The organism is Streptomyces sp. NPDC003016 (genome assembly GCF_053591455.1).
On sequence record NZ_JBSFTV010000046.1, the window covers coordinates 1 to 48,687 of the forward strand.

The window sequence follows — 48,687 nt, forward strand, 5'->3', positions numbered from 1 at the left end:
GGTGCGTTCTCCGGCAAGGACCCGTCCAAGGTCGACCGCTCGGCCGCGTACGCGATGCGCTGGGTCGCCAAGAACGTGGTGGCCGCGGGTCTCGCCGCGCGCTGCGAGGTCCAGGTCGCGTACGCGATCGGCAAGGCGGAGCCGGTCGGTCTCTTCGTCGAGACCTTCGGCACCGCCACGGTCGACACCGAGAAGATCGAGAACGCCATCGGCGAGGTCTTCGACCTCCGCCCGGCCGCGGTCATCCGCGACCTCGACCTGCTGCGTCCGGTCTACGCCCAGACCGCGGCGTACGGCCACTTCGGCCGCGAGCTTCCCGACTTCACCTGGGAGCGCACCGACCGCGTCGACGCCCTGCGCAAGGCCGCCGGCCTGTAGGCAACCGGCACTGCTCGGCCGCGACGGCCCCGGACCGCATCGGTCCGGGGCCGTCGCGCGTCCCGCGCTGCCGTGCCGCACTGTCAGTGGGGTCTGGTAGGAATTTGGCTGTGAGCAGGAACGATGCGGGGTCCGAAGAGCCCGGGGGCGGGGCGCCGGAGCAGCTTGCGCTCATTCGGGAGAGCGTGCGGAAGGCGAAGGTCCCGAAGGCCAAGCCGCGGACGTGGCGGGGGGCGCCGCTGGCGAAGGAGCTGCCCGTCGCCCGGGTCCTGGTCAACAAGGGGGTGCTGCACCTCGACCAGTTCTTCGACTACGCCGTGACCGAGGAGCTGGACGCCGTCGCGCAGCCGGGGGTGCGGGTCCGGGTGCGCTTCGGGGCCGGGGCGCACAACGTCAGGGGCGGCCGCCGTGAGGGCGGGGGGATGATCGACGGGTACCTCGTCGAACGGCGGGCCGAGTCGGACTACGCCGGGCCGCTGGCGGCGCTCGCCTATGTGGTGTCCCCGGAGCCGGTGCTCAGTCCCGAGCTGCTCGCGCTGTCGCGGGCGATCGCCGACCGTTACGCGGGGAGCCTCGCCGACGTACTGCAGCTGGCCGTCCCGCCCCGGAACGGGCCGGCCGAGGCCAAGCCGTCGCCCGAGCCGTTGCCGCCGCCGGGTGCGCCCGCGGCGGAGACTTGGGAGCGGTATGCCCACGGGCCCGCGTTTTTGCGGGAGTTGGCGGGCGGCGGGGCGCCGCGGGCCGTGTGGAACGCGCTGCCGGGACCGCACTGGCCGGACGAGCTGGCCCGTGCGGTGGTCGCGACGCTCGCCTCCGGGCGGGGCGCGCTGGTCGTGCTGCCGGACGGGCGGAGCGTGGCCCGGCTGGACGCGGCGCTCACCGCGCTGGTGGGGAAGGGGCACCACACGCTGCTGACCGCCGATGCCGGGCCCCGGAAGCGGTACCGGCAGTGGCTGGCCGCGCGGCGGGGGTCGGTGCGGGCCGTGATCGGGACGCGGGCCGCGATGTTCGCCCCCGTGACGGACCTGGGACTCGTCGCCGTGTGGGACGACGGGGATTCGAGTCACAGCGACGACCACGCGCCGTTTCCGCACGTGCGGGAAGTGCTGGAGCTGCGGGCACAGCACAGCAAGTGCGCGTTTCTGCTGGGAGCCGTCGGCTGCACGGTGGAGGCGGCCCAGCTGGTGGAGAGCAAGTGGGCGGCGCCGCTGCGTGCCGGGCGCGAGCAGGTGCGGGCCGCGGCGCCGCTGGTCCGTACCGTCGGCGACGGGGAACTGGCGCGGGACGGGGCGGCGCGGGCCGCGCGGCTGCCCAGTCTGGCGTGGCAGACCGTGCGGGACGGGCTCAGGACGGGCCCGGTGCTGGTGCAGGTGCCCCGACGCGGATACGTACCGAGCCTGGCCTGCGAGCGGTGCCGTACGCCCGCCAGGTGCGGGCACTGTGCCGGGCCGCTCGAAGCGGCCGACCAGCAGGAGCTGCACTGCGGATGGTGCGGCCGGGACGCGGCCGGACGGCGGTGCGGCGAGTGCGGGAGCATGCGGCTGCGGGCCCAGGTCGTCGGGGCGCGGCGTACGGCGGAGGAGCTGGGGAGGGCGTTTCCGGCGGTGCCGGTGCGTACGTCCGGGCGCGACCACGTGCTGGAGACCGTGCCGGGGGCGCCCGCCCTCGTCGTCAGTACGCCGGGGGCCGAGCCGGTCGCCGAGGGCGGTTACGCCGCGGCGCTGCTGCTCGACGGCTGGGCGATGCTCGGGCGGCCGGACCTGCGCGCCGGGGAGGAGGCCCTGCGGCGCTGGACCAGTGCCGCGGCGCTGGTCAGGGGGCAGGGCGAGGGCGGCACGGTGGTCGTCGTCGCCGAGCCGACACTGCGGCCCGTGCAGGCGCTGGTGCGGTGGGATCCGGTGGGGCACGCGCAGCGCGAGCTCGCGGAGCGGGCCGAGCTGGGCTTCCCGCCGGTGTCGCGGATGGCCGCGGTGAGTGGCCGTCCCGAGGCGATCGCCGCGTTTCTGGCGGCTGCCGAACTGCCGCGCGATGCCGAGGTGCTGGGGCCTGTGCCGCTGCCCGTCCAGGAGCCCGGGCGGCCCCGCAGGCCCGGTGACCCGCCGGTGGGCGAGGTGTGGGAGCGGGCGCTGCTCAGGGTGCCGCCGGGCAGTGGGGCGGCGCTTGCCGCGGCGCTGAAGGCGGCGCAGGCGGCGCGACTGGCCCGGGGGAGTGGCGATCCGGTGCGGATCAGGATCGATCCGCTGGATATCGGGTGACAGGGCAGGCGTGGCTGTTCCCCGGCGCGGAATCCGCCCCGGTCCCCGGTCCTCAATCGCCGGACGGGCCGAAGTTTCCGGCTCGGACCGGAAAGTCAAGCCCGTCCGGCGATTGAGGACACGCCTGTGGGGCGTCCGGGGGCGTGGGCGCTTGCGCCCCGCCGGGAAGGGGAGGGGTCAGCCGTTGCGGGGGCCGGGGAGGGCGCTCGGACGGATCTCCTCGCGCAGCGAATGGCCGGCTGCCGTCGGCTGGGGCGGCATGGAGCGGGCGGCCGGTACGGACGGCAGGGGCGGTGGCGCGGCGAGGGTGCGCGTAGCGGTCGCGGTCGCCGTCTCGACGGCGAGCTCGCCCTCGGTGGGCGCAGCGGTCTGCGTCGCGGCCCGCCGCGCGCCGTAACGACGGTGCACCGCCTGCTTGGTCACTCCGAGCGCCGAGCCGACCGCGTCCCAGGAGAAGCCGAGCGAACGGTCGAAGTCCACGGCGGCGGTCACCAGCGTCTCGACGCTGTCCCGCAGTTCCTGCGCGAGGCGGACGGTCGGTGCCGGGGCCCTGCCGTAGACGACGAAGCCCGTGGAAGGGCCGGAGCGGCGCGGGCGGTAGACGTTGCCGAGCTGGGCGGTGAGGGTGCGCAGCGCGTCCACCTGCCGCCGCACCCGCTCGATGTCCCGTACCAACAGATGCAGGCTGGCCCGTGCTTGGGCGTCGTGGGTTGCGTGGTCGGCCATGAACAAGCCTCTCGAACCGGCGTGAAGGAAGGGGTGGAAGAAGGGGTGGAAGAAGGAGAAGGCAGAAGAGTCGGAAGGGTGGGCAGGGACCGCAGGTGCGAGCCCTTCGGGTCAATCTCTCTTGACCAACGCGTCACCCGGCGCCGGGGTCACGCTCCTGGGGCGTATGCGCATGTGACCGGGGCGCGCGGATGTGCGTACGCCCCCTGGCGCCAGGGCCCATAGACTGGTGCGCCTCTTGACGCCGCACCCTGTTCCGCCTTCCTGCCCGAGAGGCCCGCGCCACCGATGAAGCTCGTCTTCGCAGGCACCCCCGAGGTCGCCGTACCCGCCCTGGACGCCCTGATCGCCTCCGGCCGGCACGAGGTTGCCGCCGTCGTCACCCGGCCCGACGCCCCTGCCGGACGCGGCCGCAAGCTCGTCGCCAGTCCCGTCGCCGCGCGCGCGGAGGAGGCCGGGATCGAGGTGCTCAAGCCGGTCAAACCGCGCGACGAGGACTTCCTCGCGCGGCTGCGCGAGATCGCGCCGGACTGCTGCCCCGTTGTCGCGTACGGCGCGCTGCTGCCCAGGGCCGCCCTCGACATCCCCGCCCGCGGCTGGGTCAACCTGCACTTCTCGCTGCTGCCGGCCTGGCGCGGCGCCGCCCCCGTGCAGCACGCGATCCTCGCGGGCGACGAGGTCACGGGCGCCTCGACGTTCCTGATCGAGGAGGGTCTCGACTCCGGGCCGGTGTACGGCGTGCTCACCGAGCAGGTACGGCCCACCGACACCAGCGGCGATTTGCTCACCCGGCTCGCCTTCGCCGGTTCGGGACTGCTGGTCGCCACCATGGACGGCATCGAGGACGGCACGCTCCACGCCGTGCCGCAGCCCGCCGAGGGCGTCACGCTCGCACCCAAGATCACCGTCGAGGACGCACAGGTCGACTGGGCGGCGCCCGCACTGCGCGTCGACCGCGTCGTGCGCGGCTGCACGCCCGCACCCGGTGCCTGGACGCTGCTGCGCGGCGAGCGGCTCAAACTGGTCTCCGTGAAGCCGCTGCCGGACCGCACGGACCTGGGCCTGGCCCCCGGCGAGCTGTCCGTGACGAAGAAGAACGTGTACGCCGGGACCGGATCGCACCCCGTCGAACTCCTCTGGGTGCAGCCGCAGGGCAAGAAGCCGATGCTCGCCGCCGACTGGGCGCGCGGCGTGCGGATCGCCCCGGGCGAACACCTGGGCGCGTCGGACGTACGCTGAGGGGGATCGTCCCCCTCTCCAGCGGAGCACCTTTTTCGTGAGTGACCAGCCAAGCAGCAGTCCCGCCAAGCGACCCGCCAAGCGTCCGGCCAAACCGCACCGGCGCCCCCAGAAGGACCCGGTCCGCTTCCTCGCCTTCGAGGCGCTGCGCGCCGTCGACGAGCGCGACGCGTACGCGAACCTCGTCCTGCCGCCGCTGCTCAAGAAGGCCCGCGCCAAGGGCAGCTTCGACGAGCGCGACGCGGCGCTCGCGACCGAGCTGGTGTACGGGACGCTGCGCCGCCAGGGCACGTACGACGCCGTCATCGCGGCGTGCATCGACCGGCCGCTGCGCGAGGTGGACCCGCCGGTCCTCGACGTGCTGGCGCTCGGCGCGCACCAGTTGCTCGGCACCCGCATCCCGACGCACGCCGCGGTCTCCGCGAGCGTGGAGCTGGCGCGCGTGGTGCTCGGCGAGGGGCGCGCGAAGTTCGTCAACGCGGTCCTGCGGAAGATCTCCCAGCAGGATCTCGACGCCTGGGTGGAGCAGGTCGCCCCGCCGTACGACGACGACGCCGAGGCGCACCTGTCCGTCGTCCACTCCCATCCGCGCTGGATCGTCTCCGCGCTCTGGGACGCCCTGGGCGGCGGCCGGGCCGGCATCGAGGACCTCCTCGAAGCCGACAACGAGCGGCCCGAGGTGACGCTCGTCGCCCGCCCGGGACGCTCCACCGCCGGCGAGCTGCTGGACGTACTGGGCGAGGAGTCCGGGCTGCCGGGCCGCTGGTCGCCGTACGCCGTGCGGCTGGCCGAGGGCGGCGAGCCGGGCGCCATCACGGCCGTCCACGAGGGCCGCGCCGGAGTCCAGGACGAGGGCAGCCAGCTGGTCGCCCTCGCGCTCGCCGACGCGCCCGTCGAGGGGCGCGACCAGCGCTGGCTCGACGGCTGCGCCGGGCCCGGCGGCAAGGCCGCCATGCTGGCCGGACTCGCCGCCCGGCGCGGGGCCGCGCTGCTGGCCGCCGAGAAGCAGCCGCACCGCGCCCGCCTCGTCGCGCGGGCCCTGGAGGGCAATCCCGGCCCGTACCAGGTCGTCGCCGCCGACGGTCTGAACCCGCCGTGGCTCCCGGGCTCCTTCGACCGCGTCCTGGTGGACGTCCCGTGCTCCGGGCTCGGCGCGCTGCGGCGCCGCCCGGAAGCGCGCTGGCGGCGCCGCGCCGAGGACCTGGAGGGCTTCGCCCCGCTCCAGCGCGGGCTGCTGCGCGGGGCGCTGAACGCGGTGCGCGTGGGCGGCGTCGTGGGGTACGCGACCTGCTCGCCGCACCTCGCCGAGACCCGGGTCGTCGTCGACGACGTGATCAAGGGGCGCGGCGGACACCGGCCGGTCGAGGTCGAGTGGATCGACGCCAGGCCGCTGATGCCGGGCGTACCGGCGCTGGGCGACGGGCCCGACGTACAGCTGTGGCCGCACCTGCACGGTACGGACGCGATGTACCTGGCACTGCTGCGCCGGACCGCGTAGCCGTCCGCCGGCGGCAGGGCCGGCCGGTGGACTCCACCGCGCTGTCCGGGACTTGGGCGGTTCTGTCCGTCCCGGACGGCCGGCAGGCCGCGCCCCGGGGCGTGCCACCGCCACCGGGAGCCGAGATCCCGGAAGCTTTGGTCCGTACCGGGGAGGGGAACGGCCCCGGGACATGGCAGGCTTGGGGCATGGCCGCGCAGATCAACCCCAGCATCCTGTCCGCAGACTTCTCCCGGCTCGCCGAGGAGGCCAGGGCCGTCGAGGGCGCGGACTGGCTCCATGTCGACGTGATGGACAACCACTTCGTGCCCAACCTGACGCTGGGCGTCCCGGTCGTGGAAGCCCTCAGCCGGGCGACGGACATCCCGCTCGACTGCCATCTGATGATCGAGGACGCCGACCGCTGGGCTCCGCAGTACGTCGAGGCGGGCGCCGGATCGGTCACCTTCCACGCCGAGGCCGCCGCCGCGCCCGTACGGACGGCGCGCGAGATCCGCGCCAAGGGCGCCCGCGCCTCGATGGCGCTGAAGCCGGCCACGCCCATCGAGCCGTACGAGGACCTGCTCCCCGAACTCGACATGCTGCTGATCATGACCGTGGAGCCGGGCTTCGGCGGCCAGGCGTTCCTCGACATCATGCTGCCGAAGATCCGCCGTACCCGTGAGCTGATCTCCAAGCACGGCCTGGAGATGTGGCTCCAGGTCGACGGCGGCGTATCGGCGTCGACGATCGAGCGGTGCGCCGAGGCGGGCGCGGACGTCTTCGTCGCCGGTTCCGCCGTGTACGGGACGGACGACCCGGCCGCCGCGGTGCGCATGCTGCGCAGCCAGGCGACCGAAGCCACGGCCACCGCGGCCTGGGCATGCAACCACTGAGCCACAGCTCGGTGAACGCCGCCCTTCGGGGCTGATCAAGGTCTCGGTCATCTGACAGGATGAACAGCGAGCCCCGTGTGTGAACAGCAGTGAGGAGAACGCGGTGTCTGCAATGTCGGCGGGCCGGTCAGCCCTGCGGATGGGACCCGCAGAGCTGGTCCAGGCGGCGGCCATGGCCCGCCGCTTCTACCTGGAGGGCAAGTCCAAGATCCAGATCGCCGAGGAGTTCGGCGTCAGCCGCTTCAAGGTGGCCAGGGTCCTGGAGACCGCCCTCGAACGCGACCTCGTACGCATCGAGATCAGGGTGCCCGCCGAGCTGGACGCGGAGCGCTCCGACGCGCTGCGGGCCCGCTACGGCCTGCGGCACGCGGTCGTCGTCGAGTCCCCGGCGGACGCCACCGAGGACGCCCTCCCGGGATCTCCTGGTTTCGCGGGGAGCGCGCCCACCGACCCGGAGAACCTGGGAGAGGTCGCGGCCGACCTGCTCGGCGAACTGGTGAACGAGGGCGATGTGCTCGGCCTGGCCTGGGGCCGGTCCACCATCCACATGGCGGCGGCCCTGCACCAGCTGCCGCCGTGCACGGTCGTCCAGCTGACCGGTGTGTACGACGCCGGCACGGCGGAGCGCGGCTCCGTCGAAGCCGTGCGCCGCGCCGCCCAGGTGTCCGGCGGAGAGGCGCACCCCATCTACGCGCCGATGCTGCTGCCCGACCCGGCGACCGCGGCGGCGCTGCGCGGCCAGACCGGCATCGCCCGCGCCTTCGAGTACTTCGACAAGGTGACCGTCGCGGCCGTCTCCATCGGCTCCTGGGAGCCGGGCATCTCCACCGTCCACGACATGCTCTCCGACGAGGAGCGCGCGCACTACGCCTCGCTGGGCGTCGCGGCCGAGATGTCCGCGCACCTCTTCGACGCCGAGGGCCGCAGGGTCGGGCGCGACCTGGGCGAGCGGTGCATCACCGTCGAGGCCGACCGGCTGCGGCGGGTCCCCGAGGTGGTGGCCATCGCGGGCGGGCTGCGCAAGGCGGCCGCCATCGACGCCGTACTGCGCTCGGGCCTGGTCACCAGCCTCGTCACGGACACCGCCGCGGCGGACTACCTGCTGAACGAGACGGGCACGGCGCCGCGGCCCGCGCTGGACCGGGCAGACCCTGACAGCTGAGCCGACTGAGCCGGGGACGGCTCCGTTCGGAGGATCCGACGAGTGCGCCCTCCGCGGCCTGGAGGTTCAGCCCGGAGGGTGTGCAGGCGTGCTCATGGGACACTGAAGTACGTGCGTTTTTCCCCGGCTGAAATGCCCGGGGGCCAACTCCGAACGACTGGGATGTTCAGCACGTGCGTTTCCTCAACGATCTGAAGCCGCCGTACGACCTCACGTACGACGACGTATTCATGGTGCCGAGCCGTTCGGCCGTCGGCTCCCGCCAGGGCGTGGACCTCACGTCGCCCGACGGCACCGGCACCACCATCCCGCTGGTCGTGGCCAACATGACCGCGATCGCCGGCCGCCGGATGGCCGAGACCGTGGCCCGCCGCGGCGGACTCGTCGTCATCCCGCAGGACATTCCGATCGAGGTCGTCACCGAGGTCGTCTCCTGGGTGAAGACGCGCCACCTGGTGCTCGACACCCCGATCGTCCTGGCCCCCTCGCAGACCGTCGCCGACGCGCTGTCGCTGCTCCCCAAGCGGGCGCACGGCGCGGGCGTCGTGGTGGACGCGGAGCGCCGCCCCGTCGGCGTCGTCACCGACCACGACCTGACCGGCGTCGACCGCTTCACGCAGCTGTCCGAGGTCATGTCCCGCGACCTGGTCCTGCTGGACGCCGGAATCGACCCGCGCGAGGCCTTCAACCGGCTCGACCACGCCAACCGCAAGTACGCGCCCGCCGTGGACGAGGACGGCCGTCTCGTCGGTGTCCTGACCCGCAAGGGCGCTCTGCGCGCGACCCTCTACACGCCCGCCACGGACGCGGCCGGCAAGCTGCGCATCGCGGCCGCCGTCGGCATCAACGGCGACGTCGCGGGCAAGGCCAAGCAGCTCCTCGACGCGGGCGTGGACACGCTCGTCGTGGACACCGCGCACGGCCACCAGGAGTCGATGATCGCCGCGGTCAAGGCCGTGCGCGGGCTCGACCCGCAGGTCCCGATCGTCGCGGGCAACATCGTCGCCGCCGAGGGCGTGCGCGACCTCATCGAGGCCGGCGCGGACATCATCAAGGTCGGTGTGGGCCCCGGCGCCATGTGCACCACCCGCATGATGACCGGCGTGGGCCGGCCGCAGTTCTCCGCCGTCATGGAGTGCGCCGCCGAGGCGAAGAAGTTCGGCAAGCACGTCTGGGCCGACGGCGGCATCCGCCACCCGCGCGACGTCGCGATGGCGCTCGCCGCGGGCGCGTCCAACGTCATGGTCGGTTCCTGGTTCGCCGGTACGTACGAGTCGCCCGGCGACCTCCAGCACTCGGCCGACGGCCGGGCGTACAAGGAGTCGTTCGGCATGGCCTCCGCCCGCGCCGTGCGCAACCGTACGAGCGAGGAGTCGGCGTACGACCGCGCGCGCAAGGCGCTGTTCGAGGAGGGCATCTCCACCTCGCGCATGTTCCTCGATCCGACCCGTCCGGGCGTCGAGGACCTGATCGACTCGATCATCGCGGGTGTCCGCTCCTCGTGCACGTACGCCGGTGCCGCCTCGCTGGAGGAGTTCGCCGAGAAGGCGATCGTCGGTGTGCAGAGCGCCGCCGGTTACGCCGAGGGCAAGCCGCTGCACGCCAGCTGGAGCTGACGCTCCGCGCTCGCACCCGCTCCCGGCCGGTTCCCGCTTCCGCGGGGACCGGCCGCGGTGCCGGAGGGGCTGAACCGGGCCATGGAGCACATCGGACCGCTTCGGCGGCACCGAGGCTCTGTGCAGGAACGGACACCGACATCTCCCGGCCGGGTCCGCATCCGGATCAGGGCGGCCGGCGTCGTGTCCACCGCGCACTCGCCCCACTCGGCCTCGCCCCCCCCGCGCATCCTCCAGGCGGGCGACGACCGTCCGGCTCACCGGCCAGGGCCGCGCCAGGAAGGAACCCGTCGCGGCCATGGGCAGACCTGGAGGAGGTCTGCGCGCAGAGCCTGTCGGCGGACGAGACCGGCACGCTCACCGGCATCGCCCGCAGGACCGGGAGGGCGGTCGGCAACCGCGACCGCCCGGCGAGCGAGGGGAAGCGGGTCCCCGGCCGCCACCCCGGACACCGGAAAGGCCGGCCAGGCGCCGTTGGCGCCTGGCCGGCCTTTCCGGTGGGGCGCCCCCCTCGGGACGCCGGGCCTTCCGTTCGACGGGGACTGGTCAGTCCGTACCGAACTCCATCGCGGCGCGGTCCAGCATCTCCTCGTCACCGGAGACCTCGCCGCGGGAGGCGATGGCCTCGGCGCCGCCCTCCGGCATGGTGCCGATCAGCCCGGTCGCGGCCGCCTGGGCGGCGCCGATGGCGGGATTGGCGGTGCCGATCAGGCCGAGTCCGGCGTACTGCTCCAGCTTGGCCCGCGAGTCGGCGATGTCGAGGTTGCGCATGGTGAGCTGGCCGATCCGGTCCACCGGGCCGAACGCCGAGTCCTCGGTGCGCTCCATGGACAGCTTGTCCGGGTGGTAGCTGAACGCCGGGCCCGTGGTGTCGAGGATCGAGTAGTCCTCACCGCGCCGCAGCCGCAGCGTCACCTCGCCGGTGACGGCCGTGCCGACCCAGCGCTGCAGCGACTCGCGCACCATCAGCGCCTGCGGGTCCAGCCAGCGGCCCTCGTACATCAGCCGGCCGAGACGCCGTCCCTCGTTGTAGTACTGGGCGAGGGTGTCCTCGTTGTGGATCGCGTTGACCAGGCGCTCGTACGCCGCGTGCAGCAGGGCCATGCCGGGCGCCTCGTAGATGCCGCGGCTCTTGGCCTCGATGATCCGGTTCTCGATCTGGTCGGACATGCCCATGCCGTGACGGCCGCCGATGGCGTTCGCCTCCATCACCAGGTCGACCGGCGAGGTGAACTCCTTGCCGTTGATCGACACCGGGCGGCCCTGGTCGAAGCCGATGGTCACGTCCTCGGCGGCGATCTCGACCGACGGGTCCCAGAACCGCACGCCCATGATGGGCTCCACGGTCTCCACGCCGGTGTCCAGGTGCTCCAGGGTCTTGGCCTCGTGGGTGGCGCCCCAGATGTTGGCGTCGGTGGAGTACGCCTTCTCCGTGCTGTCCCGGTAGGGCAGGTCGTGGGCGAGCAGCCACTCCGACATTTCCTTGCGGCCGCCGAGCTCGGTCACGAAGTCCGCGTCCAGCCAGGGCTTGTAGATCCGCAGGTGCGGGTTGGCGAGCAGGCCGTACCGGTAGAACCGCTCGATGTCGTTGCCCTTGAAGGTCGAGCCGTCGCCCCAGATCTGTACGTCGTCCTCGAGCATCGCCCGGACCAGGAGGGTGCCCGTGACGGCGCGGCCGAGCGGCGTGGTGTTGAAGTAGGCGCGCCCGCCCGAGCGGATGTGGAACGCCCCGCAGGTGAGCGCGGCCAGGCCCTCCTCGACCAGCGCCGCGCGGCAGTCGACCAGGCGGGCGATCTCGGCACCGTAGGTCTTCGCGCGGCCGGGCACCGAGGCGATGTCGGGCTCGTCGTACTGGCCGATGTCGGCGGTGTAGGTGCACGGGACGGCGCCCTTGTCGCGCATCCACGCGACCGCGACCGAGGTATCGAGGCCGCCCGAGAAGGCGATGCCGACGCGCTCGCCGGCGGGAAGGGAGGTGAGGACCTTAGACATAGGAAGAGTATGCATAAATCCGCATGGTCATGCAACGGCGGCTCGGGTTCTGTGTCGTCGGGACGCAGAAACCCACCGTGGCGCCGGACCGTGCGGGGTGGTTCGTCGGCCGCGCGCCGCCACCGTGCACGGCACCCTCCAGTCGCTGAAGAACCGGCCCGCCAGTCGGCGACGAACGTGCCGACCGGGTGCTCGTCCGCGGTTCCCGACGCCTGACGCGAGCCGAGCCGGTCGAGGGAAACCACGAACTCGTCGAGGCCCCGCGGGGCCTCGACGAGTTCGTGGAGAGGGGTGCTGATCCCACCGGAGGGCAGGTCCGGCCGCCGGTTCGACCCCCACGCCCGGGCCGCGGTGGCCGGAGCCCGCGGCCCGCGGCCGGAACCTACGGCCGCGGCGGATCGAGCGGCCGGGCGTCCCGGCGGAACAGGGCCGTCCAGAGGAAGGGTTCGCCGAAGGACGGGGACTGGGGCGGCTCGTCGCGCATGCGGCGCAGTTCGATCTCCGTCAGGCCGGAGAAGACCCAGCGCAGGGACTCCGGCGTGTAGGCGAGGCCGCCTTGGAGGCCGGACCGGCGGTAGAAGTCGGAGTCGGGGAGCTCGGACCCCATCGCGCCGGCCGCGAAGCCGGTGAGGGCGAAATGCCCGCCGGGCGCGAGGGCCCGGTCGAGAAGAGCGAGGTAGCTGACGCGGCGGTGCGGTGGCAGGTGGTGGAAGCAGCCGGAATCGTAGATCAGGTCGTACGGGCCGCCCAGTTCGGTGCCGGTGCCGGTGTCGGTGTCGGTGAGAGCGAAGGCGTCGCCGCAGTGGAACCGTACGTCGGCCCCCGCCTCGCGGGCGCGGTCCTCGGCCCAGGCGACGGCTGTCGGGGAGAGGTCGACCGCGTCCACCTCGAAGCCCAGCGAGGCGAGGTGGAGCGCGTTGCGGCCCGGGCCGCAGCCCAGGTCGAGGGCGCGGCCCGCGGTGATCAGGCCGCGGTCGACGTACGAGACCAGGTTCTCGTCCGGCTTCGCGACGAAGAACGGCACCGGCTTCGAGCGGTCCGCGTAGAAACGGTCCCACCACGAAGCCCCGTCGGCCGTCCAGCGGTCCGCCTCCGGCGTGAACAGGCCGTCCAGAAGCCTCAGGACGTCGTCCACCGTGCGGATGTTCCGGTCCATCCGGTCCCCTTTCCTCATCGGGAAACTTTAGGCCCGGATGAAGGAAAATCACAGGTCAGGCAGTGTGTGGGGAGTGCGTGACCGGCTGTGTGAGGGGCCCGGGAGACGGCGGGGGCAGCCGGGTCCGCAGGTGACGCCCCATCACGCCCCCGACCTCGCCGAAGGCCGTCACGGCGGCAATCCCGGCCGGGCCGGTCCGGGTTTTCCGGGCAGTCCGCCGGGCGTGCCGCCCTCTCGGGGCATGCGCCGCCCTCCTGGGGCCGTACGCCTAGTACACCCGCGCCGGCCGTACGCCTAGTACGCCCGCGCCGGGCGTGGCCAGACCGCCCGTACCCGCTTGCCTTCGGGGAGCGGCCTGACCTCCACCCGCCCCGCGAGCTTGTGCACCATGTGCCAGCCGAACCCGCCGCCGCCGGAGAAGTCCGGTTCGCGGGCCACGGGAGGCTGGTCGCTGGAGTCGTCCATCTCGACCACCAGCTCCTCCGGGCCCGCGAGGAGGGTGAGGCGCCACCAGCCGGAGGTGTGCCGGACGGCGTTGGTCACCAGTTCGCTGACCACGAGCAGCACGGCGTCGAGGTCGGCCCAGGGGCAGTGCTGGGTCAGGTAATCGGCGGCGGCCTCCCGGGCTGTCGCGCTGTTCTCCTGCGGCGAATCCAGGACAACCATGGGCGGCTCCTCAGTCATCACGGGCTCACTTACCCGGTCTTCGCGATCCCATGACCCTCTGGCCTCCCTCATTCTCGCGCCGTGGGCAAACAGGGTGCGGACCCTCAGGGGGCCGACGGCTCGACGAAACGCGCCTCGCGCAGGGCGGAGGCGACCGCGTCGGCCATGAGGGCGTGGCCGGCGTCGTTCGGATGCAGGCCGTCCGCGAGGTGTCCGGGGCCGAGGACGCCGAGGCCGGGGAGCAGGGCCAGCCGGTCGTCGCCCGCGGCGATGCCGGCCAGGACGGCCTCCTCCAGGGCGGTGCGCAGGTCGGCGAGGGTGGCACCCAGGGCGTTGGGGGCCCGTTCCGCCTCGGGGCGCAGGACGGGGGAGAGGACCAGGAGCGGGGTGTCCGGGTGCCCCTGGCGTACGAGGCCGACGAAGGCCCGCACCGTCTCGTGCAGCAGGGGCGCCGAGAAGGGGGTGCGGGACCAGCAGTTGGTGCCGAAGGCGAGGGTCAGGAGATCGGCGGGCAGACCCGCGAGCTGCTGGGCGACGGCGAGTTCGCCGCGGCCCGCGCCGGCGTGGCCGAGGTTCACGGCGTCCAGGCCGAGCGTACGGCCGGCCGCGGCGGGCCAGGCGTGGGCGGGGCGTGTGGACCACCAGCCCTCGGTGATGGAGTCGCCGTGCACCAGCCAGCGGGGCTGGGGCGGGGCAGGGGCGATGGAGCCGCCGGCCGGACGCAGGCCGAGGATCTCCGGGCACTGGCTCTCCGGCGGGTGGACCGTGAACCGGCCCGCGCGGTCCGGCAGCCCGATCCGTACGACGGTCTCCCGCGCCGGAGCCTCGGTGACCTCCGCCACGAGGGCGCCGTCGTGCCACAGCGCGAAGGTGTGCGCGAGGTCGCGCAGGGCGCTGCCGGGACCGGGCAGGGCCGCGCGGTAGCGGATGTCGACGGCGGTGGCGCCGTGCGCCGTGAACTCCAGCCGTACGCCGACGGGGACGGCGGAGCGCTCCACGGTGTCCCACGGCAGCCGGCCCAGGTCCGCGGGGTCGGCGCGTACGGCGCGCAGACCGTCGCGCCAGGCGACGCCGCGCAGGAAGGGGGTGGGGTCCAGCCACCCCGCCGCGTCTGCCCGGGCCACAGGGTTGGTCCGGTCCGCCTGGTCTGTCCGGTCCGTTGTCGTCATCGTTCGCCTCCGGTCGTCGTGTGCGGGGGTGCGGGGGTCCGGGGGTGCGGTGTGCGGAAGAGGGTGTGCAGGAGGTGGGTGCGGGGTGCGCGCCGTACCGGACAAAACGGAAATCGAAAGGTGATGCGCAACAAAGAGCCATCTGTCGCGGTTGTGCGCAATAATCGTCCGCCGATACGCAAGGTTGCTGCATTACGGACGGGAACACACTCCTCGTAGGCTTCGCGCTGTACGTGGAGTGGCGGGGACCGCCTGCTCGGCGGTCCCCGAGCTCCGGGCTGTTCTTACGCCCCGAGCGGACCGCCGCGGTCGCCGCCTTCCCGATCGGCAGCGATAAGGAGCCACCCCAGTGTTGGACGCAGCGCCACCCGTCACTCCCCAACCGGAATCCAAGCGTCCGCAGCTTGGCAGCCGGCTGATGCGGCGCAAGCCCGTCGAGCAGCTCGTCGCCGAGGGCGGCCAGGGCGAAGGCGGCTCACTCCGCCGCTCGCTCACCATGTGGCAGCTGACGATGATCAGCATCGGTGCCACGCTCGGCACCGGAATCTTCGTCGTCCTCGGCGAGGCCACCCCCCTGGCCGGACCCGCCGTCGCGATCTCGTTCGTCATCGCCGGACTCACCGCCCTCTTCTCGGCGCTCTCCTACGCGGAGCTGGCCGGCTCCATACCGGTGTCCGGTTCCTCGTACTCCTATTCGTACGCGACCATGGGCGAAGTCGTCGCGTGGATCTGCGGCTGGTGCCTGGTGCTCGAGTACGGCGTCTCCGTCGCGGCCGTCGCCGTCGGCTGGGGCGAGTACCTCAACGAGCTGCTCGACGGCACGATCGGCGTCACCATCCCCGAGAGCGTGTCCGCCCCGCTCGGCGAGGGCGGCTTCATCAACCTGCCGGCGCTCGTCGTCATCCTGCTCGCCATGGTCTTCCTGATGGGCGGCGCCAAGGAGAGCGCCCGCGTCAACACGATCATGGTTCTCATCAAGATCGCCACGCTGGTGCTCTTCTGCGTGATCGGCTTCATGGGCATCAAGGCGGGCAACTACGCCCCCCTGGCCCCGCTCGGCGTGACCGGGATCAGCGCCGCCGCGGCCACCCTGTTCTTCTCGTACATCGGCTTCGACGCCGCCTCCACCGCCGGTGAGGAAGCCAAGAACCCCAAGAAGGACCTGCCGCGCGCGATCATGCTGTCGCTGCTGATCGTCACCGTCCTCTACTGCCTGGTCGCCCTGGTCGCCGTCGGCGCCATGCCGTGGCAGGACTTCGAGGGCACCGAGGCGGCGCTCGCGCAGATCATGAAGGACGTCACGGGTCACAGCTTCTGGGGCGTCGTCCTCGCCGCCGGCGCGGTCGTGGCCATCGCGAGCGTCGTCTTCGCCGTGCTGTACGGCCAGACCCGCATCCTCTTCGCGATGTCGCGCGACGGCCTGGTCCCCAAGGTGTTCGCCAAGATCGACGCGCGCACCGGCACGCCGAAGGCCAACGTGGTCATCGTGTCGCTCTTCTGCGGCGTCCTCGCGGCGTTCATCCCGCTCGGCGAACTGGCCAACGCCACCAGCATCGGCACCCTCTTCGCCTTCGCACTGGTGAATGTCGCCGTGGTCATCCTGCGGTACAAGCGGCCGGAGATGCCGCGCACCTTCCGGGTGGCGCTGTTCCCGGTGACGCCGATCCTGGGCTTCGCCTTCTGCGCGTACATGATGTACAGCCTGCCTGGCAAGACCTGGGCCTACTTCGGTGGCTGGATGGTCGCCGGGCTCGTGTTCTACTTCTTCTACGGCCTTCGCCGCTCCAGTCTGGCCACCGCAGAGAAGTGATCCACCCGTAGTGCGACTGAACGATCTCGACGAACGCATCGTCCACGCCCTCGCCGAGGACGCCCGCCGCAGTTACGCGGACATCGGCTCCGAGGTCGGTCTCTCCGCTCCCGCCGTCAAACGGCGGGTGGACCGGCTGCGCGCCGAGGGAGCGATCACCGGGTTCACCGTACGGGTGGACCCGGCCGCCCTCGGCTGGGAAACCGAAGGCTTCATCGAGATGTACTGCCGCCACAACACCTCCCCCGAGGACATCCGTCGTGGCCTGTCGCGCTACCCGGAGGTGGTGTCCGCGTCGACCGTCACCGGCGACGCGGACGCCGTCGTCCAGATCTTCGCCTCCGACATGCGCCACTTCGAGCGCGTGCTGGAGCGGATCGCGGGGGAGCCGTTCGTGGAGCGCACCAAGTCGGTGCTCGTGCTGTCCCCGCTGCTCAGGCGCTTCTCTTCGGGCTCTCCCGCCTAGCCCTTCGCGGGGGCCTGCTCGTACTGCGGCTGCCAGGGCAGCACCTTGAAGTCGCCCGAGCCCGCCCTGGTCCTCTCGAACGGGGCGGAGCTCACGCACTTGGGCAGTTCCTGCTTCTCCACGTCACGGCCGATCCAGCTGTAACCCAGACGGTCGGTCTTCCCCTGGTCGTGGACCGAGATCCCGACCCGCTTGCCCTTGTCCGGCCGGTCGGTGTCGGTGATGACGCCGGTGACCACGGCGACCTTGCCGCCCGTCACGAGGCAGTCGACCTTTCCCCTGGCCCAGCCCGAGGTGCCGTCCGGGAAGACGTGCTCGAAGCGGAAGGTGCCGTACGCCTTCTCCGGGTCCATGGTGTCCTCCGCCGCCAGATGCGCGTCGAAGGTGAACGTGATGTCGTCCCCGGCCGGCCGGTAGAGCTTCGCCGTGCCGGTCAGTGCCGCCGCCTCGCGCCCCTTGCCGCGCGGGACCCCGTCCCCGGACGCGAGGGCGGTGCCGGCGGCCCCGGCGGTGATCAGCAGTGCGGCGCCGAGCGCGGCGATCTTCGTACGGCGGCGGATCGGACGGTTCATGACAGCTCCTCGGTCGGGTGGTCCGGCTGTTGTCCGGACGTCCCTCACTCTTCCGTCGGCCCGTCCCGCGCACATCGTGCCGGAGCACGCACCGCCGTCCGCCGGGCGGCGGGAGCCCGGCCCGGACGGTCCGCCCCGAGGCGTACGGACCGTACGACCCCAGTCCCACCGGCAGGCACGCAACGAATCGCCGCCGCGCGCCGTGATTGCGCAACGGATCGACGGTCGGTCCGCAACGGTCGCGCCTTGTCCGGGGACGATCCCGGCCCGTACCGTCTTAACGTCTCCCGCACGCCCCCCATCTGCCCGAGGTCTGCCATGCCGCCGCTGCGCACCGCCCTGCTCCAGAGCTCCGGCCGTCCCGGCTCCGTCGAAGCGAACCTCAAGGTCCTCGACGAGGCCGCGGGCCGTGCGGCAGCGGCCGGCGCCGGACTGCTGGTCTGCCCGGAGATGTTCCTGACCGGCTACGCCATCGGCGCGGACGTGCACCGGCTGGCCGAGCCCGCCGACGGGGAGTCGGCCGACGCCGTCGCCGACATCGCCGTGCGCCACGGGCTCGCCGTCCACTACGGCTACCCGGAGCGCGACGGCGAGCACGTCTACAACTCCGCCCAGCTGATCGGCCCCGACGGCGCCCGTCTCGCGAACTACCGCAAGACCCACCTCTTCGGCTGCTTCGAGCAGGAGTGGTTCACCCCCGGCGACGACACGGTCGTCCAGGCGGAGCTCGGCGGCCTGCGCATCGGCCTCATGATCTGTTACGACGTGGAATTCCCGGAGAACGTCCGGGCGCACGCGCTCGCGGGCACCGACCTGCTGCTGGTGCCGACCGCCCAGATGCACCCGTTCCAGTTCGTCGCGGAGTCCGTCGTCCCCGTGCGGGCCTTCGAGAACCAGATGTACGTCGCCTACGTGAACCGGACCGGCCCCGAGGGCGAGTTCGAGTTCGTCGGGCTCAGCTGCCTGGCCGGCCCCGACGGCGCCTCCCGCGCCCGCGCCGGCCGCGGCGAGGAGCTGGTGTTCGGCGACGCCGACCCCGAGTTCCTGCGGGCCTCGCGCGAGAACAACCCGTACCTGCGCGACCGCCGGCCCGGTCTGTACGCGTCCCTGGCCTGACGCTCCCGCCCCGCCTCGCCACCTTCTTTCCCGCTTTTCGCAAGGAGTCCGTACCCCATGACGTCCACGGTGCCCAACGCCGTCCAGCACACCGACGCGCAGCCGCCGATCACCATGTTCGGTCCGGACTTCCCCTACGCGTACGACGACTTCCTCGCGCACCCGGCGGGCCTCGGCCAGATACCGGCGGCCGAGCACGGCACCGAGGTCGCGGTCATCGGCGGCGGCCTGTCCGGCATCATCGCCGCGTACGAGCTGATGAAGATGGGCCTCAAGCCCGTCGTCTACGAGGCCGACCAGATCGGCGGCCGGCTGCGCACCGTCGGCTTCGAGGGCTGCGACGAGTCGCTGACCGCCGAGATGGGCGCGATGCGCTTCCCGCCGTCCTCCACGGCGCTCCAGCACTACATCGACCTGGTGGGACTGGAGACCAGGGCGTTCCCGAACCCGCTGGCGCCCGAGACCCCGTCGACCGTCGTCGACCTCAAGGGCGAGTCGCACTACGCCGTGACCGTCGACGACCTGCCGCAGGTCTACCGCGACGTCATGAACGCCTGGAACGCCTGCCTCGAAGAGGGCGCCGACTTCTCCGACATGAACCAGGCCATGCGGGAGCGCGACGTACCGCGCATCCGTGAGATCTGGGCCAAGCTCGTCGAGAAGCTCGACAACCAGACCTTCTACGGCTTCCTCTGCGACTCCGAGGCGTTCAAGTCCTTCCGGCACCGCGAGATCTTCGGCCAGGTCGGCTTCGGCACCGGCGGCTGGGACACCGACTTCCCCAACTCCATCCTGGAGATCCTGCGCGTCGTCTACACCGAGGCGGACGACCACCACCGCGGCATCGTCGGCGGCAGCCAGCAGCTCCCCGTCCGGCTGTGGGAGCGCGAGCCGGCCAAGCTCGTGCACTGGCCGCTCGGTACGTCGCTGAAGTCGCTCCACGAGGGCGAGCCGAAGCCCGCCGTGACGCGCCTGCACCGCACGGCCGGCAACCGGATCACCGTCACCGACGCCTCCGGCGACATCCGCACGTACCAGGCGGCGATCTTCACCGCGCAGTCCTGGATGCTGCTCTCCAAGATCACCTGTGACGACTCGCTGTTCCCCATCGACCACTGGACGGCGATGGAGCGCACCCACTACATGGAGTCGTCCAAGCTGTTCGTGCCCGTCGACCGGCCGTTCTGGCTGGACAAGGACGAGGAGACCGGCCGTGACGTCATGTCGATGACGCTCACCGACCGGATGACGCGCGGTACGTACCTGCTGGACGACGGCCCGGACAAGCCGGCCACCATCTGCCTCTCGTACACCTGGTGCGACGACAGCCTCAAGTGGCTGCCGCTGTCCGCCCACGAGCGGATGGAGGTCATGCTGAAGTCCCTCGGCGAGATCTACCCGAAGGTCGACATCCGCCGTCACATCATCGGCAACCCGGTGACGGTGTCGTGGGAGAACGAGCCGTACTTCATGGGCGCCTTCAAGGCGAACCTGCCGGGCCACTACCGCTACCAGCGCCGCCTGTTCACCCACTTCATGCAGGACCGCCTCCCCGAGGACAAGCGCGGCATCTTCCTCGCGGGCGACGACATCTCCTGGACGGCCGGGTGGGCCGAGGGCGCCGTGCAGACCGCGCTGAACGCGGTGTGGGGCGTCATGCACCACTTCGGCGGTACGACCGACCCGACGAACCCGGGTCCCGGCGACGTCTACGACGAGATCGCCCCGGTCGAGCTGCCGGAGGACTGAGCCGGAGGACCGGGCCGGGCCGCCGGGCCCGGCGGCCGAGAACGTGCCCCCGGGGCCGGCCGTGATCCGGTCGGCCCCGGGCGGCCACCAGCCGGGCGGCCACCAGCCGGGCGGCCCCCGGTGACGCATCCCATGGGGAAGTGGGGGCTGGGGGCAGGACGGGGAGTCAGTCGCAGCCGGGCAGCGGCGTCAGCAGCATCCGCCCGACCAGACCCACCCCCGCGTCCAGCCGTTCCCTGAAGTCCTCCGCCAGGTCCGGCAGTCCCCGCAGGCCCCACAGCAGCCGGGCGGCCGACCAGGCGGCGTCGCGGGCCCGTTCCAGGCTCCACGAGCCGAGCAGGTGCGTCAGCGGATCGGCGATTTCCAGCAGGTCGGGGCCCGGCATCAGCTCCTCGCGGATACGCTCCTCCAGCGCCACGAGTGTGTCGCCCACCCGGTCGAAGTCCCCCTCCAGGTCGATCGGCCGGCAGCCGAGCGCATGGCAGGTGTCGACCACGGCCAGCGCCAGATCGTGTCCGATGTGCGCGTTGATCCCCGCGAGTGCGAACTGCAGCGGCCGTACGCCCGGGTGGCGCCGGTACTGCAGCAGCGGCCGCCAGCAGGCGGGCGCCCGCCGTCCCGCCGCCGAGGCGTCGACGGCGGTCAGGTAGCGCTCGGCGAAGACCACGTCGAGGGTGGCGGCGGTGCGGGCGTCGGGGAACAGGCCGGTGTCGATACGCCGGTCGATCTCCTCGGTGACCGCCAGATAGACCTGGTTGAAGACCGCGAGACCGTCCGACGGCGGCCAGTCGCAGCGGAAGGAACGCATCCGCGCCACGACAGTGTCGACCGAGGTCCGGGTGCGGTCCGTCTGAGCGGGGAAGTGCTCGATCTGCGCCATACGGGCAGCGTCCCAGCCCTGGGCTTTTCCCCGGGCGCCGTCGGCCGGGTCTTCCCCAGAACGGGGGAACGGACCGCCCGCAGGTGCCCGGGGGATCGGCCGTGCGGAGGCAGTACAGGGGGGGCGGGGACGTGCGTTCGCACCGGACTGCGCCTGTCAGCCGGCACGGGGCGGCCGACAGCACCACTGGCCCGGTGCGCGGTCGCTGTGTGCCGTGACTTCCCTGAGCGCGGTTTCCGAGGACCTTCTGGGGCCCGCCGCCCGGCTTCCCCGCCCGGCGGCTGTCGGCGAATCGGCGCATGGCCGTGGAATGGCCCCCGGCCCCCGGCCCCCGGCCCCTGGCCTCAGTGGCCGGACGGGTCGGTTCTCCCGGTCTCCGTGTCGTACGTCGACGTACCCGCGTCCAGCAGCGGCTCCTGCTCCTTCAGATGGGCGGGGGCCAGGGCGCGCAGGACGTGGTAGCCGGTGATGACGACGATCGTGCCGAGCGCGATGCCGCTCAGTTCGAAGTTGTCGGTGATCTTCAGGCTGACACCGCCGACGCCGATGATGATGCCCGCCGCGGCCGGCACCAGGTTCAGCGGATTGCGCAGGTCCACCCGGGCATTGGTCCAGATCTGCGCTCCGAGCAGGCCGATCATGCCGTACAGGATGACGGTGATGCCGCCGAGGACACCGCCGGGGATGGCCGCCACGACCGCGCCGAACTTGGGGCAGAGGCCGAAGAGCAGCGCGAAACCGGCGGCGGCCCAGTACGCGGCGGTCGAGTAGACGCGGGTGGCCGCCATGACACCGATGTTCTCGGAGTACGTCGTGTTGGGCGGCCCGCCGACGGCGGTGGACAGCATGGACGCGGCGCCGTCGGCCGCGATGGCGGTGCCGAGCTTGTCGTCGAGGGAGTCCCCGGTCATCTCGCCGACGGCCTTGACGTGCCCGGCGTTCTCCGCGATCAGCGCGATGACGACGGGCAGCGCGACGAGGATCGCCGACCACTCGAAGCTCGGCGCGTGGAAGGAGGGGAGGCCGATCCAGTCGGCCTGGCCGACCGCGGAGAGGTCCAGCCGCCAGTGGTCCACCGCCTCGGCGCCGCCCGCGGGCGAGTGGATCCTGCCGAAGAGCCGGTCGAAGAGCCAGGAGATCCCGTACCCGAAGAGCAGGCCGAGGAAGATCGCGATGCGGGAGAAGAAGCCGCGCAGGCAGACCACGGCCAGTCCGGTGAAGAGCATCACCAGCAGGGCCGTCCACTGGTCCTGCGGCCAGTACGTCGACGCCGTGACCGGGGCCAGGTTGAAGCCGATCAGCATGACGACGGCGCCGGTGACGACCGGAGGCATCGCCGCGTGGATGATGCGGGCGCCGAACTTCTGCACGGCGAGCCCGGCGAGGAAGAGTGCCAGCCCGACGACGAGGACCGCGCCGGTGACGGTGGCGCTGTCGCCGCCGGAGGCGCGGATGGCGGCGGCCACGCCGACGAAGGAGAGCGAGCAGCCGAGGTAGCTGGGCACCCTCCCGCGGGTGGCCAGCAGGAAGACGACCGTCGCGACACCGGACATCATGATGGCCAGATTGGGGTCCAGGCCCATGAGGACCGGAGCGACGAACGACGCCCCGAACATGGCCACCACGTGCTGGGCGCCGAGCCCGGCCGTACGGGGCCACGACAGGCGCTCGTCGGGGCGTACGACGGCTCCGGGAGCGGGGGTCCGCCCGTCGCCGTGCAGGGTCCAGCGCACCCCGAGCTTCATCGTGGCTCCTGTACAGACAGATTCGGTCAGAAATGGACCAAGCCATGCTAAGGCCGGAAACAACCTGCACTCGCCCTGCGGAGCGGCACCCATCCAGCCCGTCCGGCGTGTGAGGTCCGGGGCCCGGGGAGGAGCCCCGGTGACCAGTGGGGGAGGGGCCCCGGTGAGGGGGCCCAGGGAGGGAAGGGGCCCCGTACGACACGTACCGCCTAGTCCTTCGTGACGGTGGTGGCCGGGGCGGCGGGATCGCTTCGGGTGCCCGCCGGGACGCGGCCCGCGCCGCGCAGTACCCCCGCCCCCACCACCAGGCCGAACGCCAGTACCGTGACCAGCCCGAAGGACACCACCAGCGACGTCGCGTCGGCGACCGCGCCGATCGCCGACGGGGCGATCAGCCCCGACGTGTACGTGATGGTCGCGACGCCCGCGATCGCCTGGCTCGGATTCGGCCCGCTGCGCCCCGCCGCGGCGAAGGCCAGCGGTACGACCACCGCGACGCCCAGACCCAACAGCCCGAACCCGGCCATCGCGAGCGCCGGGTGGGGCGCCACGACGACCAGTGCGCCACCGGCCGTCGCCGCGACGCCGCCCACCCGGACCGTACGTACCGGACCGAAGCGGTCGACCACCCGGTCCCCGGCCAGCCGCGCCACCGCCATCGTCAGCGCGAACGCGGTCGTCGACGCGGCCGCCAGGCCCGGTGAGGTGTCCAGCACGTCCCGCAGGTAGACCGCCGACCAGTCCAGGCTCGCGCCCTCGGCGAAGACCGCGCAGAACCCGACCGCGCCGATCACCAGCGCCGACCTCGGCGGCAGCGCGAAGCGTGGCGGAGCCTCCTCGTCCGGTGCGCTGCGCAGGTCGAGCACCCCCTGGCAGGCGACGAGGCCGAGGGCGGTCAGCGCGGCGGCGGCGAGCGCGTGGTGCAGCCTCGCGTCACTGCCGAGGTGCGCGGCGAGTGTTCCCGCGGCCGAGCCGATCAGCGCGCCCGTGCTCCACATGCCGTGCAGCCCCGACATGATCGACTTGTCGAGCCGGTTCTCGATCTCGACCCCGAGGGCGTTCATCGCCACGTCCGACATGCCCGCCGTCGCGCCGTACGCGAAGAGCGCGGCGCACAGCGCGAGCAGGTTCGGCGCCAGCGCGGGCAGCGTCAGCGAGAGCGTCCACAGCACGAGCAGGCCGCGCAGCGCGCCGCGCGCTCCGAACCGGTGGCTGATCGCGCCGGCCAGCGGCATCGCCACCGAGGCGCCGATCGCCGGGAAGGCCAGCGCGAGACCGAGCTGGCCCGCGCTGACACCGGTGTGGTCCACGATCCAGGGGATGCGGGTGGCGAAACTTCCGGTGACCGCGCCGTGCACACAGAAGACGGCGGCCACGGCGTACCGCGCCCGCCTCAACCGCTCCTGACTGAAGACCATGTCGTCCGGCATCCGTCGTGCCCTCCCCGGTGCGTCCCTCGCGTCCAGCGTGCCGAAGTAAACTATCAGGGAGCCTGCCTGATCAATAGATCTGAGAGGATCCCCGGCATGCCCGCATCACCGAGTACCGCCCGGGCCATCAACGACCGCTTCGCCCTCAAGCTGCTCCAGGACGAGGGCCCGTTGACGGCGGCACAGCTCAAAACGCTGACCGGGCTCTCCCGCCCCTCCGTCGCCGACCTGGTCGAACGGCTCCAGGGCGCGGGCCTGATCACCGTGGTGGGGGAGGCGGGTGCCCAGCGCCGGGGCCCCAATGCCAGGCTGTACGGGATCATCGCGGACCGCGCGCACCTGGCCGCGCTCGACGTGCGCACCGAGGGCCTCTCCGTCGTCGTCGCCGACCTGCTCGGCGCCACCCTCGCCGAGGCGACCCTGCCGATCGACGCCGACCTCACCGGCACGGAACCCGCCGTCGAACAGGCGGTGGCGCTGCTGGAACGCACCGCCCGAGAGGCGGGGGTGCGGCGTCTGCACAGCGTCGGGATCGGCGCGCCGGGCCTGATCGACCCGGCCACCGGCGAACTCCGCGCGACCACGGGCCTTCCCGCCTGGCACCGCCGGCTGGTGACCGCCCTCCAGGAGCGCCTGCCGGCCACGGTGCTGGTGGAGAACGAGACCAACCTCGCCGCCGTCGCGGAACACCGGCTCGGCGCGGCCCGCGACCGCGACACCTTCGTGCTGCTCTGGCTGGGCCGCGGCGTGGGCGCGGCGCTCATGCTCGACGGCAGGATTCGCCGCGGGGTCTCCGGCGGCGCGGGCGAGATCGGTTTCCTGCCGGTGCCCGGCACCGTGGGCCTGCCGTCGGCGACGGACTGCGGCGGCGGGTTCCACTCCCTGGCCGGCGGCGCCGCGATCGGCGCACTCGCCGCGCGGCACGGCCTCGGGACGGCCGGGGCCGCTTCCGCCGCGGCCGGCGTACGGGCGGCCCTGGCCGCGGGCCCTCGCGGCGAGGCGTTCCTCGACGCCCTCGCCGGGCACCTGGCCGTCGGGGCGGCCGCCGTCTCCGCGGTCCTCGACCCGGGCTGCGTCCTCCTGGGCGGCGAGACCGGCCACGCCGGCGGCGCGGCCCTCGCCGAGCGCGTGGCCGGCCGGCTGGCCGCGATGTCGCCGCTGCGCACGGAAGTACGGGCCGGGGAACTGGGCGACGGCGCGGTGCTCCGGGGCGCGCTGCTCGCGGCGAGGGACGCGGTCCAGGACGACGTGTTCGCGCCCCGGGGCTGACCGGGGCGCGAACACGGAGGCGGGGAGGGGGACCCGGCGGCGGGAAGGGCCGGTCTCCGCCGCCGGGCGTTCAGCCGGAGCTCAAACCGGAGCTCAGCAGGCTCAGCAGGCGCCGAGGTCCTGCCAGACTCCCCACTCACCGCTGGTACCCGGCTCTTCGCCCTTGGTCCACCACTTGGACTTCCACTGGTGCGACTTGTGGGACACGGTCGTACCGCTGCCGTACTCCGACGAAGCGCTCCACGCGGGCGCGGCGCACGGCCCGCCCGGGCTGGGCGTCGGGCTGGGGTCGGGCCCCGGCCCCGGCCCGGGATCCGTCCCCGGGTCCACCACCGTCGTACCGCGTGCCAAGTCCCCTGCCAGGGCGTAGGACCGGCCGCCGAAGGTCACCGTCCAGTTCGACGGGGTCGACGTCGGCAGGTAGTAGACGAAGTCCAGCTCGACCGAGGCGCCCGGCGCCAGCGTCTGCCAGGCCGGCAGCTTCAGCGAGACGCGGTTGTAGTCGCCCTTGAGGCCGCCGATGTTGTTGGCGGCGGTGTGGTCGCTGCGCACGATCCTCGTGTTGAAGCCGGACTGGTCCTTGGCGTTGGCCGGGGCGGAGGTCGCGTAGTCGAACTGGAACTCCGTACCGCCCGGCAGCGCCGTCTTCGAGTTGTTCGTGATCTTCAGCTTGGGGCTGATGGGATAGTTCGAGTCCCCGAGCGGGAACTGCCCGAAGTCCACGCCGATGTCGAGCGCCTTCGCCGGCAGGTCGATCGTGGACCGCTTCGCGCCGTACGGTGAGGCCGACTTGAACTTCTCGTACATCGCCGTCGTCAGCGAGTCACCGATCTCGTACTGGCCCTTGGCCGCGTTCCAGTCGTAGTCGCCCGCGAGCTCCCAGACCATCGTGCCGCCGATGCCCTTGTCGACCACGTAGTCGGCCTTCGCCCGGACCGACTGCTCGTCCTCCGTCGACAGGAAGACCTTCTTCTGCGCGTTCCACAGCCAGGGCGCGACGAGTGTCGAGTCGTACTTGCGGACGTACGTGCCCGTCAGCTCGGTGCCGGCGGGGAAGCCGTACTGGGTGACGTAGTCCCCGACGACGCCCTTCTCCAGGTTCTTCGCGTGCCACATCGGGTTGGAACCGGCCGGGGACTCCTTGCCCGCCGTGTCCTTGTCGTGCCACAGGTTGTCGATGCCGACCGCGCCGTCGCCGCACTTGGTCAGCCCCGCGCCGGCCGGACAGCTCGTCGCGGGCGCCCTGCCCCACAGCCCGTCCGTACCGCCCTGCACGTTCTTGTGCCCGCGGGTGTAGTAGGGCAGACCGATGTTGATGCGGCCGGCCGGCATCGAGCCGCGGAAGTAGTGGTACGCCCAGTCGGTGTTCAGATAACCGACGCCGCCGTACTGCGCGGTGGAATACACGCCCGCGGAGGCCAGTTCGGCGTCCTTGCCGTCGTCGAAGAGCGAGGCGTTGGGACCGACGTACTCGTTCCAGGCGCCGTGCAGGTCGTACGACATGATGTTGACGTAATCCAGGTACTTCTGGACCTGGAACGTCTCCATCCCGCGCAGCAGATAGCCCGACGAAGGCGCGGCCACGGTCAGCAGGTAGTGCTTGCCGTCGGCGGCGCCGGCCCGGTCGAGCTTCTCGCGCAGCGACTTCATCAGCGCGGCGTAGCCCTTGACCAGCCCGGCGCGGCGCGCGTTCGAGAACGAGAAGTCCAGCGGATTGCCCGCGTCCTTCATCGTCGTCGGGTACTCGTAGTCGATGTCGACGCCGTTGAAGCCGTACTTCTTGATGAACGCGACCGTCGAGTCGGCGAACGTGTCGATGCCCGCCTGGTTGACCGACCCGTCCGCGTTGGTCGCCGTCGAGTAGAAGCCGCCGGAGTTCACCCGGTCGCCGTTGTCGGCGAAGTATCCACCGGTCTCGGCCCAACCGCCCACCGAGACAAGCGTCTTGACGTCGGGGTGCTTCTTCTTGAATTTGCTCAGCAGGTTGAAGTGACCCTTGTAGCCGTACGCCGGGTCCATTTCCGCACCGGCCACGCCCGGCCAGGTCATCCCGGTCGCGGCGTTCTTCTCGCCGTCGGAGCCGACCGAGATCCTGTGGTCGCTCCCGATGTGCGCGAAGGCGTAGTTGAGGTGGGTGACCTTGTCCCAGGGGATGTCGGAGGCGAGATAGGCGGGTTCGCCGTTCTTGCCCGTACGCCAGCCGGTGAAGTAGCCGATGACGCGGCGCTGGTGGTCGGCGCCCATCTTCTCGCGGCCCTCGGTGTCGTAGACCGAGCAGTACGGGACGTCGACGCCCGGGGTCTTGTACAGCCCGTCCGGACGGCAGGACTCGTTGTCGGCGGCGTGCGAGACGCCTGCGGTGAGCGAACTGAGCAGGAGCCCGGCGACGGCGGCGCCGGCGGCGAGCAGGGAGGTTCTCGCTCGGGTGGGGGACAGCACGATCTGTTCCTCCTGGGGAGGGTCGGCCTGGCGCAACGAACGATGGGTGATCGTCTTGTGGCGCAGACGTTAAAAGGACTAGACCAGACCGTCAATAGGTACGGACCAATCTCCTGTGAGCCGGGCCACAAGAGATCGTGTGCATGGCATCAGGCCGGGCGTGGCACACTGACCGTGTACCAGCAGCAGCGCACTCCGGGGTCGGTGTAATTCCGAACCGGCGGTTACAGTCCGCGACCCGGTCACCTCCAGTGACCGGTTGAACAGGTGAAATTCCTGTACCGACGGTGAAAGTCCGGATGGGAGGCAGTGCGCGGCGGGCCGTCACAGGTCATCGGTACGCCGCTGTCGGCGGTGCTCGGCTCGCCCTTCCCGGGGCGATCCCTCTTTTCCGGCTACGGCGTCCCGTGCGCACCCGTCGGCGTTTCCCGCTCCCTGTCGTCATCGACAGCCCCGGAGTCCGTGCCCCAAGAGGCAGGAGACCCGGTGGCCACCGCAGCCGAAGCAGCCACGACCGACGCGAACGCCATGCGCCGGGCCATCGCGCTGGCCGCCCGCGGACTCGGCTCCACCAGCCCCAACCCGGTCGTCGGGTGCGTCGTCCTCGACGCCGGCGGACAGCTCGCGGGCGCCGGATTCCACCGGCGCGCCGGCGGCCCGCACGCCGAGGTGCACGCCCTGCGGGAAGCGGGGGAGCGGGCGCGCGGCGGTACGGCGTACGTCACCCTCGAACCCTGCAACCACACCGGTCGCACCGGCCCCTGCGCCCAGGCCCTGATCGCAGCCGGGATCACCCGCGTCGTGTACGCCGTCGCCGACCCGAACCCGCAGGCCACCGGCGGTGCCGACACCCTGCGCGCGGCCGGCGTCCAGGTCGAGCAGGGCCTGCTCGCGGACGAGGCGGAGGCGGGCAACGCCGCCTGGCTGACCTCCGTACGCCTCGGCCGCCCCCACGTCCGGTGGAAGTACGCCGCGACGCTCGACGGCCGTATCGCGGCGGCCGACTCCACCAGCCGCTGGATCAGCTCGGCCGAGTCCCGCGCCGACGTCCACCGGCTGCGTGCCGAGGCGGACGCCGTGATCGTCGGCTCCGGCACGGTGCGCGCCGACGACCCGCACCTCGCCGTACGCGGCGCAGCGGGCGCCGAGGGCGTCACCCAGCCCCTGCGCGTAGTCGTCGACACCGACGCCACCGCCGTCCAGCCCGGCGCCCGCGTCCTCGACGACGCCGCGCCCACCCTGATCGCGGTCGCCCAGGACGCCGACGCCGCGCACCTGGCCGGAACGGAAGCGGAGGTCGTACGGCTGCCGCGCGCCGCCACCGGCCTCGACATCCACGCGCTGCTCGCCGCCCTGCACGCCCGCGGCGTGCGCTCCGTACTCCTCGAAGGCGGTCCGACGCTCGCCGGGGCCTTCGTCGCGGCCGGCGCGGTCGACACGGTCACCGGCTACCTCGCCCCCGTCCTGCTCGGTGCGGGCCCCGCGGCCCTCGCCGACGCCGGAATCACCACCATCGCCGAAGCGTTGCGGCTCGACGTGACCGAGACCGCCCGCATCGGCCCCGATCTGCGCATCACCGCCGTACCCGCCACTCCCGCCGTCCCCGCCGCCCCCGCATCGAAGGAGCACTGAGTGTTCACCGGAATCGTCGAAGAGCTGGGTGAGGTCACCGCCGTCGAGAACCTCGGTGACGCCTCCCGTTTCCGCCTGCGCGGGCCGCTCGTCACCGAGGACGCCAAGCACGGTGACTCCATCGCCGTCAACGGGGTCTGCCTCACCGTCGTGGACTGCGGGGACGGTGAGTTCACCGCCGACGTGATGGCCGAGACGCTGACCCGCTCCGGCCTCGGCGCCCTCGCCGTCGGCTCCCGCGTCAACCTGGAGCGCCCCATGGCGCTCGGCGGCCGCCTCGGCGGCCACCTCGTCCAGGGCCACGTGGACGGCACCGGCACGATCACCGGCCGCGAGCCGTCCGAGCACTGGGAGATCGTCAGGGTCTCGCTCCCCGAGGACCTCGCGCGGTACGTCGTCGAGAAGGGCTCCATCACCGTCGACGGCGTCAGCCTCACCGTCGTCGAGGCCGGAGACGACTACTTCACCATCAGCCTCATCCCCACCACCCTCGCCCTCACCACCCTCGGCATCAAGCAGGCCGGGGACCAGGTCAACCTGGAGGTGGACGTACTCGCCAAGTACGTCGAGCGGCTGCTCGGCGCGGGCCGGTCCGGCCAGAAGGAGACCGTGAAGTGAGCACCGTGTCCTGGCTCAACAGCGAGGCGTTCACCGCCTTCGACCAGCACATCATGTGGTCCGACATGATCGGCAACACCATCGGCCTGATCGCCCTCGCGCTCGGCTGGCGCCGCTCCATAGGGACCTGGCCCGCCCAGTTCCTCTCCGGCGTCGTCCTCGTCGCCGCGTACTCCTCCGCGAACCTCAGCGGCGGCGTCGGCAAGCAGCTGCTCGTCATCGGCGTCGCCCTGTGGGGCTGGCGCCAGTGGCAGCGCGGCAGGCAGCAGGCCCAGGACGGCTCGATCGCCGTCCGCTTCGCCACCTGGCGCGAGCGCGCACTGCTGCTCGGCGGCGCGGTCGTCGGCACGCTGGCCGTCGGCGGCCTCTTCACCCTGTACCCGTCGCTGTCCTGGAGCCCCTGGGCCGACGCGTACATCTTCGTCGGCACGCTCGTCGCGATGGTCGCCCAGGCCCGCGGTCTGGTCGAGTTCTGGTTCGCCTGGCTGCTGGTCGACCTGGTGGGCGTACCGCTCGCCTTCAGCAGCGGGCTGGCCTTCTCCGGCCTCGTGTACGTCGTCTACCTCGCCCTCGTCCTCTGGGGTGCCTACGACTGGTGGCAGCGCTCGCGCACGAGCGTGCGGCCCGCCATGGAAGGAGCAGCAGCATGAGTGCCCGCCCGTCACCCGCCACCGCCCTGCCTGAGGCGCTTCGCGCCGCCCAGTCCCCCCGCGCCTGGTACAGTACCGACAACACCGGGGACCTGGCCCTCGACCCCGTCGAGCAGGCCGTCCGCGACATCGCCGCGGGCCGCCCCGTGGTCGTCGTCGACGACGAGAACCGCGAGAACGAGGGCGACCTCGTCATCGCCGCCGAGATGGCGACCCCCGAGATCGTCGCCTTCATGATGAGCGAGTGCCGCGGCCTGATCTGCGCGCCCATGGAGGGCGACGAGCTGGAACGCCTCGAACTCCCGCAGATGGTCGAGAACAACACCGAGTCGATGAGCACGGCCTTCACCGTCTCCGTCGACGCCTCCGCCGCGCACGGCGTCACCACCGGAATCTCGGCCGCCGACCGTGCCGCGACCCTGCGCCTCCTGGCGAGCGGCCGCTCCACCGCCGGCGACTTCGTCCGCCCCGGCCACATCTTCCCGCTGCGCGCCAAGCCCGGCGGCGTACTCGCCCGCAACGGCCACACCGAGGCCGCCGTGGACCTCGCCCGGCTCGCGGGCCTGCGCCCGGCCGGCGCGATCGTCGAGATCGCCGGCGAGGACGGCGTGATGCTGCGGCTGCCCGAGCTGATCCCGTTCGCCCGCAAGCACGGTCTGACGATCATCTCCATCGAGGACCTGATCGCCTACCGCCGCACCTCGGACCCCAAGGTCCGCCGCGAGGCCACCGTCCAGCTCCCCACGTCCTTCGGGGAGTTCACGGCGTACGGCTACCGCTCGACCGTCGACGGCGTCGAGCACGTCGCGCTCGTCCACGGCGAGATCGGCGACGGCGACGACGTCCTGGTGCGGATCCACTCCGAGTGCCTGACCGGCGACATCTTCCACTCGCAGCGCTGCGACTGCGGCCCCCAGCTGGAAGCGTCCATGCAGCGCATCACCGACACCGGCCGCGGCGTCGTCGTCTACCTGCGCGGCCACGAGGGGCGCGGCATCGGGCTGCTGTCCAAGCTGCGCGCGTACGAACTCCAGGAGCTCGGCCGCGACACCCTCGACGCCAACCTGGAACTGGGCCTGCCCGCCGACGCCCGCGACTACGCGGCCGGCGCGCAGATCCTCGAGGACCTCGGCGTGCACAGCCTGAGGCTGATGACGAACAACCCCGAGAAGACCGACGCGCTCGTCCGGCACGGCCTGACCGTCCTCGAACGCGAGCCGATGCCCGTCAAGGCGGGCGAGCACAACCTCCGCTACCTGCGGACCAAGCGGGACCGGATGGGACACGACCTCCCGTGGCTGGACGGCGCCTCCGCCTCCACCTGCGGCAACCAGTAACCACGTCAGTCAAGAAGGAGAGACGAGTGAGCGGCAAGGGCGCACCCGAACTGAGTGTCAGGAACTGCGGCGACCTCCGGGTGGCGGTGATCGCGGCCCAGTGGCACGAGAAGGTCATGGACGGCCTCGTCGACGGCGCCCTGCGCGCCCTCCACGAGCTGGGCATCGACGAGCCGACCCTCCTGCGGGTCCCCGGCAGCTTCGAGCTCCCCGTCGTCGCGAAGGTCCTCGCCGGCCGCGGTTACGACGCGATCGTCGCGCTGGGCGTCGTCATCCGCGGCGGAACACCGCACTTCGAGTACGTGTGCCAGGGCGTCACCAACGGCCTGACCCAGGTCTCCGTCGACACCGGTGTCCCCGTCGGCTTCGGCGTACTGACCTGCGACACCGAGGAGCAGGCGCTGGACCGGGCCGGAATCGAAGGCTCCACCGAGGACAAGGGCCACGAGGCGGTCACCGCCGCCGTCGCCACCGCGACCACACTGCGCACGGTCGCCGAACCCTGGCGCTGAGTGTCCGCAGGCCACCCCGTACTCTTAGGACCATCATGGCGAACAAACCCCCCAAGAGCTTCGAAGAGCTCTTCACCGAGCTCCAGCTCAAGGCCGCCACCGGCGACCCCTCCACCTCCCGCACCGCCGAGCTGGTGGGCAAGGGCGTGCATGCCATCGGCAAGAAGGTCGTCGAGGAGGCCGCCGAGGTCTGGATGGCCGCCGAGTACGAGGGCAAGGAAGCCGCCGCCGAGGAGATCTCGCAGCTGCTGTACCACGTCCAGGTGATGATGGTCGCCCGCGGGATCTCGCTCGACGACGTCTACGCCCACCTCTGAGCTCCGCCCCCTTCACTTCCGTACGCACGTACAACTCCCACCGCACAGAAGGAACCAGACCTCATGCTGCGCATCGCCATCCCCAACAAGGGCTCCCTCTCCGGACCTGCGTCGGAGATGCTCCATGAGGCCGGTTACCAGCAGCGCAAGGAGTCGAAAGAGCTCCGCCTCGTCGACCCCGAGAACGAGGTCGAGTTCTTCTACCTCCGCCCCCGCGACATCGCGATCTACGTCAGCTCGGGCCGCCTCGACATCGGCATCACCGGGCGCGACCTGCTCCTGGACTCCGGCGCCGAAGCCGAGGAGATCCTCCAGCTCGGCTTCGCCCGCTCCACCTTCCGTTACGCCACCAAGCCCGGCACCGCGACGAGCGTCAAGGACTTCGGCGGCATGACGGTGGCCACCTCCTACGAGGGCATCGTCGCCCAGCACCTCGCCGAGGAGGGCATCGACGCCGCCGTCGTCCACCTGGACGGCGCCGTGGAGACGGCCATCGAACTGGGCGTCGCGCAGGTCATCGCCGACGTCGTCGAGACCGGCACCAGCCTGCGCAACGCGGGCCTCGAAGTGATCGGCGAGCCGATCATGAAGTCCGAAGCGGTCGTCATCCGCCGCACCGGCGTCTCCGCCGACGAGGCCGTCGACCCGAAGGTGTCGCAGTTCCTGCGCCGCCTCCAGGGCGTCCTGGTCGCCCGCAGCTACGTGATGATGGACTACGACTGCCGCGCCGAGCACCTCGAAGCGGCCGTCGCCCTCACCCCGGGCCTGGAGTCGCCGACCATCTCGCCGCTGCACAACGAGGGCTGGGTCGCGGTCCGTTCGATGGTCCCGGCCAAGGAATCCCAGCGCGTCATGGACGACCTGTACGAGCTCGGCGCCCGCGCCATCCTCACCACGGCCATCCACGCCTGCCGTCTCTGACCCGCTCCCTCACTCCGCGCCCCTCCGCGCCTTCCGAAGGAACACGACCGCCGTGTCACAGCCCGAGCTCCCCGCCCTGCCGGTCACCTTCCGGCCGACCCGCACCCGGGCCGTCCTCCTGACCGTCGGGGCGGCGATGTTCGCCGTCATCACCGCTGTCGCCCTGCTCCTCGACACGCTCAGCGGCGGGGAGCGGGCCGCCTTCGTCCTCACCGCGCTGCTGCTCTTCGGCGTGCTGCTGCTGCTGAGCCGCCCCAAGATCGTCGCCGACGAGGCCGGTGTCACGGTGGTCAACCTGACCACCAGGCGCCGGCTGGAGTGGGCCGAGATCCTGCGGGTCAACCTGCGCCCCGGTGACGCCTGGGTCTTCCTCGACCTCAGCGACGGCACCAGCCTGCCCGCCCTCGGCATCCAGCCCGGCGTCGCCAAGCAGCAGGCCATCCACGACGCCCGCGCGCTGCGCGACCTGGTGGAATCCCGCGGTACGGGCCCGCACACCGGCTGAGCCCCTGCCCGCCCCGGCCCGGTCCCGTTTACCCTGTGGAAGGCGGCGCCGAGTGCGCCCCGCTCCGCACGCCAGGGCCTCCACCGGCCCGCGGGGCACCTGCGACCCGAGGAGTGACTCCCTCCAGCAATGGACGGATCGTCCGGCAGTATCCGCGTCGCCCCTTCTTCCGAGGCGGCGGCATGACCATCCCCCTCCTGCTGCTCGCCGCAGCATTCCTCCTGATCCTCGCCAACGGCTTCTTCGTGGCCGCCGAATTCGGCCTGGTCACCGTCGAGAAACAGGACGCCGAACGGGCCGCCGCCGAAGGCGACCGGCGCGCCCGTACCGTCGTCGCGGCGCTGCGCGAGCTGTCCTTCCAGCTCTCGGGCACCCAGCTCGGCATCACCCTCACCTCCCTGGTGGTCGGCATGCTGGCCCAGCCCGCGCTCGCCCAGCTCCTGTCCGGCCCCTTCACCGCGGCCGGCCTGCCCGAAGGAGTCGTCCCCGGCGTCGCCGTCGTGGTCGGCATGCTGCTCGCCTCCGCCGTACAGATGGTGATCGGCGAGCTCGTCCCGAAGAACTGGGCGGTCTCCAGGCCGTTGCAGGTCGCACGGTTCGTCGCCGGACCGCAGTACCTGTTCTCGACCGCCTTCCGGCCCGTGATCGCCCTCCTGAACGCGGTCGCCAACCGGCTCGTGCGCACGCTGGGCGTCGAGCCCACCGACGAGCTCGCGTCCGCCCGTACCCCGGGCGAGCTCGTCTCGCTCGCCCGCCACTCGGCGCGGGCCGGCGCCCTCGAACAGGGCACCGCCGATCTGTTCGTACGGACCCTCTCGCTCGGCGGACTCACCGCGCAGCACGTCATGACGCCGCGCGTGAAGGTCAGCGCCCTGCAGTCCTCCGCGACCGCCGCGGACGTGCTCAACCTCACCCGTGCCACCGGCCTCTCGCGCTTCCCCGTCTACCGGGAGCGCATCGACGAGGTCGTGGGCATGGTCCATCTGAAGGACGCGCTCGCCGTGCCCGTGCACGAAAGACGGCGGACCCCGGTGGCCAAGGTCGCCGTACCGCCGCTGATGGTCCCGGAGACCCTCCCCGTGCAGCAGCTGCTGGAACGGCTGCGCAGCGAGCAGCCGATCGCCGTCGTCGTCGACGAGTACGGCGGTACGGCCGGGGTCGTCACCCTGGAGGACATCGTCGAGGAGCTCGTCGGAGAGGTCCGGGACGAACACGACGACGAGGGCACCGAGTGGCCGGAACTGGCCGCGGCGCCCGCCGAGGACGGCTGTCCGGCCTGGGAGGCGGACGGCAGCTGCCGGGTCCTCACCCTGCGGCGCATAGGACTCGAAGTGCCCGAGGGGCCGTACGAGACCGTGGCCGGCCTGGTCGCGGACCTGCTGGGGCGCATTCCGGCGCCCGGTGACCGCGCCGAACTGCCCGGCTGGCGGCTCTCCGTGCGCCGGGTGGGCCGCTACCGCGCCGAGCGGGTGCGCTTCGTCCGTACCGCTGCCGCTGCCGCGCAGGTCCCGGAGGCCGTGCGATGACCGCTGTCCAACTGCTGTTCGCACTGCTCCTGGTGGGGGCGAACGGCTTCTTCGTCGGCGCCGAGTTCGCGCTCGTCTCCGTACGCCGCAGCCAGATCGAACCGCTCGCGGCCGGCGGCTCGGCGCGCGCCCGGCGGGTGATGCACGGGCTGGAGAACCTTCCGCAGATGATGGCGGCGGCGCAGTTCGGGATCACCGTCTGCTCGCTGACGCTCGGCGCGGTCGCGGAGCCGACGGTCGCGCACCTGCTGGAGCCGGTCTTCCACGCCGTCCACCTGCCCGAAGGGATGATCCATCCGCTGGGGTACGTGATCGCGCTCGCCGTGGTGGTCTTCCTGCACCTGGTCGTCGGCGAGATGGTCCCCAAGAACCTCGCCATGGCGGCGCCCGAGAAGACCGCGCTGTGGCTGAGCCCCGGCCTGGTCGGTTTCGCACGGCTGTGCCGTCCGGTGACCGCGGGGCTCGGCGCGTGCGCGCGGCTGGTGCTGCGGCTGTTCGGGGTCGAGGCCAGGGACGAGGTCGAGGCGGTGTTCACCAGCGAGCAGCTCAACCGGCTCGTCGAGGACTCGGGTCAGGCGGGGCTGCTGGAGCCGGGGGAGCAGGAGCGCCTGGAGGACGCGCTGGAACTGGGCAGCCTCCGGGTCGCCGACGTCCTGCTCGACCGGGCGTCCCTGGTCACCGTCGACCCCTCGGTCACGCCGCGCGAGATCGAGGAGCTGACGGTGCGGACCGGCTACTCGCGTTTCCCGGTGTGCGCCGACGGCGGGGCCTTCATGGGGTACGTGCACGTCAAGGACGTACTCGACCTGGAGGAGCGGGAGCGGGCCGTGCCGCAGCAGGTCTGGCGACCGATGGCGACGCTCGGCGCCGAACTCCCCCTGGACGACGCCCTGACCGTGATGCGCCGCGCCGCGACGCATCTGGCGCAGGTCGCGGACGGGGCGGGGCGGGTGCTCGGTCTTGTCGCGCTGGAGGACGTACTGGAGATGCTGGTCGGCGAGGTGCGCGACCCGGCCCACCGGGTGGTGGTCTCCCAGCTGGCCCGGGGCACGGCGGCGGACGAACCGGCGGCCCTGGTGGTGGGGTGAGGGGCGGACCGTCCGCGCGCGTTCAGAGCGCGGGCGGTTCCTGCCGCCCCCGGTCCGCCGGGCCGCGCCCCGACAGGACCTCCCCGTAGGCCTGCATCAGGTCCGGCAGCCGCAGCGTCGCCAGGTCGTCGCGGGTGGGGGTGGCGGCGTAACCGGAGAGCCTCAGGTCGCGGTACGCACAGCTCTTCTCGTACAGCGTGCGCAGGAAGCGGCCGTTGCCCAGCTCGTCGATCCAGCCCTGGTCGACGACGTGCCCGCTGATGCTGCGCAGCTCCTCCAGCGCCTCCTCGTCCCACGCGTCGCCGTTCTCGGCGGCCAGCACCTCACCGATGGACGCCAGCTCCGGCGGCCGGTAGCTGGGGAAGTCCACCCGGGTCGTGAAGCGGGAGGAGAGCCCGGGATTGACGGCGAGCAGGCGGTCCATGCCCTCCGGATAGCCCGCCAGGATCACGACGAGGTGGTCCCGGTTGTCCTCGGCGCGCTTCAGCAGCACCTGGAGGGCTTCGTCGCCGTACGCGTCGCCCTTGCTGTAACCGGAGTTGGAGAGGGAGTACGCCTCGTCGACGAAGAGCACCCCGCCGATCGCCGAGTCGATCAGCTCGTTCGCCTTGACGGCGGTCTGGCCGAGGAACTCGCCCACCAGGTCGGCCCGTTGAGCCTCCACCAGATGGTCGCCGCCGAGCAGCCCGAGTGCGTAGAAGACCCGCCCCAGGATCCGCGCGACCGTGGTCTTGCCGGTGCCGGAGGGGCCGGAGAAGACGAAGTGGCGCTTCGGCGGCTGGACGGGAAGGCCCTGTCCGGCCCGCAGCCTGGCCATGTTCAGCTGCGCGGACAACGCTTTGACCTGACGCTTCACCGGTTCGAGGCCCACCATGCGCTCCAGCTCCGTCAGAGCCTCGGCGAGCAGCGCGGAATCCGGGGGACCGGCCGGAAAGACCTTGGGCACCGGCCTCGGCACCACGCCCGCCTTCTCCCGTACGCCGCTTTCCCCGCCGCCCGGCACCACGCCGCCGGGCGGCGGCTGGCCCCCGTCACCGAGCCGCGGGTCGCGCCCCTCCAGGACCTCCGGCCCCAGCAGGCTCTCCGAGTCGCCCGCCGCGTCCTGGCCGATTCCGGTCAGCGACACGGCGGCGAAGCCGACGGAGTCCTCGTACCCGTCCCCCTCGGCGATCGCCGCGAGCCGCGCCGAGGTGTCCATGAAGGCCGGATCCACCCGGTGCACGGCCCGGTAGAGCGGCAGCGCGGCCGCGCTGCGCCCGGTGCCCTCGTGCGCGCGGGCCAGCCAGTAGCGCAGCTCCTTGCGCTGCGGCTGCTCGCTGCGGCAGCGCATCAGCGCGGCCGACAGCATGGGCTCGGCCTGCCCGTACATCTCCAGGCGCACCCGCGCCATGCCGCCGAAGAGGCCCGTCTCGATGCCGAGCAGCGGGTCGTCGACGAGCGGATCGGTGTGGCGTACGAGCTGCTCCCAGTCCTTGACCAGGTACGCCCGGCAGGCGTGCAGGAACCGCACCTGCGGATCGGCGTCGACCGGCGGCAGCCCGGCCAGCGCCCGGTCGAGCTCGGGCACATGGCGGCCGTCGAGCCAGTGGGAGGCGTGCGCGAGCAGCAGGTCGCGCGGTTTCTCCAGGACGGGCTGGACCCACCAGCCCAGCCAGTACCACGAGTTGAGGGTCCGCCGGTGGCGGGCGCGCTGCTCGCCGAAGCGCTCGCGGTGGCGGTACATGCGCAGCAGGGCGGTGGTGGTGTCGATGCGCAGCGCGTGGAGTCCGAGCCAGCCGTCGGCCATGCCGGGATCCATCCGTACGGCGGCCCTGAACTCCTCTTCGGCCTGCGGGTACGCGCCCACCGTGTACGCGTCGACACCACGCAGCCAGGCGAGGTCGGCCGGGGCGTTCACACCTCGCGTGCCGAATTCCGTCACGTCCCCCACGAACCGTGCCCCCCGTGATGTGCCGCCGGGCCTGCGCCCGGCAGCAGGTCTCAACAACCGCTTTGTCGCGAACGGGATTTGACCGCACCGAAGGGCATCGTACCTGTGCGGAGGGCCGGAGCCTAAGGGTGGCGCAGGCCGGGGAGCGGTGGTTACCGAGGGTAAGCGAACCGCGTCATCTGACACCCCCAGAGAGGTGGCGAGGGCAGAACGAAGCCCCCGATCACGGGGGAACAACCGGGGGCTTCGCGTCTGCGCTAGCTTCGAAAAGCCGCACATTGAGAACGTAAGACCTGTACGCCCCCTGGGTCAAGCGGAGTTGAGGCACTCGCGGGGGCGGTTTTCAGGCCGTTTCCGAGGGCGGGGGCAGGCAGTCGCGGAGCGTGACGAAATGGCCCGGCCAGGCTGTCGCAGAAGGCCCCGGACACCACTCGTACCCCTCCTGGCACTGCCGTACCAGCAGATCTGCGTACGGCCGCGAGGGGTCCGCCGTGAAATGGCGTGTCTCCGCCGCCGTCCAGCCGTCCCAGAACTCCGCCTGCGCCGGCCCGTCCCTGCGCCGCCCCCGCGCCCACGACTCCCGTGCGTCCAGATCCATCCAGAACAGCTGTGCGAGATCCGGACGTACGGCGGCGCGCCCGGCCCCGACCCCCTCGACCAGCACCACGGGCGCGGGACCCAGCGGCCGCGTCGGTCCGAAGCGGCGCAGCGTCCAGTCGTACGCCGCGTACCGCGCGCTCCCGCCCCGGGAGAGCGGCCCCGTCACCTGCTCGCGCAGCCGCCCCGTCCACGCGAAGAGCTCCTCGTGGGTGGCCAGATCGTCCAGGTGCAGTACGGGCGCGCCACCGAGCGCCGCCGCCAGCCGGGCGGCGAAGGTGCTCTTGCCCGAGCCCGCGTGCCCGTCGACCGCGATCAGGCGCACCGGGCCGCAGGAGGGCGGCAGGGCGCGCAGGGAGGCGGCGAGCTGATCGAGGTGTTCCACGCCTCCCACCCTAGGACCACCCCTGCCGCACGCGCTCCCGCAGGTCACGCCAGTGGTCGACACCAATATTGGTGGCGCGACGCGGTCCGGAATGCTGGCAGAAGTCCGCGGTGACCGGCCATAGTTGGCCCACTGTCGTGCACCTGCTTGCGCATCCGCATCCCACTGGGGGTCCATGACCATGACCAGACCCGCTTCGCGCCGCACCGTCCTGACCGCCGCCGCGGCCATCGCCGCGGCGGCGTCCACCGGCGCCACGACGGCATCCGCCGCTGCCGCCCCTGCTCCCGCCGCGCCCGCCTCCCGCCCCGCCGGCGCCGCCGCGTCCCGGCCGGTCGACAACCGCTTCTGGTCCTCCGCCGCGGACTGGCGCGGCGGCGCCGGGGCCGGCACCGAGGTCGTCGCGGGCCGCAGGCCCGGACTGGCCATCGCCGTGCCGTCGGCCCGTACCGACTACACCGATCCGCACACCGGTGCGACCTCCACCTGGGAGAGCGCCACGTGGACCTCCCCGGTCCACCGCTCCACGGTCCCGGCGACCGAGGTCATCGCCTCCTGGAACGCCCACACCCCGGCCGGCACCTGGATCGCGGTCGAGCTGCGCGGCACCTACACGAACGGCGCCACGACACCCTGGTACGTCATGGGCCGCTGGGCGGCGGGCGACGCCGACATCAAACGCACCTCCGTCGACGGCCAGGGCGACGGCCGCAGCAGCGTCTGGACCGACACGCTCTCGGTCGACGACGCCACCACCGGTCTGCGTCTGGCCTCGTACCGGCTGAGGCTGACCCTCCACCGCAAGCCCGGTACCGGTCTCACCCCCACCGTGTGGCGGCTCGGCGCGATGGCCTCCGACGTCCCGGACCGCTTCACCGTGCCCGCCTCGCCGGCCGGCGTCGCCCGGGAACTCGTCGTCCCGCGCTACTCGCAGAACACGCACATCGGGCAGTACCCCGAGTACGACAACGGCGGCGAGGCGTGGTGCAGCCCCACCTCCTCGCAGATGATCATCGAGTACTGGGGTCGCAAGCCCACCGCCGAGGACCTGGCCTGGGTCGATCCGGCCTTCGCGGACCCGCAGGTCTGCCACGCGGCGCGCTTCACGTTCGACTACCAGTACGACGGGTGCGGCAACTGGCCCTTCAACGCCGCGTACGCCGCGACGTACGAGGACATGAACGCCGTCGTCACCCGCCTCCACTCGCTCGCTGACCTGGAGACGCTGATCGGCGCGGGCATCCCGGTCATCACGTCGCAGTCCTTCCTCGAGGAGGAGCTGACGGGCGCGGGATACGGCACGGCGGGCCACCTGATGACCGTCATCGGCTTCACCCCCGACGGGGACGTGATCGCGAACGACCCCGCCTCGCCGGACAACGAGGCGGTCCGCCGCGTCTACAAGCGCCGCGAGTGGGAGAACATCTGGCTCCGCACCAAGCGCTACAACGCGAGCGGGAAAGTGGTGTCCGGCACAGGCGGCGTCTGTTACGTCTACTGGCCCGACCGCCCCACCCCCGCCCAGCAGCGGGCTCTGGCGGCCGTCGGCATCCGCTGACCCCGCCGGCCGCCCCGGGGCGTGACGAACGTCATCTACCCCGGGGCCGGTCCCGGAGGCACTGTGGATCCCATGACTGCGACCACTGCCGACATCACCCGCATCGAGACCAGGACCGGCACCGGCGGCCCCAGGGAGGACGGTCCCAAGATCCTGGAGCACGCCCTGGGCTGGACCCTCGTCGTGGTCCTCGCCATGTTCGTCACCCAGGCCGGCCTCATGTGACGTCGGCGCCCGGACACGGTCACGGCGCCCGCGGGACGCGGCGCCGTGCGCGAGCCGCTCGCCGCGCCGACGGGCGCCGCACTCCGTACGATCGAGGGACCCCGACCGAGCTGCCCGGCGCCGTCCGCGACCCCGTGACGTACGTCATTCCATCGGGCATACTCAACGCGCCACAGCCGCCTGCCTGCGACTTCCGTGATCCGGGAGGAGCGCCGGCGGCCAGGCAGTGAGACCGGCGGCGCCGCCACACCCTGCGCGCGCGCCCGCCGCAGCGCCCGACAGGGAGGAGAGCGCCGCAATGTCCGACCGCGCCCCGCAGCCGGTGGAACGTCAGCTGCCCACCGAGGAGTCCCGGGACCTGCTCGCGCTGGTGCGCGACATGATCCAGCGGGAGATCGCCCCCAGGGCCGCAGCCGAGGAGGAGGCCGGGCACTTCCCGCGCGAGATCTTCGCGCTGCTCTCCGAATCCGGTCTGCTCGGCCTGGTGTACGACGCCGAGTACGACGGCGGAGACCAGCCGTACGAGGTGTACCTCCAGGTGCTCGAAGAGCTCGCCGCCGCCCGCCTCACGGTCGGCCTCGGCGTCAGCGTCCACAGCCTCGCCTGCCACGCCCTCGCCGGTTACGGCACCAAGGAGCAGCAGGCCGCGCACCTGCCCGCCATGCTCGGCGGCGGCCTGCTCGGCGCCTACTGCCTCTCCGAGCCCGCCTCCGGGTCCGACGCGGCCTCACTGCGCACCAAGGCCGTGCGTGACGGCGACGGCTGGGTCATCACCGGTACGAAGGCATGGATCACCCACGGCGGGATCGCCGACTTCTACACCGTCCTCGCCCGTACGGGAGGGGAGGGCGCCCGGGGCATCTCGGCCTTCCTGGTGCCCGGCGACGCGGAAGGGCTCAGCGCCGCCGCGCCCGAGAAGAAGATGGGCATGAAGGGTTCGCCCACCGCCCAGCTGAACTTCGACGGCGTACGGGTCCCGGACTCCCGCCGCATCGGCGAGGAGGGCCAGGGCTTCGCGATAGCGCTGTCCGCGCTCGACTCGGGGCGGCTCGGCATCGCGGCCTGTGCGGTCGGTGTCGCCCAGGCCGCCCTGGACGAGGCCGTTTCGTACGCCACCGGACGGCAGCAGTTCGGCCGGCCGATCGCCGACTTCCAGGGCCTGCGCTTCATGCTCGCCGACATGGCGACGCAGATCGAAGCGGGCCGGTCGCTGTACCTCGCGGCGGCGCGCCTGCGGGACGCCGGGCGGCCGTTCTCGCGGGAGGCCGCGATGGCGAAGCTGTTCTGCACGGACACGGCGATGCGGGTGACGACCGACGCCGTCCAGGTGCTCGGCGGCTACGGCTACACGCTGGACTTCCCCGTCGAGCGCCTCATGCGCGAGGCGAAGGTGCTCCAGATCGTCGAGGGCACGAACCAGATTCAGCGCATGGTCATCGCCCGCCACCTCGTGGGTCCAGAGACCCGCTGATCCGCCCCGACTCCGGCCAGGCCGGGGCCGTCACGAGCCGGGACCACTCCGGGTCGCGGCGCCCCGGCAGGGTCCGGCCCTTGCTGTGCCACTGGCGCAGGAGCGCCCGGTAGAGGGGCGGATCGGCGGGGTGCGGAACCGATTCTGCGGAAACGGAAGGCGGGGGGACGAGACGCCGGAGTCCGTCGCCGACCGGTGTGTACTGCAGGGTCATATCGGGTCAACAGCCGCAGAGCCGCCGGGGTTATCGCCGAGCCCATTCGAGCGTCCGTTCACGCGGTAATCCGCACCGCCCGCCCCTGTCGGAAAGGGGCGGGGGAAAGTGCGGGACGCGGCGGGGGAAATACCTGCCGGACGGGCCCGGTCCCTACGCCGCACGCCGCAGCTGCGACACCTTGAGCGGACGCGAGCCCGGACCGCCGACGTGCGAGAACGGCTGCGTCCGCCAGTCGAGCCCCTGAGGGAGCGTCAGCAGCAGCGCCGTTTCCTGCTCGTGCACCTCAAGGCTCTCGTCGGCGGGCTTGGCGTCCGCCGCCGGGCGCCCGGTGCCCGCGCACGCCGTGAGCCCGAACGGGTTCCACGGAGTGGGGCACTTCGCGTGCTCGGGCAGGACGTTCTCGTCCGCCAGCAGCGCGATCGGCTGGGAACAGTCCGGGCAGATCACCCGGTACATCTCAAAGGTGTCGTACGCGTCGAAGTCGTCGAGATCGTCGATCTCGTTGTCGTCGACGGATTCGACAGGCTCCGGTTCGGTACGTCCGGTGTGCTTCGGGCTCTGCATGGAGACACTCCCCCTCGGGTGGGCCGACAAGGCGCTGCGGCCTCGACCACAGCAAGCACTTCCCGCCACGCGCGCGCGGTAATCGCGCCTGCCCGATGGACACGGCCTCAGGCGTGTGGCGTTCATCACATGCTCGTCGCAGGTGCCCTTCCTGCACGCCCCCCGCTGTGCCGGAAGCCCTCCGGGGCAATAGGTTGATCCGCTATGGAGGAGCTGGATCGTCAGATCGTGGATTTGCTCGTCAAGGACGGGCGGATGAGCTACACCGACCTGGGCAGGGCCACGGGCCTGTCCACCTCGGCCGTGCACCAGCGCGTGCGCAGGCTGGAGCAGCGGGGGGTCATCCGCGGCTATGCCGCGGTGGTCGACCCCGAGGCCGTCGGGCTGCCGCTCACCGCGTTCATCTCGGTGAAACCGTTCGACCCCAGCGCCCCCGACGACATCGCGGAACGGCTCGCGGACGTGCCCGAGATCGAGGCGTGCCACAGCGTGGCCGGTGACGAGAACTACATCCTCAAGGTGCGCGTCGCCACCCCGCTCGAACTCGAGCACCTGCTGACCCGCATCCGTTCCCTGGCCGGCGTGTCCACGCGTACGACCGTGGTCCTCTCCACCCCGTACGAGGCCCGCCCGCCGCAGATCTGACCCCTGCCCGCCCCCCGCGCACGGAACATCCCGCGCGAGGGGCGAGACTGGTCCCCATGACCGAGCACAACGCCCCCGCCCCCCAGGCCGAACACCGCACCGTGCTGCTGCGCGGTGGAGAGGTCCACAGCCCCGCCGATCCCTTCGCCACCGCGATGGTCGTCGAGCGCGGACATGTCGCCTGGGTGGGCTCCGAAGGGGCGGCCGACGCCTTCGCCCCGGGCGTCGACGAGGTGATCGACCTCGAAGGGGCTCTGGTGACGCCCGCGTTCACGGACGCACACGTGCACACCACGTCCACCGGTCTGGCCCTCACCGGCCTCGATCTCTCCGGCGCGCGCTGCCTCGCCGGTGCGCTGGAGCTCGTACGGGCGCATGCCGCCGCCGCCCCGGCGGGCCGCATCCTGCTCGGGCACGGCTGGGACGCCACGCGCTGGCCCGAACAGCGGCCCCCGTCCCGCGCCGAACTCGACGAGGCGGCCGGCGGCCGTCCGCTCTATCTGCCCCGGATCGACGTCCACTCGGCCGTCGTCACCACCGCCCTCCTCGACCTGGTCCCCGGGATCACCGGCCTGACGGGCTACCACCCGGACGCCCCGCTCACCGCCGCCGCCCACCACGCCGTACGCGCCGCGGCGCACGGCGCCGTCACGCCGGCGCAGCGCGCCGAGGCGCAGCGCGCGGCGCTCGCGCACGCCGCTTCGCTCGGCATCGGTACGGTCCACGAGTGCGCGGGGCCCGACATCTCCGACGAGGAGGACTTCACCGGCCTGCTGAAACTGGCGGCGGAGCAGCCGGGCCCGCGCGTCTTCGGCTACTGGGCCGAGCAGGTCGCAGGTGCGAAGGACGCCGAACGCGTTCGCGAACTCGGCGCGGTGGGCGCGGCGGGCGACCTCTTCGTCGACGGGTCCCTCGGCTCGCACACCGCCTGCCTGCACGCCCCGTACGCCGACGCCTCCCACACCGGCACCGCCCACCTCGACACGGCGGCCGTCGCCGCCCATGTCACCGCCTGCACCGAAGCCGGACTCCAGGCCGGCTTCCACGCCATCGGCGACGCCGCCCTCACCTCGGTCGTCGACGGGGTGCGCGCCGCCGCCGAGAAGCTCGGCCTCGCCCGGATCCGGGCCGCGCGCCACCGCGTCGAGCACGCCGAGATGCTGACCCCCGCCACCGTCGCCGCCTTCGCCGAACTCGGCCTCACCGCTTCCGTGCAGCCCGCGTTCGACGCGGCCTGGGGCGGCGAGGACGGCATGTACGCGCAGCGCCTGGGCGCCGAGCGGGCCCGTACGCTCAATCCGTACGCCGCCCTGCTGCGCGCCGGGGTGCCGCTGGCCTTCGGGTCCGACAGCCCGGTCACCCCGCTCGACCCGTGGGGCACGGTCCGGGCGGCGGCCTTCCACCGCACGCCCGGGCACCGGGTCTCCGTACGCGCCGCCTTCGCCGCCCACACGCGGGGCGGCTGGCGGGCCGTCGGCCGCGACGACGCGGGTACCCTGGTCCCCGGCGCCCCCGCCGACTACGCGGTCTGGCGAGCCGGGGAACTCGTGGTGCAGGCCCCCGACGACCGGGTCGCCCGCTGGTCGACCGACCCGCGCTCCGGCACCCCCGGGCTGCCGGACCTCACGCCCGGCGCCGAACTCCCCGTCTGCCTGCGGACCGTGGTCTGCGGACAGACCGTCTTCGTGCGGCCGAACGGGTGATGTGTGCGGGCGCGGTACCGCCGATCGGTGTTCCCGGGGGGCGTCGTGTTTCCCGCGTACCTTCCGCACTGACCTGGTGATTTGGGTGAACACCGCAGGTCGAACGGCTATTGACAGAAAGCAGCCACCGGCCGGTAGGTTCGGCCGGGTCCACCGCAGGACGTCCGACCGGCAGACCTCCACGCAGTCGTCGAACGCCGCTGGGTCATGGGGCGGTGTGCCGCACCGGCGCACCGGCACTCGGAGCCAGGTTCAGCGCCCGCGCCTCGGGGGCGAGGGAAGGTTCAGCCGGACGGGGTCCCCCCTGCTCCTCGGGAGCCCGGGGGAAGGTGGGACCCGGGTGGGGCCCGGATGTTCAGTAGACAACGGCTCTCGGCCGACCCGCAGCCGGCGGGCCCGGGGCCGGCCCGAAGGACGCCGGGCCCCGACCCGCAGAGACCCGCCGAGACCGGCAGAGACCCGCAGAACGGCTTTCCGCCTCCTCCCGAGGGCATCCGTGCAGGCCCGCCGGATCACGCTCGCTATGGTGGGGCAACTGTGTACGGACATTAAGGGGAAGCAGTGAACGACGGCGGTCAGAGGCGTTACGGCCCGCTCGGCAGAGCCTTGGTGATCATTCCGACCTACAACGAGGCCGAGAACATCAAGCCGGTCGTCTCCCGGGTGCGTGCTGCGGTCCCCGACGCGCACGTCCTGGTCGCCGACGACAACAGCCCCGACGGCACCGGAAAGCTCGCCGACGAGATCGCGGCCGACGACGACCAGGTCCACGTCCTGCACCGCAAGGGCAAGGAAGGGCTCGGCGCGGCCTACCTGGCGGGCTTCCGCTGGGGCATCGAGCACGGGTACGGCGTACTCGTGGAAATGGACGCGGACGGCTCGCACCAGCCCGAGGAGCTTCCGCGCCTGCTGACCGCCCTCAAGGGCGCCGACCTGGTCCTCGGCTCGCGCTGGGTGCCGGGCGGACGCGTCGTCAACTGGCCCAAGCACCGCGAGGTGCTCTCCCGGGGCGGCAGCACGTACTCGCGGGTGCTTCTCGGCGTACCGATCCGCGACGTCACGGGTGGCTTCCGGGCCTTTCGCGCGCAGACCCTGGAAGGTCTCGGCCTCGAAGGGGTCGCCTCCCAGGGGTACTGCTTCCAGGTCGACCTCGCCCGCCGTGCGGTCGGGGCGGGGTACCACGTGGTCGAGGTGCCCATCACCTTCGTCGAGCGCGAGCTGGGCGACAGCAAGATGAGCCGTGACATCGTCGTCGAGGCGCTGTGGCGCGTGACGGCGTGGGGCGTCGGCTCCCGCGCGAACAAGCTCCTCGGGCGCAGGCCCACCTGATCTCTTCTTTACGCCGTCCAGGCGCCCGCCCAGGCACACTGGGGGCATGACGACCGGCTCCCCGCCCCCGACAGCACCCAAGCGCTCGCGTGCGCGCACCCTCGTACCGCTCTCCGTCGCCGCCTGGCTGGCGCTGGAGGTCTGGCTGCTGACCGTCGTGGCCGGCGCCGCGGGCGGATTCACGCTCTTCCTGTTGCTGGTGGCGGGCGTCGTGCTCGGCTCCGTGGTCATCAAGCGGGCGGGCCGTCGCGCCTTCAGGAACCTCACCGAGACGCTCCAGCGGCAGCAGTCGGGCGAGACGCCCGCGCAGCGGCGGGGGAGCAGCGGCAACGGCTTCCTGATGCTCGGCGGTCTGCTGCTGATCCTGCCGGGACCGGTCTCGGACGCGGCGGGATTGCTGCTGCTCGTACCGCCCGTCCGGTCGTTCCTCGGCAGGTACGCCGAGCGTTCCCTGGAGCGCAGAATGAGCGCGGCCGGCGCCGGCCGCCTGGGCGACGCCTTCCAGCAGGCCCGCATGCACCGCCCGGACGGCAAGGTCGTGCAGGGTGAGGTCGTCCGGGAGGACGCGCGGCCCGCGCCGCGGCGTGACGACGGCCCGCGGCCGCCGCTGACCCCCTGACGCCTCCGCTGCTCCTGACACAGCCGCTCATCGAGTGGCACTCGTGGAATGACAAGAGCCGCGGGGGGGGGTTGCGCTACCGGACTCTACGCCCACCCCCCCCCAACCGCAGACCCAAGGGAAAAGCACG

At 72.4% G+C, this 48,687-nt stretch carries 42 protein-coding genes and 1 riboswitch; of the genes, 29 read left to right on the forward strand and 13 right to left on the reverse strand.

The window, feature by feature from the left end; genetic code table 11:
* Together ACWDZ4_RS29785 and ACWDZ4_RS29790 are read left to right on the forward strand one after the other, a co-directional pair.
* A partial coding sequence (locus ACWDZ4_RS29785; protein ID WP_451511499.1) for a methionine adenosyltransferase domain-containing protein occupies positions 1–378 on the forward strand: 378 nt, incomplete at its 5' end.
* Between the two features lie 110 nt (positions 379–488).
* Positions 489–2,633 carry a primosomal protein N' gene (locus ACWDZ4_RS29790; RefSeq protein WP_451511500.1) on the forward strand — a complete coding sequence of 715 codons (2,145 nt, stop codon included), beginning with the start codon at positions 489–491 and terminating at the stop codon, positions 2,631–2,633.
* A 177-nt stretch (positions 2,634–2,810) separates the two neighbouring features.
* On the opposite strand, the gene ACWDZ4_RS29795 is transcribed toward ACWDZ4_RS29790, so the two are convergent.
* The gene (locus tag ACWDZ4_RS29795) at positions 2,811–3,359 is read right to left on the reverse strand and encodes a hypothetical protein (protein ID WP_451511501.1); all 549 of its coding nucleotides are present in this window, start codon (positions 3,357–3,359) and stop codon (positions 2,811–2,813) included.
* 288 nt (positions 3,360–3,647) lie between these two features.
* On the opposite strand from ACWDZ4_RS29795, the gene fmt reads away from it, so the two are divergent.
* From fmt to ACWDZ4_RS29820, 5 genes are all read left to right on the forward strand, one after another.
* Entirely contained in the window at positions 3,648–4,598 is a 951-nt protein-coding gene (gene fmt, locus ACWDZ4_RS29800; protein ID WP_451511502.1) for a methionyl-tRNA formyltransferase, read from the forward strand.
* 37 nt (positions 4,599–4,635) lie between these two features.
* Entirely contained in the window at positions 4,636–6,096 is a 1,461-nt protein-coding gene (locus ACWDZ4_RS29805; RefSeq protein ID WP_451511503.1) for an RsmB/NOP family class I SAM-dependent RNA methyltransferase, read from the forward strand.
* A 188-nt stretch (positions 6,097–6,284) separates the two neighbouring features.
* Positions 6,285–6,971 carry a ribulose-phosphate 3-epimerase gene (gene rpe / locus ACWDZ4_RS29810; protein ID WP_344489808.1) on the forward strand — a complete coding sequence of 229 codons (687 nt, stop codon included), beginning with the start codon at positions 6,285–6,287 and terminating at the stop codon, positions 6,969–6,971.
* Between the two features lie 112 nt (positions 6,972–7,083).
* On the forward strand, positions 7,084–8,133 hold the full coding sequence (locus tag ACWDZ4_RS29815; RefSeq protein WP_451511535.1) for a sugar-binding transcriptional regulator: 1,050 nt from the start codon (positions 7,084–7,086) through the stop codon (positions 8,131–8,133).
* A gap of 173 nt (positions 8,134–8,306) precedes the next feature.
* Positions 8,307–9,749 carry a GuaB1 family IMP dehydrogenase-related protein gene (locus ACWDZ4_RS29820; RefSeq protein WP_451511504.1) on the forward strand — a complete coding sequence of 481 codons (1,443 nt, stop codon included), beginning with the start codon at positions 8,307–8,309 and terminating at the stop codon, positions 9,747–9,749.
* A 546-nt stretch (positions 9,750–10,295) separates the two neighbouring features.
* On the opposite strand, the gene argG is transcribed toward ACWDZ4_RS29820, so the two are convergent.
* The 4 genes from argG to ACWDZ4_RS29840 all read right to left on the reverse strand — a co-directional run bounded on the left by argG (position 10,296) and on the right by ACWDZ4_RS29840 (position 14,732).
* Positions 10,296–11,741, reverse strand: a complete 1,446-nt coding sequence (gene argG / locus ACWDZ4_RS29825; protein WP_451511505.1) for an argininosuccinate synthase — start codon at positions 11,739–11,741, stop codon at positions 10,296–10,298.
* 382 nt (positions 11,742–12,123) lie between these two features.
* The gene (locus tag ACWDZ4_RS29830; protein ID WP_451511536.1) at positions 12,124–12,897 is read right to left on the reverse strand and encodes a class I SAM-dependent methyltransferase; all 774 of its coding nucleotides are present in this window, start codon (positions 12,895–12,897) and stop codon (positions 12,124–12,126) included.
* A gap of 294 nt (positions 12,898–13,191) precedes the next feature.
* Positions 13,192–13,563 (reverse strand): ATP-binding protein, encoded by a 372-nt coding sequence (locus ACWDZ4_RS29835; RefSeq protein ID WP_451511506.1) that lies wholly within the window; start codon positions 13,561–13,563, stop codon positions 13,192–13,194.
* Positions 13,564–13,667: 104 nt separating this feature from the next.
* On the reverse strand, positions 13,668–14,732 hold the full coding sequence (locus tag ACWDZ4_RS29840) for a GDSL-type esterase/lipase family protein (protein WP_451511507.1): 1,065 nt from the start codon (positions 14,730–14,732) through the stop codon (positions 13,668–13,670).
* Between the two features lie 349 nt (positions 14,733–15,081).
* Here ACWDZ4_RS29840 and ACWDZ4_RS29845 point away from each other — a divergent pair, with 349 nt between their 5' ends.
* Complete coding sequence (locus tag ACWDZ4_RS29845; protein ID WP_451511508.1) at positions 15,082–16,542, forward strand: amino acid permease; 1,461 nt, start codon at positions 15,082–15,084, stop codon at positions 16,540–16,542.
* A gap of 10 nt (positions 16,543–16,552) precedes the next feature.
* A complete protein-coding gene (locus ACWDZ4_RS29850) occupies positions 16,553–17,008 on the forward strand; it encodes an Lrp/AsnC family transcriptional regulator (protein ID WP_069929730.1) in 456 nt (151 codons plus the stop codon).
* Here ACWDZ4_RS29850 and ACWDZ4_RS29855 read toward each other — a convergent pair.
* A complete protein-coding gene (locus ACWDZ4_RS29855; RefSeq protein ID WP_451511509.1) occupies positions 17,005–17,580 on the reverse strand; it encodes a Repetin in 576 nt (191 codons plus the stop codon). The two genes, ACWDZ4_RS29850 and ACWDZ4_RS29855, sit on opposite strands and share 4 nt — an antisense overlap.
* 318 nt (positions 17,581–17,898) lie before the next feature.
* Between ACWDZ4_RS29855 and ACWDZ4_RS29860 the strand changes: the two genes are divergently transcribed.
* Together ACWDZ4_RS29860 and ACWDZ4_RS29865 are read left to right on the forward strand one after the other, a co-directional pair.
* Complete coding sequence (locus ACWDZ4_RS29860) at positions 17,899–18,696, forward strand: carbon-nitrogen hydrolase family protein (protein ID WP_451511510.1); 798 nt, start codon at positions 17,899–17,901, stop codon at positions 18,694–18,696.
* 57 nt (positions 18,697–18,753) lie between these two features.
* Positions 18,754–20,445, forward strand: a complete 1,692-nt coding sequence (locus ACWDZ4_RS29865; protein ID WP_451511511.1) for a flavin monoamine oxidase family protein — start codon at positions 18,754–18,756, stop codon at positions 20,443–20,445.
* A gap of 166 nt (positions 20,446–20,611) precedes the next feature.
* On the opposite strand, the gene ACWDZ4_RS29870 is transcribed toward ACWDZ4_RS29865, so the two are convergent.
* From ACWDZ4_RS29870 to ACWDZ4_RS29880, 3 genes are all read right to left on the reverse strand, one after another.
* Positions 20,612–21,325 (reverse strand): DUF5995 family protein, encoded by a 714-nt coding sequence (locus tag ACWDZ4_RS29870; RefSeq protein ID WP_451511512.1) that lies wholly within the window; start codon positions 21,323–21,325, stop codon positions 20,612–20,614.
* Positions 21,326–21,669: 344 nt separating this feature from the next.
* Entirely contained in the window at positions 21,670–23,070 is a 1,401-nt protein-coding gene (locus ACWDZ4_RS29875) for a uracil-xanthine permease family protein (RefSeq protein WP_451511513.1), read from the reverse strand.
* 209 nt (positions 23,071–23,279) lie between these two features.
* The gene (locus tag ACWDZ4_RS29880) at positions 23,280–24,500 is read right to left on the reverse strand and encodes an MFS transporter (RefSeq protein WP_451511514.1); all 1,221 of its coding nucleotides are present in this window, start codon (positions 24,498–24,500) and stop codon (positions 23,280–23,282) included.
* A 96-nt stretch (positions 24,501–24,596) separates the two neighbouring features.
* Here ACWDZ4_RS29880 and ACWDZ4_RS29885 point away from each other — a divergent pair, with 96 nt between their 5' ends.
* On the forward strand, positions 24,597–25,769 hold the full coding sequence (locus tag ACWDZ4_RS29885; protein ID WP_451511515.1) for an ROK family transcriptional regulator: 1,173 nt from the start codon (positions 24,597–24,599) through the stop codon (positions 25,767–25,769).
* Positions 25,770–25,871: 102 nt separating this feature from the next.
* Here the strand turns inward: ACWDZ4_RS29885 and ACWDZ4_RS29890 are convergent, their stop codons facing one another.
* Complete coding sequence (locus tag ACWDZ4_RS29890; RefSeq protein WP_451511516.1) at positions 25,872–28,208, reverse strand: chitinase C-terminal domain-containing protein; 2,337 nt, start codon at positions 28,206–28,208, stop codon at positions 25,872–25,874.
* Between the two features lie 186 nt (positions 28,209–28,394).
* Positions 28,395–28,525: riboswitch (FMN riboswitch) on the forward strand.
* A 211-nt stretch (positions 28,526–28,736) separates the two neighbouring features.
* Between ACWDZ4_RS29890 and ribD the strand changes: the two genes are divergently transcribed.
* The 10 genes from ribD to ACWDZ4_RS29940 all read left to right on the forward strand — a co-directional run bounded on the left by ribD (position 28,737) and on the right by ACWDZ4_RS29940 (position 37,314).
* Entirely contained in the window at positions 28,737–29,840 is a 1,104-nt protein-coding gene (ribD, locus tag ACWDZ4_RS29895) for a bifunctional diaminohydroxyphosphoribosylaminopyrimidine deaminase/5-amino-6-(5-phosphoribosylamino)uracil reductase RibD (protein ID WP_451511537.1), read from the forward strand.
* A complete protein-coding gene (locus ACWDZ4_RS29900) occupies positions 29,841–30,458 on the forward strand; it encodes a riboflavin synthase (RefSeq protein WP_451511517.1) in 618 nt (205 codons plus the stop codon).
* Positions 30,455–31,108, forward strand: coding sequence for a nicotinamide mononucleotide transporter family protein (locus ACWDZ4_RS29905; RefSeq protein ID WP_451511518.1), 654 nt, complete (start codon positions 30,455–30,457; stop codon positions 31,106–31,108). The genes ACWDZ4_RS29900 and ACWDZ4_RS29905 overlap by 4 nt, the downstream gene beginning before the upstream one ends.
* Positions 31,105–32,445 carry a bifunctional 3,4-dihydroxy-2-butanone-4-phosphate synthase/GTP cyclohydrolase II gene (locus tag ACWDZ4_RS29910; RefSeq protein ID WP_451511519.1) on the forward strand — a complete coding sequence of 447 codons (1,341 nt, stop codon included), beginning with the start codon at positions 31,105–31,107 and terminating at the stop codon, positions 32,443–32,445. The genes ACWDZ4_RS29905 and ACWDZ4_RS29910 overlap by 4 nt, the downstream gene beginning before the upstream one ends.
* A 26-nt stretch (positions 32,446–32,471) precedes the next feature.
* Entirely contained in the window at positions 32,472–32,957 is a 486-nt protein-coding gene (gene ribH / locus ACWDZ4_RS29915) for a 6,7-dimethyl-8-ribityllumazine synthase (protein WP_451511520.1), read from the forward strand.
* 35 nt (positions 32,958–32,992) lie between these two features.
* Positions 32,993–33,274, forward strand: a complete 282-nt coding sequence (locus ACWDZ4_RS29920) for a phosphoribosyl-ATP diphosphatase (protein ID WP_093801904.1) — start codon at positions 32,993–32,995, stop codon at positions 33,272–33,274.
* A 63-nt stretch (positions 33,275–33,337) separates the two neighbouring features.
* Entirely contained in the window at positions 33,338–34,195 is an 858-nt protein-coding gene (gene hisG / locus ACWDZ4_RS29925) for an ATP phosphoribosyltransferase (RefSeq protein ID WP_451511521.1), read from the forward strand.
* 52 nt (positions 34,196–34,247) lie between these two features.
* Positions 34,248–34,700 (forward strand): PH domain-containing protein, encoded by a 453-nt coding sequence (locus ACWDZ4_RS29930; protein WP_451511522.1) that lies wholly within the window; start codon positions 34,248–34,250, stop codon positions 34,698–34,700.
* Between the two features lie 182 nt (positions 34,701–34,882).
* Positions 34,883–36,226 carry a hemolysin family protein gene (locus tag ACWDZ4_RS29935; protein ID WP_451511523.1) on the forward strand — a complete coding sequence of 448 codons (1,344 nt, stop codon included), beginning with the start codon at positions 34,883–34,885 and terminating at the stop codon, positions 36,224–36,226.
* Positions 36,223–37,314 (forward strand): hemolysin family protein, encoded by a 1,092-nt coding sequence (locus tag ACWDZ4_RS29940; RefSeq protein WP_451511524.1) that lies wholly within the window; start codon positions 36,223–36,225, stop codon positions 37,312–37,314. Before ACWDZ4_RS29935 ends, ACWDZ4_RS29940 begins: the two co-directional genes overlap by 4 nt.
* A gap of 22 nt (positions 37,315–37,336) precedes the next feature.
* On the opposite strand, the gene ACWDZ4_RS29945 is transcribed toward ACWDZ4_RS29940, so the two are convergent.
* Positions 37,337–39,244 (reverse strand): AAA family ATPase, encoded by a 1,908-nt coding sequence (locus ACWDZ4_RS29945; RefSeq protein WP_451511525.1) that lies wholly within the window; start codon positions 39,242–39,244, stop codon positions 37,337–37,339.
* Between the two features lie 343 nt (positions 39,245–39,587).
* Entirely contained in the window at positions 39,588–40,226 is a 639-nt protein-coding gene (locus ACWDZ4_RS29950; RefSeq protein WP_451511526.1) for a uridine kinase family protein, read from the reverse strand.
* A gap of 181 nt (positions 40,227–40,407) precedes the next feature.
* On the opposite strand from ACWDZ4_RS29950, the gene ACWDZ4_RS29955 reads away from it, so the two are divergent.
* The 3 genes from ACWDZ4_RS29955 (at position 40,408) to ACWDZ4_RS29965 (ending at position 43,480) form a co-directional block, all read left to right on the forward strand.
* The gene (locus tag ACWDZ4_RS29955) at positions 40,408–41,784 is read left to right on the forward strand and encodes a peptidase C39 family protein (protein ID WP_451511527.1); all 1,377 of its coding nucleotides are present in this window, start codon (positions 40,408–40,410) and stop codon (positions 41,782–41,784) included.
* A 72-nt stretch (positions 41,785–41,856) separates the two neighbouring features.
* Positions 41,857–42,009, forward strand: a complete 153-nt coding sequence (locus ACWDZ4_RS29960; protein ID WP_451511528.1) for an SCO1431 family membrane protein — start codon at positions 41,857–41,859, stop codon at positions 42,007–42,009.
* A gap of 298 nt (positions 42,010–42,307) precedes the next feature.
* Positions 42,308–43,480: an acyl-CoA dehydrogenase family protein gene (locus ACWDZ4_RS29965; protein ID WP_451511529.1), complete on the forward strand. Its 1,173-nt coding sequence runs from the start codon at positions 42,308–42,310 to the stop codon at positions 43,478–43,480.
* Positions 43,481–43,847: 367 nt separating this feature from the next.
* On the opposite strand, the gene ACWDZ4_RS29970 is transcribed toward ACWDZ4_RS29965, so the two are convergent.
* Positions 43,848–44,261, reverse strand: a complete 414-nt coding sequence (locus tag ACWDZ4_RS29970) for a hypothetical protein (protein ID WP_451511530.1) — start codon at positions 44,259–44,261, stop codon at positions 43,848–43,850.
* A 204-nt stretch (positions 44,262–44,465) separates the two neighbouring features.
* Here ACWDZ4_RS29970 and ACWDZ4_RS29975 point away from each other — a divergent pair, with 204 nt between their 5' ends.
* The 4 genes from ACWDZ4_RS29975 to fxsA all read left to right on the forward strand — a co-directional run bounded on the left by ACWDZ4_RS29975 (position 44,466) and on the right by fxsA (position 48,557).
* Positions 44,466–44,906: an Lrp/AsnC family transcriptional regulator gene (locus ACWDZ4_RS29975; protein WP_451511531.1), complete on the forward strand. Its 441-nt coding sequence runs from the start codon at positions 44,466–44,468 to the stop codon at positions 44,904–44,906.
* Positions 44,907–44,962: 56 nt separating this feature from the next.
* Positions 44,963–46,609, forward strand: coding sequence for an amidohydrolase (locus ACWDZ4_RS29980; RefSeq protein WP_451511532.1), 1,647 nt, complete (start codon positions 44,963–44,965; stop codon positions 46,607–46,609).
* Positions 46,610–47,170: 561 nt separating this feature from the next.
* Positions 47,171–47,938 carry a polyprenol monophosphomannose synthase gene (locus ACWDZ4_RS29985; RefSeq protein ID WP_451511533.1) on the forward strand — a complete coding sequence of 256 codons (768 nt, stop codon included), beginning with the start codon at positions 47,171–47,173 and terminating at the stop codon, positions 47,936–47,938.
* Between the two features lie 46 nt (positions 47,939–47,984).
* On the forward strand, positions 47,985–48,557 hold the full coding sequence (gene fxsA / locus ACWDZ4_RS29990) for an FxsA family membrane protein (protein WP_451511534.1): 573 nt from the start codon (positions 47,985–47,987) through the stop codon (positions 48,555–48,557).
* Positions 48,558–48,687 lie beyond the last annotated feature (130 nt).

Excerpts from the sequence above, each read along its gene's own strand:
- ACWDZ4_RS29795 (WP_451511501.1), bottom strand. The coding sequence starts at position 3,359 with ATGGCCGACCACGCAACCCACGACGCCCAAGCACGGGCCAGCCTGCAT.
- fmt (WP_451511502.1), top strand. The coding sequence starts at position 3,648 with ATGAAGCTCGTCTTCGCAGGCACCCCCGAGGTCGCCGTACCCGCCCTG.
- rpe (WP_344489808.1), top strand. The coding sequence starts at position 6,285 with ATGGCCGCGCAGATCAACCCCAGCATCCTGTCCGCAGACTTCTCCCGG.
- ACWDZ4_RS29815 (WP_451511535.1), top strand. The coding sequence starts at position 7,084 with ATGTCGGCGGGCCGGTCAGCCCTGCGGATGGGACCCGCAGAGCTGGTC.
- argG (WP_451511505.1), bottom strand. The coding sequence starts at position 11,741 with ATGTCTAAGGTCCTCACCTCCCTTCCCGCCGGCGAGCGCGTCGGCATC.
- ACWDZ4_RS29830 (WP_451511536.1), bottom strand. The coding sequence starts at position 12,897 with ATGGACCGGAACATCCGCACGGTGGACGACGTCCTGAGGCTTCTGGAC.
- ACWDZ4_RS29835 (WP_451511506.1), bottom strand. The coding sequence starts at position 13,563 with ATGGTTGTCCTGGATTCGCCGCAGGAGAACAGCGCGACAGCCCGGGAG.
- ACWDZ4_RS29840 (WP_451511507.1), bottom strand. The coding sequence starts at position 14,732 with ATGACGACAACGGACCGGACAGACCAGGCGGACCGGACCAACCCTGTG.
- ACWDZ4_RS29855 (WP_451511509.1), bottom strand. The coding sequence starts at position 17,580 with ATGAACCGTCCGATCCGCCGCCGTACGAAGATCGCCGCGCTCGGCGCC.
- ACWDZ4_RS29860 (WP_451511510.1), top strand. The coding sequence starts at position 17,899 with ATGCCGCCGCTGCGCACCGCCCTGCTCCAGAGCTCCGGCCGTCCCGGC.
- ACWDZ4_RS29865 (WP_451511511.1), top strand. The coding sequence starts at position 18,754 with ATGACGTCCACGGTGCCCAACGCCGTCCAGCACACCGACGCGCAGCCG.
- ACWDZ4_RS29870 (WP_451511512.1), bottom strand. The coding sequence starts at position 21,325 with ATGGCGCAGATCGAGCACTTCCCCGCTCAGACGGACCGCACCCGGACC.
- ACWDZ4_RS29875 (WP_451511513.1), bottom strand. The coding sequence starts at position 23,070 with ATGAAGCTCGGGGTGCGCTGGACCCTGCACGGCGACGGGCGGACCCCC.
- ACWDZ4_RS29880 (WP_451511514.1), bottom strand. The coding sequence starts at position 24,500 with ATGCCGGACGACATGGTCTTCAGTCAGGAGCGGTTGAGGCGGGCGCGG.
- ACWDZ4_RS29885 (WP_451511515.1), top strand. The coding sequence starts at position 24,597 with ATGCCCGCATCACCGAGTACCGCCCGGGCCATCAACGACCGCTTCGCC.
- ribD (WP_451511537.1), top strand. The coding sequence starts at position 28,737 with ATGCGCCGGGCCATCGCGCTGGCCGCCCGCGGACTCGGCTCCACCAGC.
- ACWDZ4_RS29910 (WP_451511519.1), top strand. The coding sequence starts at position 31,105 with ATGAGTGCCCGCCCGTCACCCGCCACCGCCCTGCCTGAGGCGCTTCGC.
- ACWDZ4_RS29920 (WP_093801904.1), top strand. The coding sequence starts at position 32,993 with ATGGCGAACAAACCCCCCAAGAGCTTCGAAGAGCTCTTCACCGAGCTC.
- hisG (WP_451511521.1), top strand. The coding sequence starts at position 33,338 with ATGCTGCGCATCGCCATCCCCAACAAGGGCTCCCTCTCCGGACCTGCG.
- ACWDZ4_RS29935 (WP_451511523.1), top strand. The coding sequence starts at position 34,883 with ATGACCATCCCCCTCCTGCTGCTCGCCGCAGCATTCCTCCTGATCCTC.
- ACWDZ4_RS29940 (WP_451511524.1), top strand. The coding sequence starts at position 36,223 with ATGACCGCTGTCCAACTGCTGTTCGCACTGCTCCTGGTGGGGGCGAAC.
- ACWDZ4_RS29955 (WP_451511527.1), top strand. The coding sequence starts at position 40,408 with ATGACCAGACCCGCTTCGCGCCGCACCGTCCTGACCGCCGCCGCGGCC.
- ACWDZ4_RS29960 (WP_451511528.1), top strand. The coding sequence starts at position 41,857 with ATGACTGCGACCACTGCCGACATCACCCGCATCGAGACCAGGACCGGC.
- ACWDZ4_RS29965 (WP_451511529.1), top strand. The coding sequence starts at position 42,308 with ATGTCCGACCGCGCCCCGCAGCCGGTGGAACGTCAGCTGCCCACCGAG.
- ACWDZ4_RS29970 (WP_451511530.1), bottom strand. The coding sequence starts at position 44,261 with ATGCAGAGCCCGAAGCACACCGGACGTACCGAACCGGAGCCTGTCGAA.
- ACWDZ4_RS29975 (WP_451511531.1), top strand. The coding sequence starts at position 44,466 with ATGGAGGAGCTGGATCGTCAGATCGTGGATTTGCTCGTCAAGGACGGG.
- ACWDZ4_RS29980 (WP_451511532.1), top strand. The coding sequence starts at position 44,963 with ATGACCGAGCACAACGCCCCCGCCCCCCAGGCCGAACACCGCACCGTG.
- fxsA (WP_451511534.1), top strand. The coding sequence starts at position 47,985 with ATGACGACCGGCTCCCCGCCCCCGACAGCACCCAAGCGCTCGCGTGCG.